Source organism: Nonomuraea aurantiaca (assembly GCF_020215705.1).
GTDB lineage: Bacteria > Actinomycetota > Actinomycetes > Streptosporangiales > Streptosporangiaceae > Nonomuraea > Nonomuraea aurantiaca.
This window is the reverse complement of the sequence record NZ_JAIWNB010000020.1, coordinates 112,533-168,114: the sequence shown is the minus strand read 5'-3', so window position 1 is coordinate 168,114 and position 55,582 is coordinate 112,533. Positions and strand designations below refer to the sequence as shown.

At 71.1% G+C, this 55,582-nt stretch carries 56 protein-coding genes and 1 riboswitch (2 of these 57 only partly in view); of the genes, 28 read left to right on the top strand and 28 right to left on the bottom strand.

Translation table 11 applies throughout. The features are described from left to right. The 4 genes in view from LDL49_RS37560 to LDL49_RS37545 are tightly spaced (at most 21 nt apart) and all read left to right on the top strand, a layout consistent with a single transcriptional unit that may run on beyond the window. A protein-coding gene (locus LDL49_RS37560) for a carbohydrate ABC transporter permease (RefSeq protein ID WP_225298624.1) crosses the window boundary here: on the top strand, nt 1–870 show its 3' portion. The gene continues 30 nt to the left of window position 1, outside the view; the window shows 870 of its 900 coding nt (coding positions 31–900); its start codon lies off the left edge, out of view; its stop codon occupies nt 868–870. Nucleotides 871–879: 9 nt separating this feature from the next. Then, a complete protein-coding gene (locus LDL49_RS37555) occupies nt 880–1,791 on the top strand; it encodes a carbohydrate ABC transporter permease (protein ID WP_225298622.1) in 912 nt (303 codons plus the stop codon). 5 nt (nt 1,792–1,796) lie between these two features. Next, entirely contained in the window at nt 1,797–2,780 is a 984-nt protein-coding gene (locus LDL49_RS37550) for an aldo/keto reductase (RefSeq protein WP_225298620.1), read from the top strand. Nucleotides 2,781–2,801: 21 nt separating this feature from the next. Further along, entirely contained in the window at nt 2,802–3,692 is an 891-nt protein-coding gene (locus tag LDL49_RS37545; RefSeq protein ID WP_225298618.1) for an aldo/keto reductase, read from the top strand. Nucleotides 3,693–3,696: 4 nt separating this feature from the next. Here the strand turns inward: LDL49_RS37545 and LDL49_RS58680 are convergent, their stop codons facing one another. Next, the gene (locus tag LDL49_RS58680) at nt 3,697–4,677 is read right to left on the bottom strand and encodes a class I SAM-dependent methyltransferase (protein ID WP_308016242.1); all 981 of its coding nucleotides are present in this window, start codon (nt 4,675–4,677) and stop codon (nt 3,697–3,699) included. Between the two features lie 147 nt (nt 4,678–4,824). Further along, complete coding sequence (locus LDL49_RS37530; protein WP_263656015.1) at nt 4,825–5,838, bottom strand: alpha/beta hydrolase family protein; 1,014 nt, start codon at nt 5,836–5,838, stop codon at nt 4,825–4,827. Between LDL49_RS37530 and LDL49_RS37525 the strand changes: the two genes are divergently transcribed. The 3 genes from LDL49_RS37525 to LDL49_RS37515 all read left to right on the top strand — a co-directional run bounded on the left by LDL49_RS37525 (nt 5,774) and on the right by LDL49_RS37515 (nt 8,326). Beyond that, a complete protein-coding gene (locus LDL49_RS37525) occupies nt 5,774–6,061 on the top strand; it encodes a hypothetical protein (protein ID WP_225298726.1) in 288 nt (95 codons plus the stop codon). The two genes, LDL49_RS37530 and LDL49_RS37525, sit on opposite strands and share 65 nt — an antisense overlap. A 241-nt stretch (nt 6,062–6,302) precedes the next feature. Next, nucleotides 6,303–7,625, top strand: coding sequence for a sensor histidine kinase (locus tag LDL49_RS58675; protein WP_225298616.1), 1,323 nt, complete (start codon nt 6,303–6,305; stop codon nt 7,623–7,625). After that, the gene (locus tag LDL49_RS37515) at nt 7,610–8,326 is read left to right on the top strand and encodes a response regulator (protein ID WP_225298614.1); all 717 of its coding nucleotides are present in this window, start codon (nt 7,610–7,612) and stop codon (nt 8,324–8,326) included. Before LDL49_RS58675 ends, LDL49_RS37515 begins: the two co-directional genes overlap by 16 nt. 79 nt (nt 8,327–8,405) lie before the next feature. Here the strand turns inward: LDL49_RS37515 and LDL49_RS37510 are convergent, their stop codons facing one another. Continuing rightward, the gene (locus LDL49_RS37510) at nt 8,406–9,074 is read right to left on the bottom strand and encodes a L,D-transpeptidase family protein (RefSeq protein ID WP_225298612.1); all 669 of its coding nucleotides are present in this window, start codon (nt 9,072–9,074) and stop codon (nt 8,406–8,408) included. A 252-nt stretch (nt 9,075–9,326) separates the two neighbouring features. On the opposite strand from LDL49_RS37510, the gene LDL49_RS37505 reads away from it, so the two are divergent. The 3 genes from LDL49_RS37505 to LDL49_RS37495 all read left to right on the top strand — a co-directional run bounded on the left by LDL49_RS37505 (nt 9,327) and on the right by LDL49_RS37495 (nt 11,067). Beyond that, on the top strand, nt 9,327–9,803 hold the full coding sequence (locus tag LDL49_RS37505) for a YbaK/EbsC family protein (RefSeq protein ID WP_225298610.1): 477 nt from the start codon (nt 9,327–9,329) through the stop codon (nt 9,801–9,803). Between the two features lie 10 nt (nt 9,804–9,813). Beyond that, nucleotides 9,814–10,374 (top strand): GNAT family N-acetyltransferase, encoded by a 561-nt coding sequence (locus LDL49_RS37500; protein ID WP_225298609.1) that lies wholly within the window; start codon nt 9,814–9,816, stop codon nt 10,372–10,374. 168 nt (nt 10,375–10,542) lie between these two features. Next, a complete protein-coding gene (locus LDL49_RS37495; RefSeq protein ID WP_225298607.1) occupies nt 10,543–11,067 on the top strand; it encodes a hypothetical protein in 525 nt (174 codons plus the stop codon). A 413-nt stretch (nt 11,068–11,480) separates the two neighbouring features. Here LDL49_RS37495 and metF read toward each other — a convergent pair whose 3' ends face one another. Then, entirely contained in the window at nt 11,481–12,404 is a 924-nt protein-coding gene (gene metF, locus LDL49_RS37490; protein WP_225298605.1) for a methylenetetrahydrofolate reductase [NAD(P)H], read from the bottom strand. Nucleotides 12,405–12,477: 73 nt separating this feature from the next. Between metF and LDL49_RS37485 the strand changes: the two genes are divergently transcribed. Then, nucleotides 12,478–13,545, top strand: coding sequence for a polyprenyl synthetase family protein (locus LDL49_RS37485; RefSeq protein ID WP_225298603.1), 1,068 nt, complete (start codon nt 12,478–12,480; stop codon nt 13,543–13,545). 171 nt (nt 13,546–13,716) lie between these two features. Here the strand turns inward: LDL49_RS37485 and thiE are convergent, their stop codons facing one another. From thiE to LDL49_RS37470, 3 genes are read right to left on the bottom strand one after another with little or no spacing between them, the layout of a single operon-like run. Continuing rightward, complete coding sequence (gene thiE, locus LDL49_RS37480) at nt 13,717–14,352, bottom strand: thiamine phosphate synthase (RefSeq protein WP_225298601.1); 636 nt, start codon at nt 14,350–14,352, stop codon at nt 13,717–13,719. Then, on the bottom strand, nt 14,330–14,704 hold the full coding sequence (locus tag LDL49_RS37475) for an Rv2175c family DNA-binding protein (protein ID WP_225298599.1): 375 nt from the start codon (nt 14,702–14,704) through the stop codon (nt 14,330–14,332). Before LDL49_RS37475 ends, thiE begins: the two co-directional genes overlap by 23 nt. 30 nt (nt 14,705–14,734) lie before the next feature. Further along, nucleotides 14,735–15,898, bottom strand: a complete 1,164-nt coding sequence (locus LDL49_RS37470; RefSeq protein WP_225298597.1) for an NAD(P)/FAD-dependent oxidoreductase — start codon at nt 15,896–15,898, stop codon at nt 14,735–14,737. Nucleotides 15,899–15,956: 58 nt separating this feature from the next. Beyond that, nucleotides 15,957–16,073: riboswitch (TPP riboswitch) on the top strand. On the opposite strand from LDL49_RS37470, the gene LDL49_RS58670 reads away from it, so the two are divergent. The 4 genes from LDL49_RS58670 to pknB all read left to right on the top strand — a co-directional run bounded on the left by LDL49_RS58670 (nt 16,063) and on the right by pknB (nt 20,673). Continuing rightward, the gene (locus LDL49_RS58670) at nt 16,063–17,556 is read left to right on the top strand and encodes an FAD-dependent oxidoreductase (RefSeq protein WP_225298595.1); all 1,494 of its coding nucleotides are present in this window, start codon (nt 16,063–16,065) and stop codon (nt 17,554–17,556) included. It overlaps the preceding riboswitch by 11 nt. Beyond that, nucleotides 17,553–17,753: a sulfur carrier protein ThiS gene (gene thiS / locus LDL49_RS37460; RefSeq protein WP_225298594.1), complete on the top strand. Its 201-nt coding sequence runs from the start codon at nt 17,553–17,555 to the stop codon at nt 17,751–17,753. Before LDL49_RS58670 ends, thiS begins: the two co-directional genes overlap by 4 nt. Beyond that, nucleotides 17,746–18,501, top strand: coding sequence for a thiazole synthase (locus LDL49_RS37455; protein ID WP_225298592.1), 756 nt, complete (start codon nt 17,746–17,748; stop codon nt 18,499–18,501). Before thiS ends, LDL49_RS37455 begins: the two co-directional genes overlap by 8 nt. 240 nt (nt 18,502–18,741) lie before the next feature. Continuing rightward, complete coding sequence (pknB, locus tag LDL49_RS37450) at nt 18,742–20,673, top strand: Stk1 family PASTA domain-containing Ser/Thr kinase (protein ID WP_225298590.1); 1,932 nt, start codon at nt 18,742–18,744, stop codon at nt 20,671–20,673. A gap of 22 nt (nt 20,674–20,695) precedes the next feature. Here pknB and alc read toward each other — a convergent pair whose 3' ends face one another. The 3 genes from alc to LDL49_RS37435 form a co-directional block, all read right to left on the bottom strand. Then, complete coding sequence (gene alc / locus LDL49_RS37445) at nt 20,696–21,640, bottom strand: allantoicase (RefSeq protein ID WP_225298588.1); 945 nt, start codon at nt 21,638–21,640, stop codon at nt 20,696–20,698. Further along, a complete protein-coding gene (gene allB / locus LDL49_RS37440) occupies nt 21,641–22,951 on the bottom strand; it encodes an allantoinase AllB (RefSeq protein ID WP_225298586.1) in 1,311 nt (436 codons plus the stop codon). Nucleotides 22,952–23,072: 121 nt separating this feature from the next. Continuing rightward, nucleotides 23,073–24,212, bottom strand: coding sequence for a glycerate kinase (locus LDL49_RS37435; RefSeq protein WP_225298584.1), 1,140 nt, complete (start codon nt 24,210–24,212; stop codon nt 23,073–23,075). Nucleotides 24,213–24,228: 16 nt separating this feature from the next. Here LDL49_RS37435 and LDL49_RS37430 point away from each other — a divergent pair, with 16 nt between their 5' ends. Next, nucleotides 24,229–24,426 carry a hypothetical protein gene (locus tag LDL49_RS37430; protein WP_225298582.1) on the top strand — a complete coding sequence of 66 codons (198 nt, stop codon included), beginning with the start codon at nt 24,229–24,231 and terminating at the stop codon, nt 24,424–24,426. 81 nt (nt 24,427–24,507) lie between these two features. Here LDL49_RS37430 and LDL49_RS37425 read toward each other — a convergent pair whose 3' ends face one another. Genes LDL49_RS37425 through uraD form a run of 6 tightly spaced genes read right to left on the bottom strand, consistent with a single transcriptional unit; the run spans nt 24,508 to nt 28,912 of the window. Further along, a complete protein-coding gene (locus LDL49_RS37425) occupies nt 24,508–25,917 on the bottom strand; it encodes an 8-oxoguanine deaminase (protein ID WP_225298580.1) in 1,410 nt (469 codons plus the stop codon). Next, the gene (locus LDL49_RS37420; RefSeq protein WP_225298578.1) at nt 25,914–26,387 is read right to left on the bottom strand and encodes a (2Fe-2S)-binding protein; all 474 of its coding nucleotides are present in this window, start codon (nt 26,385–26,387) and stop codon (nt 25,914–25,916) included. The genes LDL49_RS37425 and LDL49_RS37420 overlap by 4 nt, the downstream gene beginning before the upstream one ends. After that, complete coding sequence (locus tag LDL49_RS37415) at nt 26,387–27,247, bottom strand: FAD binding domain-containing protein (RefSeq protein WP_225298576.1); 861 nt, start codon at nt 27,245–27,247, stop codon at nt 26,387–26,389. Before LDL49_RS37415 ends, LDL49_RS37420 begins: the two co-directional genes overlap by 1 nt. Before the next feature lie 4 nt (nt 27,248–27,251). Next, a complete protein-coding gene (gene pucL / locus LDL49_RS37410) occupies nt 27,252–28,124 on the bottom strand; it encodes a factor-independent urate hydroxylase (RefSeq protein ID WP_225298574.1) in 873 nt (290 codons plus the stop codon). Between the two features lie 3 nt (nt 28,125–28,127). Continuing rightward, nucleotides 28,128–28,430 carry a hydroxyisourate hydrolase gene (gene uraH, locus LDL49_RS37405; RefSeq protein ID WP_225298715.1) on the bottom strand — a complete coding sequence of 101 codons (303 nt, stop codon included), beginning with the start codon at nt 28,428–28,430 and terminating at the stop codon, nt 28,128–28,130. Continuing rightward, nucleotides 28,427–28,912, bottom strand: a complete 486-nt coding sequence (gene uraD, locus LDL49_RS37400; RefSeq protein WP_225298572.1) for a 2-oxo-4-hydroxy-4-carboxy-5-ureidoimidazoline decarboxylase — start codon at nt 28,910–28,912, stop codon at nt 28,427–28,429. The genes uraH and uraD overlap by 4 nt, the downstream gene beginning before the upstream one ends. A gap of 155 nt (nt 28,913–29,067) precedes the next feature. On the opposite strand from uraD, the gene LDL49_RS37395 reads away from it, so the two are divergent. Then, the gene (locus tag LDL49_RS37395) at nt 29,068–29,910 is read left to right on the top strand and encodes a deoxyribonuclease IV (RefSeq protein ID WP_225298569.1); all 843 of its coding nucleotides are present in this window, start codon (nt 29,068–29,070) and stop codon (nt 29,908–29,910) included. A gap of 613 nt (nt 29,911–30,523) precedes the next feature. Here the strand turns inward: LDL49_RS37395 and LDL49_RS37390 are convergent. The 3 genes from LDL49_RS37390 to LDL49_RS37380 form a co-directional block, all read right to left on the bottom strand. Then, nucleotides 30,524–31,264 carry a LytR/AlgR family response regulator transcription factor gene (locus LDL49_RS37390; RefSeq protein WP_225298567.1) on the bottom strand — a complete coding sequence of 247 codons (741 nt, stop codon included), beginning with the start codon at nt 31,262–31,264 and terminating at the stop codon, nt 30,524–30,526. A 66-nt stretch (nt 31,265–31,330) separates the two neighbouring features. Beyond that, nucleotides 31,331–32,503: a sensor histidine kinase gene (locus tag LDL49_RS37385; protein ID WP_225298565.1), complete on the bottom strand. Its 1,173-nt coding sequence runs from the start codon at nt 32,501–32,503 to the stop codon at nt 31,331–31,333. A gap of 44 nt (nt 32,504–32,547) precedes the next feature. Beyond that, complete coding sequence (locus tag LDL49_RS37380) at nt 32,548–33,144, bottom strand: sulfite oxidase-like oxidoreductase (protein ID WP_225298563.1); 597 nt, start codon at nt 33,142–33,144, stop codon at nt 32,548–32,550. 257 nt (nt 33,145–33,401) lie between these two features. Between LDL49_RS37380 and aroF the strand changes: the two genes are divergently transcribed. Both aroF and LDL49_RS37370 read left to right on the top strand, forming a co-directional pair. Further along, complete coding sequence (gene aroF, locus LDL49_RS37375) at nt 33,402–34,433, top strand: 3-deoxy-7-phosphoheptulonate synthase (RefSeq protein ID WP_225298561.1); 1,032 nt, start codon at nt 33,402–33,404, stop codon at nt 34,431–34,433. A 112-nt stretch (nt 34,434–34,545) separates the two neighbouring features. Then, nucleotides 34,546–34,836, top strand: a complete 291-nt coding sequence (locus LDL49_RS37370) for a YiaA/YiaB family inner membrane protein (RefSeq protein ID WP_225298558.1) — start codon at nt 34,546–34,548, stop codon at nt 34,834–34,836. Between the two features lie 81 nt (nt 34,837–34,917). Here LDL49_RS37370 and thiI read toward each other — a convergent pair whose 3' ends face one another. The 3 genes from thiI to macS all read right to left on the bottom strand — a co-directional run bounded on the left by thiI (nt 34,918) and on the right by macS (nt 38,107). Next, entirely contained in the window at nt 34,918–36,114 is a 1,197-nt protein-coding gene (thiI, locus tag LDL49_RS37365; RefSeq protein ID WP_225298556.1) for a tRNA uracil 4-sulfurtransferase ThiI, read from the bottom strand. A 58-nt stretch (nt 36,115–36,172) separates the two neighbouring features. Further along, nucleotides 36,173–36,814, bottom strand: a complete 642-nt coding sequence (locus LDL49_RS37360; protein WP_225298554.1) for a response regulator — start codon at nt 36,812–36,814, stop codon at nt 36,173–36,175. Nucleotides 36,815–37,003: 189 nt separating this feature from the next. Continuing rightward, nucleotides 37,004–38,107: a MacS family sensor histidine kinase gene (gene macS, locus LDL49_RS37355; protein WP_225298552.1), complete on the bottom strand. Its 1,104-nt coding sequence runs from the start codon at nt 38,105–38,107 to the stop codon at nt 37,004–37,006. Between the two features lie 113 nt (nt 38,108–38,220). Between macS and LDL49_RS37350 the strand changes: the two genes are divergently transcribed. Continuing rightward, entirely contained in the window at nt 38,221–39,267 is a 1,047-nt protein-coding gene (locus LDL49_RS37350) for an MHYT domain-containing protein (protein WP_225298550.1), read from the top strand. 62 nt (nt 39,268–39,329) lie between these two features. Further along, nucleotides 39,330–40,202, top strand: coding sequence for an MHYT domain-containing protein (locus LDL49_RS37345; RefSeq protein WP_225298548.1), 873 nt, complete (start codon nt 39,330–39,332; stop codon nt 40,200–40,202). A 135-nt stretch (nt 40,203–40,337) separates the two neighbouring features. Here the strand turns inward: LDL49_RS37345 and LDL49_RS37340 are convergent, their stop codons facing one another. Continuing rightward, on the bottom strand, nt 40,338–41,363 hold the full coding sequence (locus tag LDL49_RS37340) for a 6-phosphofructokinase (protein WP_225298546.1): 1,026 nt from the start codon (nt 41,361–41,363) through the stop codon (nt 40,338–40,340). A gap of 78 nt (nt 41,364–41,441) precedes the next feature. Here LDL49_RS37340 and LDL49_RS37335 point away from each other — a divergent pair, with 78 nt between their 5' ends. From LDL49_RS37335 to LDL49_RS37325, 3 genes are all read left to right on the top strand, one after another. After that, nucleotides 41,442–42,044 carry an IS607 family transposase gene (locus LDL49_RS37335; protein ID WP_225298544.1) on the top strand — a complete coding sequence of 201 codons (603 nt, stop codon included), beginning with the start codon at nt 41,442–41,444 and terminating at the stop codon, nt 42,042–42,044. Between the two features lie 173 nt (nt 42,045–42,217). Then, complete coding sequence (locus tag LDL49_RS37330; protein ID WP_225298542.1) at nt 42,218–43,708, top strand: FGGY family carbohydrate kinase; 1,491 nt, start codon at nt 42,218–42,220, stop codon at nt 43,706–43,708. A 31-nt stretch (nt 43,709–43,739) separates the two neighbouring features. Then, complete coding sequence (locus tag LDL49_RS37325; protein WP_225298540.1) at nt 43,740–44,468, top strand: Clp protease N-terminal domain-containing protein; 729 nt, start codon at nt 43,740–43,742, stop codon at nt 44,466–44,468. Here the strand turns inward: LDL49_RS37325 and LDL49_RS37320 are convergent. Further along, nucleotides 44,465–45,814: a N,N-dimethylformamidase beta subunit family domain-containing protein gene (locus tag LDL49_RS37320; RefSeq protein WP_225298538.1), complete on the bottom strand. Its 1,350-nt coding sequence runs from the start codon at nt 45,812–45,814 to the stop codon at nt 44,465–44,467. The genes LDL49_RS37325 and LDL49_RS37320 overlap by 4 nt on opposite strands. A gap of 98 nt (nt 45,815–45,912) precedes the next feature. Beyond that, nucleotides 45,913–46,818, bottom strand: coding sequence for a lactonase family protein (locus LDL49_RS37315; RefSeq protein ID WP_225298536.1), 906 nt, complete (start codon nt 46,816–46,818; stop codon nt 45,913–45,915). 40 nt (nt 46,819–46,858) lie between these two features. Here LDL49_RS37315 and LDL49_RS37310 point away from each other — a divergent pair, with 40 nt between their 5' ends. Continuing rightward, the gene (locus tag LDL49_RS37310) at nt 46,859–47,761 is read left to right on the top strand and encodes a bifunctional helix-turn-helix transcriptional regulator/GNAT family N-acetyltransferase (RefSeq protein ID WP_225298534.1); all 903 of its coding nucleotides are present in this window, start codon (nt 46,859–46,861) and stop codon (nt 47,759–47,761) included. Here the strand turns inward: LDL49_RS37310 and LDL49_RS37305 are convergent. Next, entirely contained in the window at nt 47,730–49,913 is a 2,184-nt protein-coding gene (locus LDL49_RS37305; RefSeq protein WP_225298532.1) for an MMPL family transporter, read from the bottom strand. The genes LDL49_RS37310 and LDL49_RS37305 overlap by 32 nt on opposite strands. A 92-nt stretch (nt 49,914–50,005) precedes the next feature. Here LDL49_RS37305 and LDL49_RS37300 point away from each other — a divergent pair, with 92 nt between their 5' ends. Continuing rightward, complete coding sequence (locus LDL49_RS37300; protein WP_225298530.1) at nt 50,006–50,599, top strand: TetR/AcrR family transcriptional regulator; 594 nt, start codon at nt 50,006–50,008, stop codon at nt 50,597–50,599. Between the two features lie 150 nt (nt 50,600–50,749). On the opposite strand, the gene LDL49_RS37295 is transcribed toward LDL49_RS37300, so the two are convergent. Both LDL49_RS37295 and LDL49_RS37290 read right to left on the bottom strand, forming a co-directional pair. Further along, complete coding sequence (locus LDL49_RS37295; protein WP_225298528.1) at nt 50,750–51,772, bottom strand: alkaline phosphatase PhoX; 1,023 nt, start codon at nt 51,770–51,772, stop codon at nt 50,750–50,752. A gap of 226 nt (nt 51,773–51,998) precedes the next feature. After that, the gene (locus LDL49_RS37290; RefSeq protein WP_225298526.1) at nt 51,999–52,466 is read right to left on the bottom strand and encodes a Dps family protein; all 468 of its coding nucleotides are present in this window, start codon (nt 52,464–52,466) and stop codon (nt 51,999–52,001) included. Between the two features lie 107 nt (nt 52,467–52,573). On the opposite strand from LDL49_RS37290, the gene LDL49_RS37285 reads away from it, so the two are divergent. Continuing rightward, nucleotides 52,574–53,299, top strand: coding sequence for a helix-turn-helix domain-containing protein (locus tag LDL49_RS37285; RefSeq protein ID WP_225298524.1), 726 nt, complete (start codon nt 52,574–52,576; stop codon nt 53,297–53,299). Then, nucleotides 53,296–55,582, top strand: the 5' portion of a protein-coding gene (locus LDL49_RS57465; protein ID WP_263655975.1) for a VIT domain-containing protein. The gene runs 125 nt beyond the window's last position; only the first 2,287 of its 2,412 coding nucleotides appear in the window; the start codon lies at nt 53,296–53,298; its stop codon lies beyond the right edge, outside the window. The genes LDL49_RS37285 and LDL49_RS57465 overlap by 4 nt, the downstream gene beginning before the upstream one ends.

Below are 55,582 nucleotides of genomic sequence, written 5' to 3'. Positions count from 1 at the left end.
GCCCGCAGGGAGGCGCGGCGCTTCTACCTGTTCACCTCGCCGTGGACGATCGGGTTCGTGCTGTTCAGCGTGGGCCCGATCCTGGCCGCGGTGGTGCTCAGCTTCATGAAGTGGAACCTGCTCCAGTCGCCGACCTGGGTGGGTCTGGCCAATTACGAGCGCATGGTCAACGACCCCGAGTTCTGGGAGTCGATCGGGAACACCGTGGAGTACGGCGCGGGCGCGGTGGCGCTCGGCGTGACGTTCACGTTCCTGCTGGCGCTGCTGCTCAACCAGCCGCTGCGCTTCCAGGGCCTGTTCCGTACCGTGATGTACCTGCCCTCGGTGGTGTCGGGCCTGGCCACCGCGCTGCTGTGGCTGAACATCCTGCACCCCGACTACGGACTGATCAACAAGGTGCTGGCCTCGATCGGCATCCAGGGCCCCGGGTGGCTGGCCTCACAGGAGTGGGCCATCCCCGGGCTCGTGCTGATGAGCGTGTGGGGCGCGGGCAACACGATCGTCATCTACCTGGCCGGCCTGCAGGGCATCCCGAAGACGCTCTACGAGGCGGCCGAGATCGACGGCGCCGGGTGGTGGCGCCGGTTCTGGAGCGTGACGGTGCCGATGATGTCGCCGGTCATCTTCTTCAACGTGGTGACCGGGTTCATCGCCGCCCTGCAGAGCTACGTGCTCATCCTCGTCATGACCGAGGGCGGCCCCGGCAACGCCACGATGGTGCTGGGCCTCTACATCTACCGGCACGCCTTCGTCTATTTCGACATGGGCTACGCGGCAACGCTGTCATGGGCGATGTTCGTGCTGGTCATCGCCGTGACCGCGATCCAGTTCAGCCTGGCCAGGCGCTGGGTGCACTACGAATTCAAGTGAGGTACGCCGATGCTCGTCGAGACCGCGGCGCATGATCGGGCGCCCGCGCGCACCAGGCAGGGGCCGCCCCTGACCTCGGAGCAGGCCGATCGGATCAGGCGGATCCGGCGCACCGGCGCCTATGTCCTGCTCATCGTCAGCTCGGCGATGTTCCTGCTGCCGTTCCTGTGGATGCTGACCACCTCGCTGAAGTCCGACGCGGACAACCTGGCCTTCCCGCCGCAGTGGCTGCCCGACTCCTTCCACTTCGAGAATTACATCAAGGGCTGGTCGGGCTCGTTGCCGTTCACGAAGTTCCTGGTGAACACCATCGTGATCACCGGGCTGTCCATGGCCGGCAACCTCATCTCCTGCGTGCTGCCCGCCTACGCCTTCGCCAGGATGCGGGCGCCGGCGGCCGGCATCATGTTCGGCGCGCTGATGGCGACCATGATGATCCCCCGTGAGATCACCCTGGTGCCGAAGTTCATCATGTTCTCCAAGCTCGGCTGGGTGGACACCTATCTGCCGCTGATCGTGCCGGAGTTCTTCGGCGTGGCGCTCTACATCTTCCTGCTGCGGCAGTTCTTCACCACGATCCCGCAGGAGCTCATCGACGCCGCCCGCATCGACGGCGCCTCGGAACTGCGCATCCTGTGGAGCGTCATGCTGCCGCTGGCCAGGCCGGCGATCGCGGCGATCTGCCTGTTCTCCTTCGTCGGGAACTGGAACCAGTATCTGGAGAACTCCATCTACCTCCGGTCGATGGACAAGATCACCCTCGCGCAGGGGCTGGGGATGTTCAGCGGCCAGTACGTTACTCAGTACAACCAGATGATGGCCGTCTCGATCATCTCCATGATGCCCATCCTTATCGTCTTTTTCCTGGCCCAGAAAACGTTCATCCGGGGCGTCACGCTGACCGGAATCGCAGGAAGGTGAGCTGTTTGAACTACGAACGCCAGCCGTACAGGAGATGTGGCCGGAGCGGGCTGCGACTGCCCGCGGTCTCGCTGGGCCTGTGGCACAACTTCGGCGGCGGCAAGCCGCTGGACAGCCAGCGGGCGATCCTGCACAAGGCGCTCGACCTTGGCATCACCCACTTCGACATCGCCGACAGGTACGGCCCGCCGCTCGGCGCCGCCGAGTCGACGTTCGGCACGATCTTCCGCCAGGACCTGCGCGGCCACCGCGACGAGATCGTGGTCACCACCAAGGGCAGCAACCCCATGTGGGACGGCCCCTACGGCAAGGGCAACTCGCGCAAGCACCTGCTGGCCACGCTCGACCGCTCGCTGGACCGGCTCGGCCTGGACTTCGTGGACATCTTCTACCTGCACCGCGACGACGAGGAGACGCCGCTGGAAGAGCAGGTGAGCACGCTCGACCACATGGTGCGCACCGGCCGGGTCCTCTACGCCGGGGTCTCCAACTTCTCCCCCGAGCGTACGGCGGAGGCCGCCCGGCTGCTGCGCGGGCTCGGCACCCCGCTGCTCGTGCACCAACCGGCGTATTCCCTGCTCAACCGGCGCATCGAGGAGTCGCTGCTGGGCGTGCTGGAGCAGGAGGGCGTCGGTTGCGTCGTCTACTCGCCGCTGGCGCAGGGCCTGCTGACCGACCGCTACCTGAACGGCATCCCGGCGGACTCGCGGGCGGCCGAGGGGCGCTTCCTCACCACCGACCGGGTCACGCCCGAAGTGCTGGCCTTCGTCCGCGCGCTGGGCGAGGTGGCCTCGGCCCGCGGCCAGTCGGTGGCCCAGCTGGCGCTGGCCTGGGCGCTGCGGGACCCGCGCATCACCTCGGTCCTCGTGGGCGCGTCGAGCCCCGAGCAGTTGGAGGCGAACGTCGCGGCCGTCGACCGGCTCGACTTCACCGACGACGAACTGTCCCAGATCGACCGAGCCGCCAAGGAAGCGGGTGTCGATGCGTAGCCGCACCCCGGTGGTGCCGGCGTGACCCCGCCCCTAGCCCTCCCCAGGGTGGGCCTGGGCGGCGGACCCCTTGGGAACTACCTCCATCCCATCTCCGACGCCCAGGCCCAGGCCGTCATCGACACGGCCTGGGCGGCCGGGGTCCGCTATTTCGACACCGCCCCCTTCTACGGCTTCGGCCTGGCAGAGCAGCGCCTGGGCAAGGCGCTGCGCGGCCGGCCCCGGTCGGATTACCTCCTGTCGACCAAGGTCGGCCGCCTGGTCCGGCCCGGCTCCAACGGGTCGCGTGACGCGGGCATCTTCGCGGTGCCCGACGATCGGCACGTCGAGTGGGACTTCACCCGCGACGGCGTCCTGCGCAGCGTCTCGGACTCCCTGGACCGCCTCGGCCTGGACCGGATCGACATCCTGCTCATCCACGACCCCGACCACCACTGGCCGCAGGCCCTGGACGAGGCCTACCCCGCCCTGGCGGACCTGCGCGCCCAGGGTGTGGTGCGGGCGATCGGCGTCGGCATGAACCAGTCGCGGATGCTCGTCGACTTCGTCAAGCGCGCCGACCCGGACCTCCTGCTCGCCGCCAACCAGTGCACGCTGCTGCGCCGGTCGGCGTTCGAGGAGCTGTTGCCGCTGTGCCAGGAGCGGGCCATCCCCGTCGTGGCGGCCAGCCTGCTGCACCGCGGCGAGCTGGCCGGGCCGCCGGCCGACGCCTCCGAGGAGGTGCGGCGGATCGCGGCGGCCTGCCAGGAGCACGAGGTCCCGATCACGGCCGCGGCCCTTCAGTTCCCGTTCCAGCATCCCGCGGTCCACTCGATCCTCGTCGGCGCCCACGAACCGGGCCAGATCACCGACAACCTGGCCGCTCTGGACCACCCCGTGCCGGACGCCCTCTGGCAGGACCTCGGAACCTAGCTGATCAGTTCTGGCCCGGCTCCCTGAAGACGAGCAGGTAACGCCAGAACAGCAGGCGGCGGATCGAGGCGCCGGGCAGCAGTGTCGCCGCTTCGGCCGTGATCTCCGGCAGCGTCATCATGGCCTTGGCGACCACCATCTCGGTGGGCGCCTCCTCCTGCGGACGGGCCGCCGAAAGGAGGCGGGCGACCGCGTTCACCGGCGCCGCGCACAGGCTGACCGCGTAGTCCGCGGGCGTGCTCTCCCGGTAGCAGCCGAGGATCGCGAGCACCCCACCGGGAGCGAGCGACTCGCGTAGCAGGCTCACCGTCTCGAAGGGCACGTGGTGGATGCTGGCCAGGCACGAGACGAAGTCGTACTTTCCGCGCGGCAGCTCGGCCACCGCGATGTCGGCCCGCTCGTACCGTACGGGACCCGGAATCGAGCGGGCCGCCTCGACGGCCTCGGCGGAGGAGTCGATCGCGTCGACCACCAGCCCTCTCGCGGCCAGCCGCCGCGCGAACAGCCCGCTCCCGCAGCCCACGTCCAGGGCGGTCCCGGCGCCCTCGGGAATCTGCTTGAGCAGAAGCGGATGATAGTGGTCATTGTGATTGAACGACATGACCCGCAAAGCTACCGCCGCGGGAGCAGCTTGATCGTGCTTTCGGCGTGCCGCTCCGAGGAACATCCGCGTCGCCTTGTCCTGCTCCACATAGGTGGGGGCGAACAGCGCCGAGAGCTCTCCCAGGCCGCGGCGTCGCCAGAGGTCGATCTGGAACAGCCGGTCCCTGGCGGCGTTGAATCCCTGGGCGAGGAAGAGGTCATCGGTGTTCTGGGCGTAGATGTGCGGAACACCCCACTCGTCCACGATCAGCTCGACCGGCCGCCTGAGCCCCGGGACGACCTGCTCCGTGACCTGCCGTGACCGCGCCGCGACGGGCGGCGCCGTCAGGCTCAGCACGAGGACGGCGGCCAGCGCCGCTCCGGCACGCAGGCGTCTCCGCATGGCACAGCACCTCTCGGTGGGGGGTGGGGTCCGGGACTCCCATGACAGGACGCCTGCGGTGATTTCGGCCAGGGAAGTCGGGATATTCAGGGGCACGGCGGAGGAAAAGGCCCTCCGCACCTCATCTCCAGGGGCTGAGTAGGGGTTCTAGGCGCACGTCTTCTGCTCGACGTCACACAGCTTGACGTCAGGGAAACGGGGTGACCGCGCGTTGAGCAGCGGCTGCGGCTTCGCGCGCAGGTGCAGGTCGAAGAACGCCGCCACGTACGTGCGGGTGATCCCCATGGAGCGGGCAGGGGGCAGGTCGGTGTTCCGGTAGATGCCGATCTGTTCGCCCAGCACGGCGATGTCGGTGAACGAGACGTGCTCTGCCCCCGCCACCACGAGCCAGCGCTTCCATCCGGTCAGGTTCCGCCAGACGCCGTCCCACGAGACGTCCTTTCCGCCCGGGCTGTGTTTCGCCTGCGCGCCCAGGAAGAGGAACGGCCGCGACAACCCGCTCTCCGGAACCGGGACGAACGCGGTGCCGTCGATGTCGATCCCGGCGCGTACCCTCGGATCCTTGAGCATGGCCCCCACGGCGCTCGCGCCGCCCGCCGAGTGACCGGCCATCGCGATTCTGGACGGGTCGATCAGCGCGGCGCTCTTCCATCCGGGGTGCGCGCCGGTCAGTGCGTCCAGCACGAAGGAGACGTCGGCCGCTCTGGTCGCGCCAACCTTGTCCCAGAACGTCTGATCCTTCGCCTTGACCTCGCAGGCCATGCAGGTGGTGATCCGTCCGCCGGGGAAACTCGTCGCGGTCTCGTACGTGTGGCTGATGGAGACCACCGCGTAACCCCTGCTCGCCAGGTCCTCGGCCAGTGCGGTGAGCGAGCTCCGGGGCTCGGTGAAGCCAGGGGAGAGCACCACCAGCGGCAGTCCACGCCGATGACCCGCCGGTTCCGCGTCGGTGGTCGCGTTGGTCCGCGTCTTGCTGAGCAGGTCGAGCGGCACACCGGTTATCTCCCCGTCTTTCATGAGGAGTTCTGATTCCTTGGGCGTCATGTACGGAGCCGGCTTCCGGCCGCGGGGTTTCGCCGGGTACCACAGGGAGACCATGAGTTCCCTCGCCTTCACGCCGGGCACCCAGGGGTCGGCGCGGGAGGTGTCCTTGAGGTACAAGGACGTGGTGCCGACCGGCTGGGACCCGGTCGGTTTGGGCAGGTACGGTGTACCGCTCCGGGGAGACGCCAGACCGGCGGAGACGGGCCTCGCAGGCGACGGCGTGCGCAAGGGGCCGTCGGACCGGGCCGGCCCGGACGCGGGAGCGCAGGAGGTGACGGCCGCGAAGGCGAGCAGAGCCGCGATGGCGGTGACGCCTCGGCGCGCCGGATTCATCACATGACCCATGAACTGTTGTCCTTCCGGATGGGAGCGGCCGCCTCGATGGAGTCTTCACGGGCGGCCGATGGCAGCAAGCAAGCTATGCGCGGAGGAGATTCGCCCGCGTCGGCTGTCATGCCGATATCGGCCCCTTCTCGGGGAGGATTTCCAGCCGTGTCATCCCTGCGATGTACTCCTGGAGAACGTCGGGCCCCGGCACCGAGGCTGACGCGGACGTACCGCGCAGCCGGGACAATGCATCAGTGACAGTGAGCGAACGACGTGGATGGTGGCAGCTCGGGCTGGATGTGCTGCGCCCCGAGCAGAAACCCGCCCGGCCCTCGCACCGATCACTCCTCGCCGACCTGCTGCTCGCGATCCTGCTGACCGTTGTCGCGGTGGCCGCGACGGCGAGCACGACCGACGGTGATCTCCGCCGCGTCGACGTGCGGCAACACTCCCTGATGGAGCCCTTGAAACTGCGGCCCACTCCGCAGCCACGAAGCGGCGATGTCCGGCCCGACAGCCTGGTCCGGTCGGTCGATCCCCCCGCCGACGACCCGCCGGGCCCGCTTCCCCTCCTGGTGGTGCTGACAGCGTTGCCGCTGGCGGTACGGCGGCTGTATCCGCTGACCACCTTCGGGGTGGTGCTGGTCGCGGCATTGGCCACCGCTGACGACGCGACCTGGATCACCGTGCTGACCTTCGCCATCGCCGCCTATGGCGCCGTGGCCCACAGTCGTCACCGGGCGGCGGCGATGGGCGGCCTCGCCCTCGCGACCTTCCTGGCCGGCGCCGCCTTCCAGGACTCCGTACCGCCGTTGCCGAGCTGGCTGGGCCCGTTCGTGGTACTGCTCAGCGCTGGAGTCGCCGCGAGTCTCGGCCGGTCCTGGAGGCGACAGATCGCCGCACTGCGGCAGGCTCAGGAGGAGGGCATGCGCCGGGCCGTCGAGGTGGAGCGCGCCCGGATCGCCGGCGAACTCCACGACGTCGTCACCCACAATGTGAACGTGATGGTCATCCAGGCCGGAGCGGCGCGCAAGGTCATGGACACCGCCCCGGATCGGTCGAAGCAGGCCATGCTGGCGGTCGAGGCCGGCGGCCGGGCCGCCATGGCCGAACTCCGCCACGTCATGGGCCTGCTCGCCGGTCCGGAAAGCGCGCGGGGGGCAAGCAGCGCCGACGGGCTCGAACCACAACCGGGACTCGACCAGCTGGACTCCTTGATCAAACGGGTTCGCGACGCCGGCGTACCGGTCAGCGTCGAGGTCTCACCACCGCCCGGCCCGCTGCCGCCGGGGGTGGACCTGGCCGCGTACCGCGTCGTACAGGAGGCATTGACCAACACGATCAAGCACGCGGCCGGCGCCGCGGCGTCCGTCATGATCGGCCACAGCGGCGGCTGGCTGGAGATCGAGGTCACCGACACCGGCGGCAGGCAGGCGATGCGCGCCGGAGACGGCCAGGGCAGGGGCCTGATCGGGCTACGCGAGCGGCTCGCGCTCTACGACGGCACCCTGGAGGCGGGACCCAGGAGCGACGGCGGCTACCAGATCAAGGCAAGGGTTCCATGGACGACCACGTGAACCGGCCGCTGCGTGTGGTCATCGCCGACGACCAGGCGCTGGTACGCAGCGGATTCGGGATGATCCTCGCCGCCGACGGCATCGAGGTGGCGGCCGAGGCGGCCAACGGCGCCGAAGCCGTCGCCGCGGTCCGGCGCACCCGGCCCGACGTGGTGCTGATGGACATCCGGATGCCGGAGATGGACGGCCTCGAAGCCACCCGGCAGATCACGGCAGGCGCCGCGGACGAGACCCGTGTCCTCATCCTGACCACCTACGACCTCGATCACTATGTCTACGCGGCGCTCACCATGGGGGCCAGCGCGTTCCTGCTCAAGGACGTCACACCCGAGCACCTGGTGGCCGCGGTGCGCCTGGTCCGCGCGGGTGACGCCCTGCTCGCCCCGTCGATCACCCGCCGCCTGGTCGAACGCTTCGCCCGCCGTGACGAGGCCAGGGCGGCCGTTCACCGCGACCTGTCGGAGCTGACGCCCCGGGAGCTGGAGGTGTTGCGCCTGCTCGCCACCGGGCTGAGCAACGCCGAACTCGCTGAGCGGCTGAGCCTCAGCCCGACGACGGTGAAGACCCACGTCGCCCGCATCCTGTCCAAGCTCGGCCTCAGGGACCGGGTTCAGGCGGTCGTGCTCGCGTACGAGACGGGGTTGATCACCCCCGGCTCTCCCGCCGACCGGCCGCCAGAGAGCGCGCCGGGGCCGTCGTAAGCGCCGACCCCGGATGCCGAAAGGTCCGCGAACTCCGGACGGGAACCTCCCGAAGCTCACGGACCTGTCACCGGCGAGGCTAGCGTCGCACGTGCACCGGCACGCCCTTGCCGAGCAGCCCGGGCAGCTCGACCGCCACGTTCATCGGCATCCGCACGCACCCGTGAGACGCCGGGTACAGCGGCACCGACAGCGCACCGTGGAACGCGATGCCGCCGTTGAAGAAGATCGGGTTGTACAGCTGCCCCAGGTACGACCTGTGCCAGCCCTTGGCCCGCCACGTCGTCTTGAAGTCACCCGTGGGCGTCCTGGCCGAGCCGCAGAAGCGCTGGCTCTTGCCCTGCCATGTCGCCGTCTCGCAGTACGGGACGCCGCTGCCGGAGGAGATGTGGGTGATCAGCTTCACCTGGCCGTCGATGTACAGGACCATGATCTGCTTGGTCAGGTTGACCTCGGCGCGGGTCGGCCGGCCGTTCCTGACCAGGATCTTGGGGGTCCTGGGGTTCTCCAGCGCGGTCCACGTGCGCTTGGCGATCGTGCTGGTGGGCCGGATGCCGTTCACCTTCTGGAAGGCCCACACGGCCGTCATCGTCGACCCGCCGTAGCTGCCGTCGGCCCGGCCCGGCCGGTAGCCGAGCTCTTTGAGGCGCGTCTGCAGCCAGGTGACCGCTTTGCCCTTGGCGCCCAGCTTGAGCGTCTTCTTGGGCGCGGCGACGGTCGTGGTGGGCCCCGCCTCGGAGGCCGCCACACTCGGCGCCGCCGCGGTGGGTGTCGTTGGGATGGGTGTCGTTGTGATGGAAACGATCGCGGGCGCTGCCGCCGACCGCGCATGGGTGACGGTCGTACCGCACCCCGTCAGGACTAGGGCGCCGGCCGTCATGAGAGCAGCCACGCCGGGCAGCCGTCGATCCCCCACCCGTACCACCTCTCAAACCATGAACATTTTGATCAAAGGACCATGTCAGGGTAATGCAATGGTCAACCTGTTTAGAGTGTGCCCATGCCTGAGAAGTTGCCTGCCAACGCCGTTCTGGTGGAAACCGCGCTCCGCGCACTAGGCGCCGAGGGAGAAATCATCGTATTGCCGGAAAAAGCCCCCACTGCGGCCACCGCCGCCGCGCAGGTCGGCTGTGAGGTCGGCGCCATCGCCAATAGCCTCATCTTCGACGCGGACGGCACCCCGCTCCTGGTGCTGACCAGCGGCGCGCATCGCGTCGACGTCGAGCTGATCGCCCGCACGGCGGGGGTCCAAAGGGTACGGCGGGCGACGCCGGAGTTCGTCAGGGCGGCGACGGGCCAGCCGATCGGCGGCGTCGCGCCCGTCGGGCATCCGGCCCCGGTGCGGACCCTGGTGGACAACTGGCTGAGCAAGCACGAGGTCGTATGGGCCGCCGGCGGGCATCCGCTCACGGTCTTTCCCACCACATTCGATGAGCTGGTGCGAATCACCGGTGGCACCCCCGTGGACGTCGAGTAGTGTGCGACGCGTGATCGAGTTTCGTGGGGCGGGACAGGCGGAGTTCACCGAACACCTGGACACGGTGATCGACATCTACGCCGCCGCCATGCGCCCGCCCTCGGACCAGATCACCGGCCGTAAGGCCATCATGCGGAATCACGGGACATACCCATTTTTCCAGTGCTATTTCGCTGAATTGCGTGGGGAGTCGGGGGCGTACCCCTCGAAGATCGTCGGCTTCGCCTACGGCTTCCGGGGCGCGCCGGGCCAGTGGTGGCACGACGTCGTGTTCCGCGCGCTGGAGAAACAGGCGGGCAGGGAGGTCGCCGAAGCCTGGCTGGGCAACGCGTTCGAACTGGCCGAGATCCACATGCACCCCGACTACCAGGGCAAGGGCATCGGCCGGGCGATGATCGCCACCCTGTGCGCGGGCCGCCGCGAACGTTCGGCGGTCCTGTCCACCCACGACCGCCCCACCACGGCCCGCCACCTGTACGCCAGCATGGGCTTCACCGACCTGCTGAGCCCGTTCCTCTTCCCGGGCGGCTACGAGCAGTACGCGATCGTGGGCAGACCCCTCCCCCTGTGACGGCGACGGGCGAATCCCGGCCGTTCCAGCGCGGCTCCGCCCTGTGCACGACACCACCGCCATAATGAAGACGATCAACCTGGCGCCCCCATCCGCGCCAACCCCCGGGCACCTCCCCCTGCACCGACGCCCACGTCGCACCACCCGGACGTCCGGCAGGAGGAACCTATGCGTCTCGTCACCCGAATCGGAGTGGCCGCCACTCTCCTGGTGAGCCAGGGCAGCCCGCCCGAGCCGACCCCCACGCCCACACCCAGCCCCACCCCCACATCGACCGCGAGCACCAGCCAGAAGAGCTCCAAGACCGCCATCCCCCCGGCGCTGAAGAACGTCCCGTCGCTCCGCGTCCTCCCGTGGGATCCCCGCCAGGCCAGCCACGTCCGGATCTTCGTGCACTGCCCTCCGAAGGCGAACCACGCGCTCATCGGCTCCACGGCGTTCGCCCTGAAGGGGTCGAGGCGCCTCTACCGGGAGGTGGGGCTGGGACTCTCCGACCGAGGTCTGGCGCACCGCGCCGTGTCCATCTCCTACTCCGCCCTGCCTGGATTCCACGGTGCGTACCTGAAGTGCGTGAAGGTCAAGATGAACCAGAAGACCCGCATCAGGCACATCCGGGTGCTCGGCCGGGACGCCATGCCTGTCTACGTGCGCAGGTTCAGCATCTGGCAGTTCTTCGACCAGACCGGAAGGTGAACCGGCGTGTCATGGCCCTCTCGTGACCTGTGGTTTGCCGCCCGTCACTCTGGGCAATCTTCACTACGTAGGGCAACCGGCCATCCGCCCGATCCCCCTGCGGGCGGAGCACCGGCACGAGACCCCCTTACCGGGTGTCCGTTCTTCCGCTCCCCCGAATCGGCTCTCCCTCGCCAGGGCCTTCTTCCCTCCCCACACCAAGGATCTAGATGGCCAAGGGACGAGTCGTAACGGCGGCAAGCCGGGGAACCTCGTAAGCGTAACCCTGGACAGACCTCAGCCCCGGTCGGCGGCCAGCGGCCCACCGGGCTTGCCGTACAAAAGACTGCTTGTCCCCCCGCATGAACGGCCGGACCAACACAGACGTCCGCACGAACGGCCCGATTATCACGAACGGCCAGCTCAGCGCCGGGTCACGCGGACAGCGCCTCGACCACCGAGAGGCGCTCGAACACCTCTCGCGTCGCGCTGGACCGGTTGAAGGTGATGAAGTGGATCCCCGGCGCGCCCTCATTCAGCAGCCGCTGGCAGAGCTCCACCCCGTGGTCGATGCCCAGCCGCCGCACGGCCGCCGGGTCGTCGGCCACCGCCTCGAAGCGGGCCGCCAGCTCCGCCGGGAACGGCGCCCCCGACAGCTGCTCCGACCTGGCGATCGTGCTCATCTGCGTGACCGGCATGATGCACGGGATGATCGGCGTGTCACACCCCTGCTCCGCCACCCGGTCGCGCAGCCGCAGGTAGTCGTCGGCTTGGAAGAACATCTGGGTGATCGCGTAGTCGGCCCCGGCCCGGCACTTCTGTACGAAGAAGTCGGTGTCGGACTCGATCGACGGCGAGCGCGGGTGTTTGTACGGGAACGCCGCCACGCCCACGCAGAAGTCGCCCACCTGCCGGATCAGCCGCACAAGCTCCTCGGCGTAGAGGACGCCTTCAGGGTGCTGGACCCACTCGCCCGTCGGGTCGCCGGGAGGGTCGCCCCGCACGGCGAGGATGTTGCGCACCCCCGCGTCCGCGAAGCGGCCGATCAGGTGGCGCAGCTCGCGGATCGAGTGGTTGACCGCGGTGAAATGCGCCACAGGGGTGAGCGTGGTGTCGTGGGCCAGCCGTTCGACGATGTCGACGGTGCGGTCACGGCTGGAGCCGCCCGCGCCATAGGTCACGGACACGAACGTCGGCCGCAGCGACTCGAGCTCTCTGATCGCCCGCCACAGCTGCCGTTCCCCCTCGTCCGTCTTCGGCGGGAAGAATTCGAAGGAGAACGACCGGCCACCGGACGCGAGAAGCTCACGGACGGTGGGAACACGATCGGGCAGGATGGAGGGTCGACCAAGCGCCATGAGACCCAGGCTACCGCCACAAGCCCCGTCCCTGGAGATCCGGCTCGGCCGCCCGGCCACTAGTCTCAGAGGCATGACCACTGACGCCGCGAGCCTGGACGCCCTGCGTACCAAGGTGGACGCCGCGCTGCGGACGTTCGTCCAACGGCAGCTGCCCGCCCCCGGCGACACCGAGCTCGAGCCCCTCCGCGCGGCCGCCGACGACCTGCTGTCCGGCGGCAAGCGGCTGCGCCCGGCCTTCTGCTACTGGGGGTGGCGGGGCGCGGGCGGCACCGACGTGCCCGAGATCTTCACCGCCGCCGCCTCGCTGGAGCTGCTCCAGGCCAGCGCGCTGGTGCACGACGACGTGATGGACAAGAGCGACCTGCGCAGGGGCATGCCGTCCGCGCACCGCCGCTTCGAGGCCATCCATGAGAAGTCGGGCTGGCACGGCTCGGCGGAGCAGTTCGGGGAGGGCGCGGCGATCCTGCTGGGCAACCTGCTGCTGATCTGGTCCGGCGAGATGTGGCGCAGCAGCGGCCTGCCGCCCGAGTCGCTGTCGGCGGCCCAGCCGGTGCACGACCACATGCGCACCGAGCTGATGTGTGGCCAATATCTCGACCTGCTGGAGCAGGCGCACGGCGAGAACACCTTCGAGTCCGCCCTGCGCGTCGCCCTCTACAAGAGCGGCAAATACTCCGTCGAACAACCGCTCCGCCTCGGCCTGGTGCTCGCCGCCGGCGGCCTGGAGCCGTGGATGGACGAGCTCTGCATGGAGTACGGCCGGCGGGTCGGCATCGCCTTCCAGCTGCGCGACGACATCCTGGGCGTGTTCGGCGACCCGGCGCAGACCGGCAAACCGGCGGGCGACGACCTGCGCGAGGGCAAGCGGACGATGCTCGTCGCCCGGACGCTGGCAGCGGCTTCACCCGGCGACGCCGAGAACGTGCGCGCCCTGCTCGGCGACCCCGGCCTCGACGAGCACGGGGTGACCGTGCTGCGGGGCATCATCGAGGGCACCGGGGCGCTGCGCCAGTGCGAGGACATGATCGGCGACTACCTCGGCGAGGCGCTGACGTACCTCGGCAAGGCGCCCATCACACCGGACGCCCGCGCGGCCCTGTCGGACCTGGCGGTGGCCGCCACCTCACGCACAACCTGAGCGGCCACCTGTACGACCTGTCACTTTCAAGCGCGTTTGAGCGGCCTGTACTTTCAGGCGCGTCTGAGCGACCTCACGCACACCGCTGAGCGGCCGCGCGTACGACCCGCCGCCTCACGCGACGAGCTGAGTAGGGCGCGGCGGGCGCCGGGCGGCGCCCGCGCGCGTCTGTCAGCCGGCCAGGCGCTTGGCGAACTCCGCTGCCGCGGCGCCCGGATCGTCAGCCTCCGTGATGGCGCGTACTACTACGACCCGTTCGGCCCCGTACGACCGGACCTGGTCAAGATTGCCCAGGTCGATGCCGCCGATGGCGAACCACGGCCGCCCGCTGCCGAGCGACGCCGCGTGCCGGAGCAGCGACGGCCCCGGCGCGTGGCGGCCCGGCTTCGTCGGCGTCGGCCAGACGGGACCGCAGCAGAAGTAGTCGACGCCCTCCTCCACGGCCGCGGCGGACGCCTCGGCCACGGAGTGGGTGGACCGTCCGATGAAGACGTCGTCGCCGAGTATCTCTCGCGCGACCTTCACCGGAAGATCGTCCTGCCCCAGGTGGAGCACGTCGGGCCGGGCGGCGTACGCGATGTCGGCCCGGTCGTTGACCGCCAGCAGCCGGCCGTGCCGGTCGCAGGCGTCGCGGAAGACCTCGAGGAGCGCGAGCTCTTCGCGCGCCTCCAGCCCCTTCTCCCGCAACTGGACGATGTCCACGCCCGCGGCCAGCACCGCGTCGAGGAAGTCGGCCAGGTCACCGCGTTCGCGACGGCCGTCCGTGCAGAGGTAGAGCCGGGCGTCAGAAAGCGAGGGCTTGGGCACGCCGCTTGACCTCGGTGTGGCGACCGGCCCTGATGGCGTCGACGGGCGAGCCGGGCAGGGAGTCGTCGGGTGTGAAGAGCCAGCGGAGCGACTCGATGTCGTCATAACCGGAGTCGCGCAGCACGGAGAGCGTGCCGGGCAGACCCTTCATCACGTCCTTTCCGTCAAGGAACACCGCGGGCACTTGTGGCCCACCACCACCCCGGCGCACACCGAGCAGTTTCCGGTCCTTGAGGAGTTGCTTGGCCCGCCCTATCGAGAGGTCGAGGCGCGCGGCCACTTCGGGGAGAGTGAGCCACTCGGCGACGAGTTGGTCGGTCTCCCGGTCGATCTGCGCAACAGAAAGCGTCACGAAACCACAACTACCACATGGCGTGCTTGCTCAAACAACACAATCCCGTAGGGAGACGTCGGGATCTACCAGGCGTTCGGCGTCCACGCGGTGTCCGGCTTCGATGATTCTTCGGCCCTGGACTAGGTCTCGCGGCCGGTCCACGGCGAGTACCGCGGCCAGGGTGTCCTCCGAGGTGAGCCAGCAGGCCGACCACTTTCCGCCGAGTTCGCCTCGGTAGAGGAGGCGGTCTCCGGCCGGGTGGTGGCCCGCGTACTGGACCATGTGGCCGAACTGCTCGGACCAGAAATAGGGCACCGGGTCGTAGGCGGCCTCCACACCCAGCAGCGTGGCGGCGGCCACCTCGGGCGAGTTGAGCGCGGCGTCCCAGTGCTCGACCCTCAGCCTGGTCTCGAACCGGCGCGACCACCAGGCGGCGCAGTCGCCCACGGCCACGACGTTCGGCAGGGAGGTGCGCAGGTGCTCGTCGGTGACGACGCCGTTGTCCAGGTCGATGCCGGAGCCCGCGAGCCAGCCGACGGCCGGGCGTACGCCGACGCCGGTGACGACCACGTGCGCCTCGATGAGGCTGCCGTCCGCGAGCGTCACGCCGCCGTCGTCCACGGAGCCGACCAGGGTGTCGAGCCGCAGGTCGATGCCCTCGTACCAGCCCTGGGTGCGGGCGCCGATCTCGGGGCCGACCGCCTGGGCGAGCGGGGTGGGGCCCGCCTCGATCACGGTCACCTCGCAGCCGGCCCGGCGGGCGGCCGTGGCCACCTCAGCGCCGATCCAACCGGCGCCGATGATCACCACGCGGGCGCCCTTGACGAGCCGGGCGCGCAGCTCCAGCGCGTCGTCGAGGGTGCGCAGCACGTGTTGCCGGCCGTCGCCGGGCAGCGTGATCGGCTCGGCGCCGGTGGCGATCACCAGGCCGTCGTAGCCGAGTTCGCCCTCGGTGGTCTCGACGACGCCGGGACGCAGCGCCTTGGCCGAGACGCCCGGCCAGAAGTCCACCTCCAGCATGGCGAGGTCGGCGTCGACGAAGCTGGAGTCACTGCTGCCGGACAGGACCGCCTTCGACAGGGGTGGCCGGTCGTACGGCCGGTGCCGTTCCTGCCCGATCAGCGTGATCCTGCCGTCGAACCCTTTCGCGCGCAGCGCCTCGACACTCCGTACGCCGGCCAGACCGGCGCCTGCCACCACCACATGATTCACGTTCAAGACCATAACCGGGCCCGTGCCTGGGCGTCGCGCCGAGGCCGTAGGGTGGAGACGTAAGACGCGCGGGAGTCCGGCCGTTACCGGGCTGAGAGGAAGGCTGCACCGGGCCTTCGACCGCAAGACACCTGATCCGGATCATGCCGGCGAAGGGAGCGGACGTGGACATCGTCGTAGGCGGCGGGATCGTCGGGCTGTCCATCGCCTGGCGCCTGTCCCGCTCGGGACGGCCGGTCACCGTGGTCGACCCCGCTCCGGCCTCTGGGGCCTCGCACGCGGCGGCGGGCATGCTGGCGCCGGTGAGCGAGGTCACGTACACGGAGGAGCCGCTGCTCCGGCTGGGCCTCGCCGCACTGCGCCGCTGGCCGTCCTTCGCCACCGAACTCGCCGCTGACGCCGGCCTCGATGCCGGTACGAGACCCGCCGCCAACCGCCTTGGCGGGGGCGGCCTCGATGCCGGTACGGGACCTGCCGCCTCCGATGTCGGCCTCGATGCCGGTCCGGAACCCGCCAACCGCCTTGATGAGGCCGGGGCGTCCGCAGCGGTCGTGAGCGGGCTCAGCGAGGCCGCGCGGGCCGGGCTGGACTTCCGGGTCGACGGGACGCTGGCCGTGGCGTTCGGGGCCGACGATCTGGCGGCGCTCGGTGAGCTGGCCGCGTTCATGGAGAAGCTGGGGCTGCCGGTCGAGCGGCTGACCGGGCGCGAGTGCCGCCGGCTGGAGCCCATGCTGGCACCCTCCGTACGCGGTGGGCTGCTGGCCCGGGGAGACGCCTGGGTGGACCCGCGCCGCGTCACCGCCGCGCTCCTGACCGCACTCGACCGGCTGGGCGTCCCGATCATCCGGGCTCGCGTCAGCGAACTGCTCCGGGGCGGCGACCAAGGCGACCAGGTCGTGGGCGTACGCCTCGCACCCTCGGACCGGACGCCCACCCCGAACCGGACGCCCACCCCGGACGGGACAGCCGTCCCGAACCAGACAGCCACCCCAGACCAAACACCCACCCCGGACGGGACAACCGTCCCTCAGACAGTCACCCCGGACCGGACAGTCACCCCGGACCGGACAATCACCCAGGACGGGACAATCACCCAGGACCGGACGACCGCTCCGGACCAGGGCCCCCCGCTTGCGGACATTCCCGCCGAGATCCGGGGCGAGCGGGTCGTGCTGGCGGCCGGGGCGTGGAGTGCCGGGCTGGCCGATGTCCCGGTGCGGCCGGTCAAGGGGCAGATCATGCGGCTGCGCTCCCCCCAGCCGCTGCTCGGCAGGTGCGTACGCGGGACGGTGCACGGGAAGTCCGTGTACCTCGTGCCGAGGGGTGACGGTGAGCTGGTGGTCGGGGCGACGCAGGAGGAGCTGGGGTTCGACACGAGGGTGACGGCGGGCGGACTGTACGAGCTGCTGCGGGACGCCCACGAGCTGGTGCCGGGCGTCACCGAGCTGGAGATCGCCGACGTGGTGGCGGGGCTGCGGCCGGGCACTCCGGACAACGTCCCGCTCATCGGGCCCAGCGGCACGCCGGGGCTGGTGCTGGCCACCGGGCATCACCGGGGCGGGGTGTTGCTGGCGCCGCTCACGGCGGCCATCTTGCTGGGCGAGGAGAGCGAGCTCGCGGAGCTGTGCTCGCCGCTGAGGTATCGGGATATTTCATGAATGTGACCATCAATGGGGCCCCGCACGAGGTGCCCGACGGCACCACTGTGGCGCAGGCCGTACTCACGCTCACCACGGCGACGACCGGCGTGGCCGTGGCCGTGAACGACGAGGTGGTGACGCGGAGCGCCTGGGAGACCACGGCGCTCGGCGACAGCGACCGGATGGAAGTGCTGACGGCGGTGCAAGGTGGATGATCTGCTCATAGCCGGAGAGAAGTTCTCCTCCCGGCTCATCATGGGCACCGGCGGCGCGCCGTCGCTGGAGGTGCTCGACCAGGCGCTGGTCGCGTCCGGCACCGAGCTGACGACCGTCGCCATGCGACGGCTCGACCCCGGCGCGCCCGGCTCGGTGCTCGACGTGCTGCGCGAACGCGGCATCAAGGTCCTGCCCAACACGGCCGGCTGCTTCACGGCGGGCGACGCCGTGCTGACCGCCCGGCTGGCCAGGGAGGCCCTCGGCACGAACTGGGTCAAACTCGAGGTCATCGCCGACGAGCGGACGCTGCTGCCGGACCCGATCGAGACGTTCGACGCGGCCGAACGGCTGGTGGCCGACGGGTTCGTGGTGCTGCCGTACATCGGGGACGACCCGGCGCTGGCGCGTCGCCTGGAGCTGGCCGGGTGTGCCGCGGTGATGCCGCTCGGCGCGCCGATCGGCTCGGGTCTCGGCATCCGCAACCCGCACAACATCGAGCTCATCGTGGAGGCGGCCTCGGTGCCGGTGATCCTCGACGCGGGCATCGGTACGGCCAGTGACGCCGCCCTGGCGATGGAGCTGGGCTGCGACGCCGTACTCCTGGCCACGGCCGTGACCAGGGCGCAGCGGCCGGAGATGATGGCGACGGCCATGAGAGCGGCCGTCCAGGCGGGCCGGCTCGCCCACCAGGCGGGCCGCATCCCCCGCCGCCGCTACGCGGAGGCCTCCTCCCCGACGGGCCCGTAGCCACAGCCACCGCGCCGAGGCTCCCTCTGCGGACGGGTCCGTAGGCACCACCGCCACGCGGAAGCTTCCTCCCCGAAGACGGTCCGTGGCCAAGCCCACCGCGCGCGGTGGGGGCCGCGGGGCGGGGGACAGGAAATGTCCGGTTATGTTCCAGATAGGCGCGTTCCAAGGAGCACGGCTCGGCATCGGTTTCGGATGGTCAGGCCTTGCCAGTGGCAAAACGCCCGTAAACTCAGCGGGGTGGACACGACGACAGCGGACCCTCTCGTCGGACGGCTGCTCGATGGGCGTTATCGCATCGAGTCCCGGATCGCGCGGGGCGGTATGGCGACCGTCTACCTGGCGCTCGACGTCCGGCTTGACCGCACGGTCGCGCTGAAGGTCATGCATCGCTCGCTCGCCGAGGACCCGGCGTTCGTGCGGCGGTTCATCGGCGAGGCCAAGTCCGTGGCCAGCCTCTCGCACCCCAACGTGGTGCACGTCTTCGACCAGGGCACCGACGGTGACGTGGTCTATCTGTCGATGGAGTACGTCCCCGGCAGGACGCTCCGCGACACCCTGCGCGACCGGGGCAGGCTGCCCGCCCGCGAGGCGCTGGAGATCATGATACCGGTGCTCGCGGCCTTGGGCGCGGCCCATCAGGCCGGCATGGTGCACCGCGACGTCAAGCCCGAGAACGTCCTGCTCACCGACGACGGCCGGGTCAAGGTGGTGGACTTCGGCCTGGCCCGCGCGATCGAGGCGACCAACCAGACCCGCACCGGCGTGATGATCGGCACGATCGGCTACATGTCGCCCGAGCAGGTCATGACCGGCGGCGCCGACGTGCGCAGCGACGTCTACGCGGCGGGCATCATGCTGTTCGAGCTGGTGACCGGTGAGCAGCCCTACGACGGCGAGACGCCGATGTCGGTGGCCTACCGCCACGTCCACGACACCGTGCCGCCGCCGTCCTCCGTGGTGCCGGAGGTGCCGCCGCTGATCGACACGCTGGTGACGCACGCCACGGCCCGCGCCCCCGACGACCGTCCCGCCGACGCGACCGCGATGCTGGTGGCCGCCGTGGACGCGCACCGCATGCTGCCCCGTACGACCACGCCACCCACGCACTCGGGGGCGTCCGGGGCGCGCTCCATGCCGTACTCGATGCCAGGCGCCAGACCCGCCCCCGCGCCGCACGCGATGACGCAGGTGGCGGCCAACCACACGTTGATCCAGCCGCGCGAGGAGATGCCCGCGCGGCGCGCCGGTTTCAAGCCCAACTGGTTCCTGGTCGCGCTCGCCGTGGTCATGGTGGTGGCGGTGGCGCTGACGGGCTGGTACTTCTCGCAGACCACGTACGTCCCGGTGCCCGAGCTGGTCGGCCAGGACCTGAAGGTCGCCCAGAGGACCGCCGCCGCCCAGGGCTTCCAGGTGAAGACGGCCCCCGGCGAGCACGACGAGAAGGTCGCCGAGGGTCTCGTGCTGCGCACCGACCCGGGGCGCAACGTCGAGGTCGAGCGGGGCGCGGCCCTCACGCTGGTGCCCTCGCTGGGTCCGAAGCGGGTGCTGGTGCCCAACGTCGAGGGCATGTCCGAGCCCGAGGCCCGCACCGCGATCGGCAAGGCCGGGCTCGACGTCAACCGCGTCGCCCGGCAGGCCAACCAGGAGATCGAGCGCGGCAAGGTGATCCGCACCTCGCCCGACGTGGGCGAGAAGGTCAAGGAGAACTCGAAGGTCAACCTCTACGTCAGCGCGGGGCTCGTGATGCCCGACGTCGGCGGCATGCCCAAGGACGAGGCGGCCAACTACCTCGGCACCCAGGGCTTCCAGGTGCAGGTCAACGAGGTCGACGACAAGGCCGAGCCGTGCACGGTGATCGCGCAGGCGCCCAAGGCCAAGGCCGAGGTCGACAAGGGCGCGCAGGCCATGATCACGGTGTCCCGGTGCCAGACCGACTTCTGGGACTGGTTCCGCGGCGACAATCAGGACAACGAGGCGCGTGACGACCAGGAGTTCCAGCTCGTCCCGTCGGTGGTGGGCAAGAACACCGGCGACGCCAGGAACGAGTTACAGGGTCTCGGCTTCAGGGTGCAGATCCGCAAGCTCTCGGGCGATGGAGTCGTACGGTTCCAGCGCCCGGCGGGCAACAGCGAGCGGCCGCCCGGCGCGGTGGTGGTCCTCTGGCAGTGACCCGACGGCCGGGCGACGGCTGTCAGGCGAGGTTGCCGTGCAGCCGGACCCTTGCCAGCCCCCCGTCGGGATAGATGTCGACGCGCACCCGCGTGACCGGCTCGGCGTGCTCCAGGCGGAACCGGTGCGGGGTGTCGGGCTGCAGCCGCGTCCTGGCCAGCAGCTCGACCTCACGGTCACCGTCGTACCCGGTCAGTGACACCCATCCGGGCGCGTTGAACAGCAGGTTCGTGGTGTCGATCTCGGCCAGCCGGATGACGCCGCGCGCGGCGAGCCGGATGACCAGCCACTCGTTGCCGGCCTCCCGCCGCCGCGCGGTCTCCCAGCCCTCCGCCTGGTGGCGGGCCAGCCCGGGGGCCAGGACGTTGTCGGGCGCCGAGTAGAACTCGTTGGAGCAGGCGGTGACCCGCCCCCCGTTCGCCAGGGCGGCCAGGTCGAGGCTGAGCCCCTCGTAGAGGGACAGATCCGGCCGGACCTCGCCGTGCACGCGCAACCGGGCGATCCCGCCGTCGGGATACATGTTCAGCCGTACGTGCGTGTAACGGGAGTCGTCGGTCACCTCGAAAGCGTGCTCGGCGTCCCCCTTGAGGTCGCTCCTCGGCACGATCTCCACCCAGTCGGCGTCGGCGAGCTCGGCGGGCGACGGGTAGCCGTCCACGGCCGCGGCCTCGACCGAGGCGTGCGGCGGGTAGTTGCCCTTGAACCAGGCCGTGTCGATCACCACACCGCGGACGACGCCCGGCAGGCCGAGCCGGACGATCGCCCAGTCGTGGCCGGGCTCGCGCCGGCGCCGGGTCTCCCAGCCGTCGTAGACCTGACCCTTGCTGCCGAACGTCTCCGCCTGGAAACCGGGCCGTCCCGGCCTGATCAGGCTCTCCTTCTCGGCGAAGGACTCGTCGCTGGCGGCGACCACCGAACCGCCGAGGGTACGCAGCGCGAGGTCGGGCAGGGCGGTGAAGCCGGGCATCTACTGCTCTCCCATCAGGAAGGCTCCGTGCGGTACGCCGTCAGTGGGCCGGCCGCGGAGCCAGGTGGTAAGGACGGCACCCTTGAGAAGGTGGCCGTGGTAGGGCGTCACCGGGTTCTTGTGGTGGAGCCGGGCCGCGTCGACCGGGTTGACGGCAACGGCATCGAAAGCCACGAGATCAGCGTCGTTGCCCACCTTTATCGCGCCTTTTCCGGAAATATGGGCTATTGCTGCTGGTTGGGTGGACATCCAGCGCACCACGTCGGCCAGCCCGTGACCGCGACGCGACGCCTCGGTCCACACGGCGGACAGGCCGAGCTGGAGCGAGGCGATGCCGCCCCACGCCGCCGCGAACGAGGGCACCTTGAGGTCGGCCGGTGCGGGCGAGTGGTCGGAGACGACGCAGCTCAGCACGCCGCTCGCCAGCCCGTCCCAGAGCCGGTCGCGGTTGGCGGCGGAGCGGATCGGCGGGCAGCACTTGTAGGCGGTCTCGCCCTCGGGCACCTGTTCGGCGGCCAGGGTCAGGTAGTGGGGACAGGTCTCGGCGGTGACGCGTAGCCCCTCGGCCTGGGCGGCGGCCAGCGGCTCCAGGCAGTCGGCGCTGGAGACGTGCAGGATGTGCACCCGGGCGCCGGTCTCCCTGGCCAGCCGGATCACCTGCTCGACCGCGCTGCGCTCGGCCGCCCCCGGCCGGGAGTCCACGAACTCGCGGTATGTCGGACCTGCCGGCTCGGCGAGCAGCGCCGGGTCCTCGGCGTGTACGACCATGAGGCCGTCGAACCCGGCGAGCTCCGTGAGCGCCGGGCGTACCTCCGAAGGGCTGAGCGGCGGGAACTCCTCCACGCCTGACGGCGACAGGAAGCACTTGAAGCCGTAGACCCCGCGGTCGTGCAGCGGGCGCAGGTCCTTGATGTTGCCGGGGATCGCACCGCCCCAGAAGCCGACGTCCACGTGGCACTGCCCGGCGGCGGCACGCAGCTTGGCGTCGAGCGCGTCCACGGTGACGGTGGGCGGGAGCGAGTTGAGCGGCATGTCCACGATCGTGGTGACCCCGCCCGCGGCGGCCGCCCTGGTGGCCGAGGCGAACCCCTCCCAGTGGGTGCGGCCCGGCTCGTTGACGTGCACGTGGGTGTCGACCAGGCCGGGCAGCAGCGCGAGATCGCGCAGGTCGATGTCCTCGGCCGCCTCGATGGCGTCACCGTACGCGCCCACCGCGGCGATCCGGCCGTCGCGGACGGCCACCGAGGCGGCCCGCTCGCCGTCGGGGGTGATGGTCCTGCGCGATCGGACCACGAGGTCATAGCCGGTCATGTCCACTCCTTCCTCGCCACAACCCGATGCCATATGTCCGGTCCGAAGGCGGACGAGGCCCGTATGTCCAGTCAAAGGCCGAGCTCGTACGTCCAGCCAGAGGCCGGCCCCGTACGTCTGGTCATAGGCGGTCGGCGGCGAGCTTGGCGGCCAGGCGTTCGAGGAGCGCGGCGGCGTCGGCCATGCAGCGGGCCGGGTCGGGCTCCAGGTCGGTGAGAGCGTAGGCGGCCTCGATGCCCGCCGCCCGGAGCTCGGCGTCGGAGAGGGTACGGCGGCCACAGACGGCGACCACCGGCACGCCGGCCCTGGCGGCCGCCTGAGCGACGCCGACAGGGGCCTTGCCGCGCAACGACTGCTCGTCCAGCGAGCCCTCACCGGTGATCACCAGGCGGGCGCCCTTGACCTGCTCACCGAACCCGAGCAGGTCGAGAAGGTAGTCGATGCCCGGCTGCACCTCGGCGTGCAGGAACGCCAGCGCGGCGAACCCCACGCCACCCGCGGCCCCCGCGCCCGGAGCCCCGGCGACGCCCATCGGGCGGGGTACGTCGTCGTGCTCGACGGCGCCCGCGAGACCGTGCGTGCGGGTGGCGACGGCGGCGAGGCGGGCGAGCGCCCGGTCCAGGACCGGCACGTCCTCCAGGGTCGCGCCCTTCTGCGGGCCGTAGATGGCCGCGGCGCCGTGCGGGCCGAGGAGCGGGTTGTCGACGTCGCTGGCCACCACCACCTCGATGCCCGACATATCCGTGAAACCGGTGATGTCGATGCGGTCGAGCCTGCTCAGGGCGGCTCCGCCGTACTCGAGCTCGTCGCCCTGAGCGTCGAGGAAGCGAGCGCCGAGCGCCTGCGCCATGCCGGCGCCCCCGTCGGTGCAGGCGCTGCCGCCCAGGCCCAGCACGATGCGCTTGGCGCCCTGGCGGATCGCGTCGGCGACGAGCTCGCCGGTGCCGTAGCTCGTGGCGGTGAGCGGCTCGAGCCCGCCGGGGAGACGGCGCAGGCCGGACGCCTCGGCGAGCTCGACGACGGCCGTGTCCCCGCGCCGCGCGTACGAAGCCTGGACGGGCTCGCCCGTGGGCCCGGTGACCTGGCGGGAGACGCGGGTGAACCCACAGGCCACGACCGCGTCCACGGTGCCGTCTCCCCCATCGGCGACGGGCAGCTCTATCGCCGGTACGCCCAGCCCCGCCGACACATGGGCCGCCACCTCGGCGGCGGTCAGCGACCCCTTGAACTTGTCGGGGGCAACGAGCACATGCTCAACCACTACGAACTCCCACACGATGACGAACGGCGAACGGCCCCGCCTCCGGGGAGACGCGACGATTCATCATCACATCCCGGCATGCGGCGGCTCGAACTGGCGTCCGGCGCCGCCGACCGGGTCGTCCAGATCAGCCGCGGGCGGCCCGGACGGACGCGGCTGCGGCAGCATCGCCAAGGTCCGCGCCTACCGCGAACGCAAGCGCGACGACGCCTGAGGCACGCGCCCACCGCGCGATTCACGACAGAACCCGGCACACAGGGCTCGGCCGGACGGCGGGGAGCCCGCGCGGGCGTGGTTACCGGTGGATCTCCTTGGTGGCGGTGATGCCGTGCTTCTCAGCAAGCCGGGTCAGGCGGCGGTGGGCCTCGGCGCCCGCGCGGCCGGCGGCGTCATGGGCGACGGTTCTGAGCTCGTCGTCCTCGACGACCGTCTCGCCGCCGACCAGCAGCCGGGCCAGCGGCGGCTGGCGGGTGGCGAAGACCAGGCGGCAGACCGGGTCGGTCACCGCCGAGGCGAACGGCTCGTCCACCCGCCACAGCGCGATGTCCGCGAGCTTGCCCGCCTCGAGCGTGCCCAGCTCGTCCGCACGGCCGAGGTTGCGGGCTCCGCCGAGGGTGGCGAGTTCGAGCGCCTGCCGGGCGGTCAGCGCGCCGGGACCGTACACGGCCCGCTGGAACAGCAGTGCCTGCCGCATCTCGCCGGACAGCGTGGTCAGCTCCGAGGAGGCGCTGCCGTCCACGCCGAGGCCGACGTTCGCGCCGCGGCGCAGCATCTCCGACACCCGGGCGATTCCGGCGCCGAGCCGGCCGTTCGAGGAGGGGCAGTGCGCGGAGCCGGTGCCGGTGGCGGCGAGCTTGCCGATGTCGGCGTCGCTGAGGTGCACCGCGTGGGCGAACCACACGTCGGGGCCGAGCCAGCCGAGCTTGTCCATGTACTCGACGGGCCGCATGCCGAACTGCGCGCGGCAGTGCTCCTCCTCGTCCAGCGTCTCGGCCAGGTGGGTGTGCAGGCGCACTCCCCGGTCCCTGGCGAGGGCGGCGGCCTCGGTCATCAGCTCACCGCTCACCGAGAACGGCGAGCAGGGCGCCACCGCGATCCGCAGCTTCGAGGAGAACGACGGGTCGTGGTGGACGTCGACGGCCTCGGCGGTGGCGGCGAGGATCTCGTCGAGCCGCTCGACGACGACCTCCGGGGGCAGACCGCCCTGCGACTGGCCCCTGTCCATGGAGCCGCGGGCCGGGTGGAAGCGGATGCCCAGCTCGCGCGCCGCCTCGATCTCGGCGGCGAGCAGGTCGCCGCGGCCCTTGGGGAAGACGTAGTGGTGGTCGCTGGAGGTGGTGCAGCCGGACAGGGCCAGGTGGCCGAGCCCCGCGCCGGCCGCGCCCCTGACGACCTCGGCGTCCATGGCGGCCCACACGGGGTAGAGGGCCACCAGCCACTCGAACAGCGTCGCGTCCTGGGCGAGGCCCTGCGAGGCCCACTGGTAGAGGTGGTGGTGGGTGTTGACCAGGCCGGGCGTGGCCAGGCAGCCGGTGCCGTCGATCCGGCCGGCCGGTGGGGTGGCGGGCGCCTCGGTCATGGGGCCGAGGCCGGTGATCAGATCACCCTCGATACGGATATATCCGGACTCGATTTCCGGTCCGGCAACAGGCGCGATGTAGACGTTGTCGATCTGCACAGAGCCGGGCCGCGTGGGAGAGGTCACCTGGTCGCCGCCTTTCGCTCGGCCGCCAGCCGTACCGCGTCCAAGATCTTCTCGTACCCGGTGCAGCGGCACAGGTTGCCCGCGAGGGCCTCGCGGATCTCCGCGTCGGACGGCCGGTCCACGCGCTCCAGCAGGTCGTGCGTCTGCACGATCAGGCCGGGCGTGCAGAAGCCGCACTGCACCGCGCCGCTCTCGACGAACGCCTCCTGCACGGGGTCTAGCCGGTCTCCCTCGGCCAGGCCCTCGACGGTACGCACCTGGCGGCCCTCGGCCTGCCCGGCGGCGACGAGGCAGGCGCAGACCGGCGTACCGTCGAGATAGACCGTGCACGATCCGCATTCGCCCTGCTCGCAGGCGTTCTTGGAGCCGGGCAGGCCGACCCGCTCGCGCAGCACGTACAGGAGGCTCTCGCCCTCCCACACGTCGTCGGCGCACTCCTCGCGGCCGTTGACGGTGAAGGTGACGCGCATCAGGCGGCCCTCCTTCCTCGGTAGTCGTTCCAGGCCCAGGTCAGTGTGCGGCGGGCCATCACGCCGATGGCGTGCCTGCGGTAGTCGGCGGTGCCGCGCACGTCGTCGATCGGCGAGGCGGCCCGGGCGCACAGCTCGCCGAACCGCTTCAGCACGGCGGGGTCGAGCCGGGCGCTCCAGTCGAGCTCGCGGCGCAGGAACTCCTCCGCCTCCAGCGCCCTGCGCGGCGTGGGCGCGGCCGAGCCTAGGCCGGTGCCGACCCGCCTCTCCCCCGGATGCAGCGCGACCGCGAAGGAGCACACCGCGATGACCATGGCGTTGCGGGTGCCGACCTTGGAGAAGTATTGGGGGCCGGTGGCGGCTTCGAGGTGGACGGCCCTGATCAGCTCGTCCGGCCGCAGCGCGGATCGCTTGACGCCCAGGTAGAACTCGTGCGCGGGGATCATCCTGACGCCGCCGTCGCGTGACTCCACCTCGATCACCGCCCCGGCGGCGAGCAGCGGCGGGTGGCTGTCTCCGGCGGGCGAGGCCGCGCCGAGGTTGCCGCCGACCGAGCCGCGGTTGCGGATCTGCGGCGAGCCGACCGTCCGCGACGCCTGCGCCAGTCCCGGCAGCGGGCCGCTGAGCTCCTCGATGATCGTGGTGTACGACACGGCGGCCCCCACCCGGTAGCGGCCGTCCTCCAGGGACCAGGTACGCAGCTCGGGCACGCGGGTCAGGTCCAGCAGCGCCTCCGGCCGTCGTACGTCGAAGTTGATCTCGACCATCACGTCGGTGCCGCCCTGGATGGGCATGGCCCCGGGCCGGTCCGCCTTGGCGGCCAGCGCCTCGTCCCATGTCGTGGGGCGCAGGAATTCCATCGCTCTACTCCCAGGCGAATGCGGCGTCAGGGGCGTCCTCGCGCAGCACGCCGCCCTCGATCAGGCCATAGGGGCGGTCGGCCGCGAAGTAGACCTCGTTGTCGTTGTCCAGGCCGAACGGCGAGAGGTCCACCAGGAAGTGGTGCTTGTTCGGCATCGCGAACCTGATCTCGCAGACCTCGCCACGGGTGTCCAGTACCCGTTTTCCCATCGCGTACAGCGTCTGCTGCAGCGACAGGCTGTGCGTGTCGGCGAACGCCTCCAGCAGGCATCGCCGTACCTCCTCGTACGACTTGCCGTACGCGGACCCTTCGGCGGCGTGGCGCCACCGGGCGGCCACGGCGGTGGCGAGGACGCGGTCGGTGGCCGGTGGCAGCGTGGTGTACTCGTCCTGGATGTAGCCGTGGAACTCCGAGCCCGTCGAGTTGAGCACGACCAGGTCCTTCAGGCCGGAGACCACGGTCGTGCGGCCGTCGCGGTCGTGGTGGACGACGCAGGTGCGCACCTCGCCGCCCTTGCGCGCGAACGAGTGCGGCCGGTCGCCGCCGATCCGCTCCCAGGCGTACTCCTCGATCTCCACCCTGGCGTGGTGGATCGGCGGCTGCGACTCGACGAAATGCCTGGCCAGCAGCAGCGCGAAGTCCTCGATCTGGTCGACGCCGTGCTTCTTGGCGAAGGCGTAGACGGTGTTCTTCTGCGAGTCGGTCGGCAGCACGGTGGCGTTGTCACCGGTCAGGTGGACGGCCGCCATGTCGCCGGAGAGGGAGGAGCTGACGCTCAGGTCCTTCAGGTGGTGGACGCCGCCCTCCCGGACGACGCGGACGAGCCTGGTCTCCGCCTTGCCGTAGCGGTTGGGACCCAGGATGACGTCGGGCACGTTCTAGCTCCCTCGATAGGTGGAGTAGGCGAACGGGCTGAGCAGCAGCGGCACGTGATAGTGCGCGGCCGGGTCCGTCACGGTGAAGGTGATGACGACCTCGGGGTAGAACGTCTCGGGCAGGTACGCGCCGGTGTCGAAGACCACCCGGTGGACGCCGGCGCCGGGGTGCCAGCCCTTGATCCGGCCGTCTTCGTCGGTGCGGCCATCGGCCACGACCTCGCCCTCGTGCTCCAGCCGTACGGCCACTCCCGCGGCGGGGCGGCCGGTGACGGCGTTCAGGACGTGCGTGGAGAAGCTCATCAGGACCCCTCCAGCAGCTTGACCAGGCGCAGTCTGGTGATCTTGGCCAGCTCGTCGCGGACGGTGGCGCGTTCGGTCTCCTCGTCGTGGAGCAGGCGTTCGCGCAGCCTGGCCAGCATCTCGGCGCCCGTCAGGCCGGTGGCGCAGATCAGGTAGACGTGGCCGAAACGGTCCTCGTACGACCGGTTGCCCTCGGCCAGCTCGGCGCGCGTGTCGTCCTGGACGCCCGACTGCTCCTGCCTGGACCAGGCGCTCTCGGCGCGCTCCCCGATCCTGGGGTGAGCGCTGAGCGCTTCGAGGACGTCGGGCCAGGCCAGGCCGCGCACGGCCGCGTCGGCGGCGGCGGCGAGCCGGTCCGGGTCACTGTAGGGGCGCCGGGCGGCGACGGACCTGGCGAAGGCGCGGGAGGCGCAGCAGGCGAGCAGCGCCGCCTCGGCGTCCTCCCGGGCGTTGAACCCGGCCAGACCGGTGAGCGTGTTGGGCATAGCAGCAGTACACACACCCGCGTGGTGCCCGGTCCATCCGCAAGAACTCTCAAGTGGTCCAGCGGTTGGCTAGGACTTTTCGTGTCATGCTCCAAGTTCGGCGGATATCCCGCCCGGCCGGCCCGCTCCGCCACCCGCCTAAACTGATAGGCATCATGACCCCAACCTCTCTCATCGGCGGGCACGTCTCCGTCGCGGGCGGCCTGGCGACGGGCGGTCTCGCGTACATGGCCGAGATCGGCGCCGAGATGATCCAGGTGTTCGTCACCAACCCGCGCGCCTGGGCCCTCACACCGGGCAAGCCCGAAGAGGACGCCGCGCTGGCCGCGTCGGGTGTCGACACCTTCGTGCACGTCCCCTACCTGGCCAACTTCGGCTCGCCCAACCCCGAGACGGTGGCCGGCACCATCGCGCTCGTCCGCTACACGCTCCGCCGCGGCGCCGAGGTCGGCGCCAAGGGAGTCGTGGTGCACACGGGCTCGGCGGTGACGCAGCCGCGCGACGACGCGCTGCGCCAGCTGCGCGAGCACCTGCTGCCGCTGCTCGACGAGATCCCCGAGGGCGGCCCCGACCTGCTGCTGGAGCCGATGGCGGGCCAGGGGGCGATGCTCTGCGCCACGGTGCAGGATCTGGAGCCCTACCTGGCGGCGCTCGACTGGCACCCGCGGGCCAACATCTGCCTCGACACCTGCCACGCCTTCTCGGCCGGGCACGACCTGGTCGCGGCGAGCGGGGTCAAGGAGACGTTCGACGCGCTGCACGCGATCGCGCCGGGGCGGCTGAAGCTGATCCACGCCAACGACTCCAAGGATTTGTGCGGCTCGAAGAAGGACCGCCACGAGAACATCGGCGCGGGGCACATCGGCGCCCAGCCGTTCGCCGAGCTCATGCGGCACCCGGCCGTGGCGGGCGTCCCGATCTGCATCGAGACGCCGGGGAAGGCCGACAAGCACCGCGAGGACATCGCCACCCTCAAGAGGCTCCGCGACGAGCCGTAACCGCCCCGTGGGGCCTTGGTGCACGTGTCGGGACGCCCGCTCTCGCGATCCGGCCACCCCCGTAAGGCCGGATCGCGGTCCATTCCGCGGCCACAGCGGGCGTCCCACACGTGCTCGGCAGGCGGGCCCTGCCCCCCGGTAGAGGGCCCGACAGCCGTGGTGACCTGCGCGGTCACCGGAGGATCCGACGCATCAGACTAATCAGCGAGCCTTTCGGCCCGTCCCCCCCGATGCGCCGGGTGGCTTCCGATGCGCAAACACTACGGTCGCGATCTTGCGGGCGAACCCCCGTTTACGGACAGCTCGTCGAACGGTCTGTAGTCATCGCCATACGGAGCGTACGCGTGCGACGAACGGTGACTCCGGCACGACGAACGGTCGCTTCCGCGCCCGCGCGATCTCCAACACAACGGCCGTGCGGCCGCCCGGGAGACACCCGACCCGGTGTGACCAGGGAACTCGCCACCATCACGGAGAAAACGCCCGGCGCGGCGCACCGCGCGGGGGGCCGTTCACACTCCCCGCATTCACGCCCACCCCGCCCGGGAAACGGGCGGCGCAACGGGCCAGAAGATGGCACCGCGGCGGGTCAGGAGACGACGCCGCGGCGGGGTCAGGAGATGGCGCCGCGATGCTGGCGGACCAGCTGCTCGCGCACCTGGCGGCTGTGCCGCCTGCTCACCTGGAGCGTCTGGGTGCCGACGGTCAGCATCACCCTGCCGCCCTCGAACCTGAGCTCGCTCACGTGCCTGGCGGAGACGAGGGTGCTGCGGTGCACCCGGATGAACCCGGCGTCGGCCCAGCGCCGCTCCAGCGCCGCCAGGGACATGCGTACGAGGTAGCTGCCGTCGACCGTGTGCAGGCGCACATAGTCGCCCTTCGCCTCGGCGTACCAGACCGCCTGCTGCGGGACGAACCTGGTGATCCCGCTCAGCTCAACCGGGATCACGTCGTCGAGGGCCGGCTCGGCGACCGGCGCCACGGCCACCTCCAGCCGGCGCACCGCCTCGGCCAGCCGCTCGGCCCGGACCGGTTTCAGCAGGTAGTCGACGGCCTCCAGCTCGAACGCCCGCACCGCGCAGTCCTCGTGCGCCGTGACGAACACCAGCCTGGGCGGGCTGGGGAAGCCGCCGACGAGCTTGGCCAGGTCGAGCCCGTCGATGCCGGGCATCCGGATGTCGAGGAACACCCCGTCGAGCCGCTCGCCGGTCCCGATCATCTGGACCATCCCCTGCAGGGCCGCGACGCCGTCGCTCGCGGTCGTGACCCGCTCAATCCTGGCGTCCTTGCGGAGCAAGTAGGCCAGTTCTTCCAAAGCGGGCAGCTCATCGTCGACGGCCAGCACACGCAGCATGACCACCACGCTGCCTTAATAACGCTGAGGTCACAAGCCACTTGCGCACGCAGCGCGAATAATTGACTACAGAGAGCTGAGGCGCGTCTTGGGCACCCGGAGCCGCACGGTGGTGCCCGACCCCAGCGCCGTCTCCACCACCAGCCCGTAGCCGTCTCCGTAGATCTGGCGCATCCGCACGTCCACGTTGGCCAGGCCGATGCCGTTGCCCTCGCGCCTCGGGTCGTCGTCGAGCACCCGCCTGACGTGCTCCGGGTCCATGCCGGTGCCGTCGTCCTCCACCGTGATGTGCGCCTCCGGCCCGGCGTCGCGGGCCACCACGCGCACCTGGCCGACGCCGCCGCGGCTGCCCATGCCGTGCTTGATCGCGTTCTCCACCAGCGGTTGCAGGCACAGGAACGGCACGGGCACCGGCAGCACCTCCGGCGCCACCTGCACGCTGAAGCGCAGCCGGTCGCCGAAGCGCGCCCGCTCCAGCAGCAGGTAGCGGTCCACGCAGGTCAGCTCGTCGGCCAGGGTGGTGAAGTCGTGCGCCCGGCGCAGCGCGTACCGGGCGAAGTCGGCGAAGTCCAGCAGCAGCTCCCGGGCCCGCGCCGGGTCGGTGCGGACGAAGGAGGCGATCGTGGTCAGCGCGTTGTAGATGAAGTGCGGCGAGATCTGCGCCCGCAGGGCGCGCATCTCCGCCTCCAGCGCGCGCCGCCGCGAGGTGTCGAGCTCGGCCAGCTCCAGTTGGCCCGACACCCACCGGCCGACCTCGGTGACGGTACGCACCAGCGCCGCGCTCACCTCCTGGTCGAAGGCCGCCAGCGTGCCGACGAGCTTGCCGTCGACCAGCAGCGGCACCACGACCGCGCCGTACGGCTCCCCGGCGAACACCTGCGGCCGCCCGGACGCCAGCGCGGTGCGGGCGTAGGTGAGCACCTCGTCGGTGCACGGGCCGTCCCAGGCCAGCGCCGCCTCGGTCGAGGTGATCGCGACGGCGTAGGTGCCGAGCAGGGCGTGCAGATGGCGTACGGCCTTGCGGGCCGAGTCGCGGTTCAGCCCGGCGCGCAGCGAGGGGGCCGCCAGCGCCGCGATGTGCAGCGCCGTGTACGTCGCCTCGTCCTTCCAGTCACCCGGGGGCGGCCCGGCCGGATCGGACGGCTCGCGCGGCTCCCGATGTCCCCGCGACACCAGGGCGACGGCGTAGCCGAGGACGAAGGTCAGGCAGGACAGCACCACGCACGCGGTGGTCGACATGCGGGCAACCGTAGCCAACAACGGACCGTGTTCGGGCGGAAACCCTACGGAGGGCCCTCGCCGGGTTCTTCCTGGTAGGAGTAGCGTTGCTCGCGCCAGGGATCGGCCACGTTGTGGTAGCCGCGTTCCTCCCAGAAGCCTCGGCGATCTTCGAGGAGATACTCGATGGCCCGCACCCATTTGACGCTCTTCCACGCGTACAGGTGGGGCACGACGGCGCGTACGGGGAAGCCCCGGTCGGCGCTGATCGGCTTGTCGTCCAGCTCCATGGCGAACAGCGTGTCCGGGGCGGTGAAGTCGGACATCCGGAGATTGGCGCTGTAGCCGTACTCGGCCCAGATCATCACGTGCCGCACGCCCGGATCGGGCGGGGCCGCCGCGACGATCGTCGCCGGGCTGACCCCCCGCCACTCGTTGCCCATGATCGAGAACTTGGTGACGCAGTGGAAATCCGCGATGACGCCGGTGCGGGGCAGGCTCTCGAACTCCGGCCAGGTGAAGCGGTGCTCCTCGCCGGAGGCGGTGGCTCCGAAGACGCGGAAGTCCCAGCTTTCGGGCCGGAACTGCGGCACCCTGCCGTAGTGGATCACCGGCCGGCCGCGCGGGACGTACTGGCCCGGAGGCAGCCGCGATTCCTCCACGTACACTCCCCTCGCCGGTTTCCGTGGTCTTGGGCCATCCTGCCATCGGCCCTTGCCTGCCTCGCGCGCGGGTGCGGTGCGCTACGATGGCGACTATGCGTAAAGCGTTCGTGTTTTGGTATGGCGACGGACCCGAGTCCGTTCGCCACCTGACGCTGCGCTAGCAGACAGGCGAACGAAAGGCCCCGGGTCCACATGGACCCGGGGCCTTTCGGCGTTTCCAGGGCTATTTCCGCGCTTGATCGAAGGAGCAGCAGATGGTGATCGTGATGGGCCAGGAGGCAACCGGGGATGACATCGCGTCGATCGTCGCGGTCGTCCAGGCGGCCGGGGTAGAGGCGTTCGTGAGCAGGGGTGTACGGCGCACGATCGTCGGGCTGGTGGGCGATGTGACCCAGCTCGACGAGGCGAGCCTGCGCGGCATGCCGGGGGTGCGCGAGGTGATGCGGGTGAGCACCCCCTACAAGCTGGTGAGCAGGGAGAACCATCCCGAACGCTCCACGGTCCACGTGGGCGGCGTGCCGATCGGCCCCGGCACCGTGACGCTGATCGCGGGGCCGTGCGCGGTGGAGACGCCCCAGCAGACGCTGGAGGCGGCCAGGATGGCCATGGCGGCGGGCGCGACCCTGCTGCGCGGGGGCGCCTTCAAGCCCCGCACCTCGCCGTACGCCTTCCAAGGGCTGGGCGAGCAGGGCCTGCGCATCCTCGCCGAGGTGCGCGAGGAGACCGGGTTGCCGATCGTCACCGAGGTGGTCGACGCGCAGGACGTCGCCCTGGTCGCCTCGTACGCGGACATGCTGCAGGTCGGCACCCGCAACGCGCAGAACTTCGCGCTGCTGCAGGCGGTCGGCGCGGCGGGCCGGCCGGTCATGCTCAAGCGCGGCATGAGCTCGACGATCGAGGAGTGGCTGATGGCCGCCGAGTACATCGCGCAGCGCGGCAACCTCGACATCGTGCTGTGCGAGCGCGGTATCAGGACGTTCGAGACCGCCACGCGCAACACCCTCGACGTCTCGGCGGTGCCGGTGGCGCAGCGGCTGTCGCACCTGCCGGTGATCGTCGACCCGTCGCACTCGGGCGGTCAGCGCGACCTGGTGCTGCCGCTGACGCGGGCGGCGATCGCCGTGGGCGCCGACGGGGTCATCATCGACGTGCACCCGCATCCCGAGCAGGCGATCGTCGACGGGCCGCAGGCGCTGGTCGACACCGATCTGGGCGAGCTGGCCCAGGTCATGCGGGACTTCCCGCCGCTGCTCGGCAAGACGGCGGCCGCCGCGCTGACGGTCTGATCCGCCTGGGATGAGTACGGCCGGCAGCACGCGCCAGGTCGGCCGTACTCATCAGTAACTTGAGTACGTCACCCCATGTGCCGACATGTCGCCCAGCAGGACGATGGTCGGCATGACGAAGCCCATCCAACCCACTCAGACCACCGCCTACTATGTCCAGGCCATGCTGTCGTTCGGCGTCTCCGTGTCGTCCGTGGTGCTCGCCCTGGTCTACCTCCCGGCCTCCGGGTGGATCAGGGCCTTCCTCGCCTTGGGCGTCCTGTACGTCATCACCTCGACCATCACGCTCAGCAAGGTCGTACGCGACCGTCAGGAGCTGTCGGGCGTCAGCACCCGCGTCGACCAGGCCCGCCTGGACAAGCTGCTCGCCGAGCACGACCCGTTCAGGGTGGACGCGTCCTGACGCGGCCGGCGCTCTCACCGGCCTGAGACCGGGCCGCCCAACGGAATGGTCCCCCACGGGCGGCCCGGCCTCAGCTCAGGCTCAGAGCTTGTACTCCTGGATCGAGTCGGCCAGCTGGACGGCCAGCTCCTCGGCGTCCAGCCGCTTCTCGATCTGCTTGAGATCCTCGATCTTCGCGCGCGTCTCGGCCCGCTTGGGGGCCAGCAGCGTGCAGCAGTCCTCGTCGGGCAGCTCGGAGATCTCCAGCGTGCCGATGCGCCGGGCCTCGGCCATGATCTCCGTCTTGTCCCAGCCCACCAGCGGGCGCAGGATCGGCAGCTCGACGGCGTGGTCCTGGGCCGTGATGTTGGTCAGCGTCTGGGACGAGACCTGGCCGAGGGCGTCACCGGTGATCAGCGCGGCGGCGCGGATGCGGTGCGCGACCTCCTCGGCCGTCTTGAGCATGAGCCGGCGCTGGGCGATCACCGCGAGCCGGTCCTGGCCGGACGTGCGGATCGACTGCTGGGCCTTGCCGAACGGCACCACCCACAGCCGCGACCGGCCCTGGAACCGGTCAAGCTTCCTGACCAGCGCGTACGCCTTGTAGATCGACTCGGACGTGGTGAATGGGATGCCCGAGAAGTGCAGGAAGTCGACGTGCAGACCCCGGCGCATCATCCGGTAGGCGGCCACCGGCGAGTCGATGCCGCCCGACATGAGCACCAGTGCCCGGCCGCTGCTGCCGACCGGCAGGCCGCCCTGGCCGGGGATGCCACCGGTGAAGACGAACACCTCGTCCTTGTCGACCTCGATGGAGACGGTCAGCTCCGGGTTCTTCAGGTTGACGGGCAGGCCGTACTCGTCGTTGATGGCGCCGCCGACGAGCCGGTCGAGCTCGTTGGAGCGCAGCGGGAAGCGCTTGTCGCGACGGCGGGAGCGCACCGCGAACGTGGCTCCGCGCTTGACCTCCTCGCGCTCGGCCACCAGCTCCAGGCTCGCCTTGAGCACGGAGTCGGGGTCCTTGGCGACCCGCCAGGCGGAGTGGATCCAGACCAGGCCGGGCACGTCGGCGACCCGCTTGGCCACGGTCTCCGACTGCTCGGCCGTGGCGCCGTCGGGCAGGAAGATCGCGATGACGCCGTGCCGCTTGCGCACGTCGAGCTTGAGGCCGAGCTCCTTGACGGCTTCGCGGATGTTGTCGACCAGACGGCGTTCGAAAATGTCGCGGTTCTTACCTTTGAGGACGATCTCGCCCAGCTTGAGCAGAACGCATGGCTCGCCCAGGGCGGACATCGACATGGCAGAACCTCCGGGAGTGATGGGGACGCTCCGAGGCCAACGCCTCGACCCACCGAGTTTAGTCCGCGTCGAGCCCCTGCTCGATCGCATATCGCACCAGTTCTACCCGGTTGTGGAGCTGAAGCTTCTGGAGCGTGTTCTGAACGTGGTTCTGTACGGTCCGGTGCGAGAGCACGAGCCGGTCGGCGATCTGCCGGTAGGACAGGCCCTTGGCGACCAGCCGCAGCACCTCGGTCTCCCGCTCGGTCAGCCGGGGTCCCTCGGCCGGCGCAGGCTGGGCGGCGAGCCGCCGGTACTCCCCCAGCACGAGCCCGGCCAGACCGGGCGTGAACACCGCGTCACCGTCCGCGGTCCGCCGTACGGCTTCGAGGAACTCCTCCCGGCTCGCCGACTTCACCAGATATCCGGAAGCGCCTGCCTTGACGGCATCCAGCACGTCGTCCTGCTCGGCACTGGCCGACAGCACCAGCACTCTCGGCGGCACCGACATCCCGGCCAGCCCTTCGGCCACCTCCGCCCCCGACATGTCGGGCAGCCGCAGATCGAGCACCACCACCTCGGGCAGGACCGCCCCGGCCACCCGGAGCGCCTGACGCCCCTCGCCCACGGCGGCGACCACCTCGTAGCCCGCCTCGGCCAGATCCCTGGCAACCCCGTCGCGCCACATCGGATGGTCATCCACCACCATCACCCGCACCATGGCCGCCACTCTAAGGTCGCGACGACGGCCCGTCTCCTCCCACTCCCCCGACGTCCCCCCATGGCCCCCTGCCACGACGGACCGCCCGCCTCTTCCCTCGCAGGGGCATCCCTCCCAAGGGACCCGAGCCACCACAGACCGTCACAGAGACCGAGACGGTCGCGTGACGAACCATCGGTGGTCCCCGCCCTAGGCAGGCACCGTCAGCTCGATCTCCGTCCCCTCTCCCGGGACGCTGGTGATCGAGACTCGCCCGCCCAGACCCTCCACGCGCCCGCGAATGGACTGGGAGACGCCCAACCGCCCGGCCGCGGCCGCCTCCTCCAACCGGCCGGCCGGAATCCCCGGCCCCTCGTCGCGGACGCTGACCGTCACCGTGCCCTCCCCCGACTCGGCGAACACCCACGCCCGCGCCGCCGCCCCGCAGTGCGCCCGGACGTTGTCCAGAGCCGCCCCCACGGCCGCCGCCGTCTGCTCCGCCACCGCCCCCGGCAGTGCCAGGGGCGTCGCCGGGGTCGAGATCGTCACGTAGTCAGAGCCGTACCGCATGAGCAGCGCCCGCAGATCCGCCACCCCGGCGGGCAGCGGGGACGCGGGCCGGATGAACAGCGAGCGCAGGGCCGATTCCTGCTGCCCGGCGAGCCGGCCCAGCTCCGCCGCCTCCCCGCCCAGCTCCTGGCCGCGGCGCCGGGCCAGCGCCAGGACCTGGAGGACCGAGTCGTGGACGTCCCGCGCCAGCCGATCGCGTTCGCGCTGCGCCGCCTCCATCTCGACGGCCCGTTGCATGCGCTCCTCGGCCCGCTTGGCCAGCCGCGCCACGTGGCCGACCACCACACCCGTCATGAACAGCAGCACCGCCCCGTTGATCAGGACGGGCGCGTCGGGGCCGTGGATCCGCAGCCATAAGTCCGCCGCCGCCACGACGGCCGCGGCCACCGTGCCGAGCCGCCGGCCGCCGTGCACCGCCCAGGCCAGCACCGGGCCCGCGATCCAGGTGGCCGGGACCGGCATGGTGTCCTCGCCGGGCTGCTGCGCGCCCTGCGCGTACGGCGAAGCGAGCAGGCAGGCCACGGCCACCAGGAGATCGAGCACGAGCAGCGGCCACCGGCGCAGCGCCTCGACGGAGTACGCGAAGATCGCCGCGGCCGTCCACAGCGCCATGACGCCGATCACCAGCCACCCCGTGAGCGGCTCCGCGTAGCCACGGTGCTGCGCCATCAACACCGCCGCGTACAGCAGCGAGGCGACGCGGAAGACCGCGATCGCGCGCCAGAACGGCCTCTCGATACCCATGAGCCCTTCTCACGTTCCGACATTACAGGTTGACAGATAGTCGAGATATCTATGTGAATCGGACAGGCCAGCTGGCACAATCCGGTAACCCCTAATGCAAGGAAACTGACTGAATGTCCGCTGTTAACCATTTCACCCACGGCCCGCTCACGCCGCTCCTGGCATACGTGATGTCGTGCATAGGGTCGATGCTCGGACTGCGGCTGACCGCTCAGGCGCATGCCTCGCGAGGCGCCTCGCGGATTCGGTGGCTCATCGGGGCGGCCATCTCCATCGGCGGCACCGGCATCTGGGTCATGCACTTCATCGGCATGATGGGCTTCGAGGTCGAGGGCACCCAGATCAAGTACGACGTGCCGCTGACGGTCGCCTCCGCCGTCGTGGCCATCGTGGTCGTCGGCACCGGGCTTTTCCTGGTCTCGTACGGCGGCGGCCGGCTGCTCGCCCTCCTCGGCGGCGGCCTGCTGACCGGCCTGGGCGTGGCCAGCATGCACTACCTCGGCATGTACGCGATGAACATGTCCGCGCACGTCTCCTATGACCGCAGAGTGGTGGCCGCCTCCGTCGCGATCGCCGTGATCGCCGCGACCGTGGCCCTGTGGTTCACGATGCGGGTCAAGCGCCCCATCTGGATCGCCGGCGCGGCGCTGGTCATGGGCGTGGCCGTCTCGGGCATGCACTACACCGGCATGTACGCGATGCTGGTCACAGTTGACGCCGAGCCCAGCGCCGTGCCGGGCGCCGACGCCCTCGACTTCCTCGTGCCGCTCATGACCGTGATCAGCCTGATCACGCTGACCATGCTGCTCATGGTCATCCTGTCGCCGTCGGAGGAGGAGCTGTCCGAGGACGCCGAGCTGGTCGCCCGGCTGGAGCAGCGCCGGCGCGCCGGCCAAGAGCCGCAGCCCTACCCCGCCCCCACTCCCCTTCACCCGCGGCCCGCCCCGCAGCAGCCGGTCCAGCAGCGGCCCGTCCAGCAACGGCCCGTCCAGCCGCAATCGGCTCGGCCGCAACCGGTCTTCGGCGCCCCCGTCCCCGAGCCACAACCGATCTTCGGCGCCCCCGTCCCCGAGCCGCAATCGATCTTGGGCGCGCCTACATCCCCGCAGCAGCAGGGGTTCCAGCAAGACTCGCCACGTTCCAAAATGAGACGGAGGTAGTTGCAAAATCCCCTGAGCCCTGCTCATACTCCCTTATTCACCTCTAAGGGACGTGTGTGCGTATGTCGCCGATTGACCACTTCTCCTATGGGCCCCTGACTCTCCTCGTCGCCTACGGCATGTCCAGCATCGGGTCCATGCTCGGCCTGCTGCTGACCTCGCGGGCCCGGCTGGTCAGCGCCAGGGAGGCCCGCTACTGGCTGGCGGGCGCGGCGGTGGCCATCGGCGGCACCGGCATCTGGACGATGCACTTCATCGCCATGCTGGGTTTCTCGGTGCAGGGGACGGTGATCCGCTATGACATGCCGCTCACCGCGGCCTCCGCGGTGCTCGCGGTCGTGGTGGTCGGCGCCGGGCTGTTCGTGGTCTGGCGCGGCGGCGAGCGCGCCCCGTACCTGATCGGCGGCGGCGTCCTGACGGGCATCGGCGTGGCCGGCATGCACTACCTGGGCATGTCCGCGATGAACATGGCGGGGGACGTCACCTACGACCCGCTGTTCGTGGCACTGTCGGTGCTCATCGCGATCGCCGCGGCCACCGTCGCGCTCTGGTTCACCCTGCGGGTCCGCGGCGCGCTCAAGATCGGCGGCGCGGCGCTGGTCATGGGTGTCGCGGTGACCGGCATGCACTACACGGGGATGTACGGGATGTCGGTGCACGCGCACGACCTGGCGGGGCCGGTCACCGGCGCGAAGGCCATCGACTTCCTGCTGCCGCTGATCGTGGGGCTCAGCGTGATCACCATGGGGCTGCTGCTCACCGTCATGCTCTCGCCCTCGGAGAAGGAGCTGCACCGGGAGGCGGAGTTCCGCGCCCGGCTGGAGGGACGCCCCTTGCCGGTGAAGCCCCAAGGGCCGCAGCCACAGGGTGGGGCCCGGACGGCACAAAACGGGGGCGCGCCGGATGTGGATCTCTTCGGCACGCCCCGCTCTTGAGCTATGTCATAGGTACGGCTTGCGGCGCGTGGTGGGCCGCCGACTCGCCGCGGCGCAAGCCGTACCCTGAGGGGGTTGTAGCGGTAACCCCGCTGATACAGAAGCTACGGCCGCCCGCTTGCAAGCCGCTTTCAATCAGCCGAAGAACACCTCGGCCTCCGCGTAGCGGGACACCGGCACCGTCTTGAGCTCGGCCGTCGCCACGTCGAGCCCGACGCGGACCATGTCGGTGCCGCGCAGCGCCACCATGATGCCGTAGTCGCCCTCGTGCACCGCGTCGATCGCCTGCAGGCCGAACCTGGTGGCCAGGACCCGGTCGTAGGCCGTCGGGGTGCCACCGCGCTGGATGTGGCCGAGCACGGTGGTGCGGGCCTCCTTGCCGGTGCGCTTCTCGATCTCCTTGGCCAGCACCTCGCCGATGCCGCCGAGCCGTACGTGGCCGAACGCGTCGAGCTCGCCGGCCTGCAGCGCGATCTGACCCTCGATCGGGTGCGCGCCCTCGGCGACCACGAGGATCGGCGAGTAGCGGGTGCGGAAGCGCGACTCGACGTACTCGCAGACGCGGTCGATGTCGAACGGCCGCTCGGGGATCAGGATGACGTTGGCGCCGCCCGCCATGCCCGCGTGCAGCGCGATCCAGCCCGCGTGCCGGCCCATGACCTCGCAGATGAGCGCCCGGTGGTGGGACTCGGCGGTGGTGTGCAGGCGGTCGATGGCCTCCGTCGCGATGTTGACGGCGGTGTCGAAGCCGAAGGTGTAGTCGGTGCCCGACAGGTCGTTGTCGATCGTCTTGGGCACGCCGACGACCTTGACGTCACGCTCGTAGAGCTGCCTGGCGACGCCGAGGGTGTCCTCGCCGCCGATGGCGATCAGCGCGTCGACGCCGGTGGCCGCCAGGTTCTCCTTGATGCGGTCGACGCCCCCCTCGATCTTGATGGGGTTGGTGCGCGAGGAGCCGAGAATCGTGCCACCCCGCGGAAGGATGCCTCGTACGGCCTGGATGTCCAACGGCATCGTGTCGCCTTCGAGCGGGCCGCGCCAGCCGTCACGGAACCCGACGAACTCGTGGCCGTAGACGCTCACCCCCTTCCGTACGACCGCCCTGATCACCGCGTTGAGTCCGGGACAGTCGCCGCCCCCGGTGAGCACTCCGATTCGCATGACGGGTTCCTCCTATGGGTTTCTTGCCGTTAGTGAAAACATCAGCTCTTCTCAGTCTTCGTCTGAGATTGTCGATATGTGAAGCTCTCGGAGTGGGCGCGGCGGAACGGCGTGCATTACCAGACCGCCTGGCAGTGGGCGCGAGACGGGAAGATGCCCGTCCCGGTGGTCAAGACCGCCACCGGTAGGTACATGGTCCTCGATCGGACGGCCGAGGTCACGGGCCGGACGGTCGCGTACTGCAGGGTGTCCGGCACCGACCAGCTCGCCGAGCTCGACCGGCAGGCGGCCCGCGTGGTCCGCGCGGCCACCGCGATGGGCCTAACCGTCACCGAGGTCGTCGGCGAGGTCGGCTCGGGCATGGACGGCGACCGGCCGAAGCTGGCCCGCCTGCTGCGCGACGCGTCCGTGGGCGTGATCGTGGTCGAGCGCCGCGACCGGCTCGCCCGGTTCGGGCTGGAGCAGCTGTCGGCCGCGCTGGAGGCCACCGGCCGCCGGATCGTGGTCATCGACGACGCGGAGGCCGGCGAGTCCGGCGCCGTCCCCGGCGCCCGGGTCGACGACGAGCTGTTGCGTGACATGGCGGAGGTCCTCACCTCGCTCTGCGCCCGGTTGTACGGCCGGCGCTCGGCCGCCCGGAGAGCCAGGGCCGCGCTCCGGGCCGCCTTCGAGGCAGCGTGAGGCGGCGCATGTCCCCGGCGATCGAGGCGCATGCCGATGGAGCCGGCACGAGGATCACTAAGATTCTCCGAACGGTTTCACGACCTGGATCGCAATTCTGCCCGTCCACGCGGGCAGTGGTCTAGACCAAACGCGAGCGTAGTGAGCGGAAGCCCTTTCCGGGAGGCGATTTCGTGAGTGTGTTGGCCATAGACGCCGGGACGACGGGGGTGACGGCGCTCGTCGTCACCGAGGACGGCCGGATCGAGTCCAGGGGCTACGAGGAGTTCGCCCAGCACTTCCCCGAGCCCGGCCGGGTCGAGCACAACCCCGAGGACATCTGGCAGGCCACGCTGAGCGCCTGCGCGGCGGCCCTGCGCGCGGCCACGTCCAGGCCGGCCTGCCTCGGCATCACCAACCAGCGGGAGACCGCGGTCCTGTGGGACAGGCGCACCCTGGCGGCGCCACGCCGCGCGATCGTCTGGCAGGACCGACGCACCGCGGGCATCTGCGAGCGGCTGCGCTCGGCCGGCCACGAGCCGCGCGTCTCGGAGCTGACCGGCCTGCGGCTCGACCCCTACTTCACCGCCTCGAAGCTGACCTGGCTGGCCGAGCACGACCGGAGCTCGTGGGAGGGCGTGCTGTCGGGCGAAGTGGCGGTGGGCACCGTCGACTCCTACCTGATCGCCCGGCTCACCGGGGGCGCGCGCCACGTGACCGACCCGTCCAACGCCTCGCGCACCCTGCTGTACGGCCTGGCGTCCGGATCATGGGAGCCCGAGCTGTGCGAGCTGTTCGGGGTGCCCGAGACCGCCCTGCCGGAGATCGTGCCCAGTTACGGCGCGCTCGGTCAGACCGACCCCGGCGCGTTCCTCGGGCTCGGCCTGCCGATCAGCGGCGTGGCGGGCGACCAGCAGGCGGCGCTGTTCGGGCAGACGTGTTTCCGGGTGGGCGAGGTGAAGTGCACCTACGGCACCGGTTCGTTCATCCTGGCCAACACCGGCGGCGAGATCGTCCGCTCCGACGCGGGCCTGCTCACCAGCGTCGCCTGGCAGACGCCGTCGGGAGACATCACGTACGCGCTGGAGGGCTCGGTCTTCGTGACCGGCGCGGCCGTGCAGTGGCTGCGCGACGGGCTGGGCCTGATCGGCACCGCGCCGGAGTCGGAGGCGGTGGCCCGCACGGTGCCCGACAGCGGCGGCGTGGTGTTCGTGCCCGCCCTGACCGGGCTCGGCGCACCGTACTGGGATCCGGAGGCGCGCGGCCTGATCACCGGCATCACGCGCGGCACGACCAGGGCCCATCTGGTCAGGGCGACGCTGGAGGCGATCGCCTTCGAGGTGCGCGACGTGGTCGAGGTGATGACGGGCGGCGTGATGACGGGGGGCGTGATGACGGGCGGCTCCGGGCCGGTGCTCAAGGCCGACGGCGGGGCCAGCGGCAACGACCTGCTCATGCAGTTGCAGGCCGACCAGCTCGGCACGGTCGTGGAGCGGCCGGTGGTCCAGGAGACGACCGCGCTCGGGGCGGCGTTCCTGGCGGGTCTCGGCTCGGGCGTGTGGGAGTCGGCGGACGAGCTGCGCGAGACGTGGCGGCTCGACCGCCGTTTCGAGCCGGGAGCCCGCGACGACGCCGCGTACGAGCGGTGGCGGACGGCCGTCGCACTAGCGTCAACCAAAGGTTGACGATCGGGCATCGTCAACCTAAGGTTGACCCATGGATCAGACCGTGCGTCTCGACGACCTCATCAACGCGATCAAGAGCCGTCACCCTGACGGCGACCCCCTGGGCCAGCTCTCCGACGCTGTGACGCTGGGCGAGCACCTGGGCGAGGTGGCCGACCACCTCATCGGCCACTTCGTCGACCGGGCCCGGCACTCCGGCGCCTCCTGGACCGACATCGGCCGCAGCATGGGCGTGACCAAGCAGGCCGCCCAGAAACGGTTCGTCCCCAAGGAGGGCGGGCTGGCCGAAGAGCTGCGCGCCTACGCCCGCTACACCGACCGGGCGCGCTCGGTCATCGTGCAGGCCGAGCAGGCGGCCATCAGGGCGGGCAGCGAGTACATCGAGGCCGAGCACCTCGTGCTCGGCCTGCTGACCGAGCCGGAAGCGCTGGCGGCCAAGACCATCGTGACGCTCGGCGCGCCGCTGGAGCGGGTCGAGGAGGTCATGAAGGCCATGCTCGCCCCGCCGAGCGAGAACGCGCCCGACAAGCCGCCCTACGCCCCGCAGAGCAAGAAGGCCCTGGAGCTGACGCTGCGCGAGGCCCTGCGGCTCGGCCACAACTTCATCGGCACCGAGCACATCCTGCTCGGCGTGCTGTCACTCGGCGAGGGGACGGCCGCGACCGCGCTCGCCGGGCTCGGCGTGACCAAGGAGGGCGCCGAGTCCGAGATCCAGCGGATGCTCGCCGAGATCCTGCGGAGGCGCGGCGGGAAGCCTTAAGGCGCCCCCGCCGGACCCTCCGCGAACCTGGTCAGGATGTTGCGCGTCGCGCGGCGGGTGAAGGCGGCGGCGGCCTTGGTGACCCCGTGGCCGCACCGCCTTCCCCGCATCCCGCACACCCAGCGCATCGTGCCGGAGGCGAACACCCCGGCCCCTCCCGGAGCGGTGTAGTAGGTGCTGTCGGAGGACGTCGCCCGGCCGCCGCAGTCGACCGGCGAATGGGCCAGCACCTTGATGTTCTCGGGCGAGCCGGCGGACACCTTGTCGGTCTCGACGCCGGCCAGGCCGGGGAAGCGCCTGCCCCGGGTGCCCTCGAAGATCCAGTGGCCGGGTCTGCGCAGGACGTAGGCGGCCTCGGCGGGGAAGCAGTCGTACTCCTGCCCGACCAGCGCGCTCTCCGGCGCGGACGCGCGCCAGAGCGGGCACTGGCTCTCCTTGTCGCACATGATCATCCGACCGTACAGCCCGATGCGCCAGTAGACGGCGTTGGCGCCGAGGAAGGCCAGGTTCGTGCCGGCGTCGCGGGCCTGGGTGACGGCGGCGCGCATGCCGGGCGACCAGTACTCGTCATGCCCCAGGGACACCACGGCCCTGGCCCCGTCGAGCACGCCGGGCCGCAGGTCCAGGCTGGTCAGGTAGGCCAGCGGAACCCCGCTCCGCTCGGCCAGCTCGATCGCGGACAGCTCGAAGTCGAGGAAGAGCCGCGCGCCCGAGGTGTCGTAGGGCCGGTCGAAGGTCACCTTGCGGGAGCGGTCGTCGAACCCGCCCGGACCCTGGTAGAGGCTGCGGCCGCCCCACAGGTTGTACGCCTGCCAGGTGGTCACCGCGTTGACCAGGACCACCCGCCCCTGTGTCGAGGCCGAGCGTACGGTGATCGGGACGTAGCGCTGGCCGCCGCTGGAGGCGTCCAGGCGTACCAGGTAGGCGCCCTCCCGCCAGCCGGTCGTGTCGACGGTGAGCGAGGGCTTCCAGTGGGCGGCCGTGACCATGCCCTCCACCGTCTGGGGCGGCGCCTGCCGTACCCCGGGGAACGGGCCGGAGTGCCACACCTCCGCCGGGTGGGTGCCCATGCGGAAGGCGTGCGCGGTGAAGCGCGGCGCGGTCGTGGAGACGCGCATCCGGAATCGCTCGCCGGGCAGCACGCTGACGCGGTCGGCGTATCCCTCGATCTCGTGCTCCGCCCCGCGCTCGGTGATGCGCCAGCGCACCGGCCGGGCGGCCGGCACCTCAGCGGGGGCGGGCGCGGCGGCTTCAGGCGCCGGGGGGGACGGGTGGGCCGGGGCGGCGGGGGTGGTGGTGCCGCACGCGGACGCCAGCAGGATCAGGATGATCAGGGACTTGCGCACAGCGGACCATGGTCACGACCGCCCGCCCACGGGGTCGGCGACTTGGGTAAGTCCTTACGCCCGCAGCACGCAAGAGGGCACCGGACGCGTAAGGGCCTTTACGCCGGCAGGACGCAAGAGGGGCTCTCGACCTCCAGCACCTCACCCGTCGGCGTGGGCACGCCGTCCTCCAGCGCGAACTCGGTGACCACTCCCGAGTGCTGGTTGGCCACGTACAGGCGGTCGCCGTCGATGGCGAAGTGCCGGGGCCACTCGCCGCCCGAGGGCACCTCGGCCACCGACGTCAGGTCCTCGGCGCGCAGCACGGTGATCGTGTTGGGGCCGCGGTTGGCCACGTACAGGAAGTCCCCGTCCAGGTCGAGGTGGGAGGGCTGGTTGACGCCCTCGGCGCGCGAGGCGAGGGCGCCCGCCGTCTTCTCGCCGTCGATGAGGGTGACGATGCCGTCGAGCTCGCCCACGACGTACAGGCGCGAGCCGGAGAAGACCATGTGGCGCGGCCCGGTGCCCGGGGTCAGGCGCATCGGCTCCAGCACCTCGCCCTCGGGGGTGTAGCGGCGGATCTGGTCGGTGCCCAGGTCGGAGACGTACAGCAGGCCGTCGTGGAAGACCGTCTGGTGGGCGTGCGAGCCCTCCTGGCGCTCGGGGTGCGGACCGGAGCCCTCGTGGCGCAGCACGATCGGGCGTCCCTCGAACGCGCCGCGGGCGTCGAGGTGATGCAGGCTGACCGTGCCGTCGCCGTAGTTGGCGACGGCGAGCAGCTCGCCCTCCGGATCGACCGCCACGTGGCAGGGGCTGTCACCCATGCTGGGCCGCTCGTCCAGGGGGGCGAGCGCGGCCTCCTCCGTGCTGAACGCGCTCAGCCAGCCCTGGGCCAGCTCGCCCACCGCGTACAGCACCGGCAGCTTCGGGTGCGCGGCCAGGAACGAGGACGAGGTGAGGCGGGTCAGCTCTCCGCCGGGGGTGACGATGCCGGGCCCATATCCGCCTATATACAGGTGCTTCACAGGAGGCATCTTCTCATGCTTGACTAAAGCAATGAGTTCGTTGACAAAGGCAAGGGTCTCCGAGATCAGGGCCTTCAACCGGTTCTATACGAAGGTCATCGGCGTCCTTCAGTCCGGCATGCTCGACTCGCCCTATTCGCTGGCCGAGTGCAGGGTGCTGTTCGAGCTCGGGCACGCGGGCCGGCTGGAGACGGGCGAGCTGCGCGCCCTCCTCGGCCTCGACGCGGGCTACCTGAGCAGGATCCTGACCCGCCTCGAGGGCGACGGGCTGATCGCGAAGGAGCGCGCGGCCACCGACGCCCGCAAGCAGGTCGTCCGGCTCACCGCGGCGGGCACCGAGTCGTTCGGGCTGCTGGACACGCGGTCGGACGCCGAGGCCGAACGGCTGCTGGCCACGCTGCCCGAGCCGGGGCAGGAACGCCTGGTCACGAGCATGGCCACGATCAGGACGCTGCTGGAGGGCGCCGGGGAGCGCGAGCCGTACGTGATCCGCCCCCTGCGCACGGGCGACCTGAGCTGGGTGGTCTACCGGCACGGCGTCCTCTACAGCCGGGAGTACGGCTGGGGCATGGACTTCGAGCGGCTGGTGGCCAGGATCATCGGCGCATACGATTCTTCGCGCGACATGGGGTGGATCGCCGAGGTCGGCGGGGAGCCCGCCGGGTGCGTGTTCTGCGTACGGGAGGACGACACCACCGCGCGGCTCCGGCTCCTGCTGGTCGAGCCGTCCGCCCGCGGGCTGGGCCTGGGCGGGCGGCTCGTCGGCGAGTGCCTGCGCCATGCCAAGGCCGAGGGCTACAAGCGGATCACGCTGATGACCCGCGACTGCCTGGACAGCGCGCGGCGCATCTACCAGGCCGCCGGGTTCGAGCTGGAGTCGGAGCACAAGGAGACGGAGAACGGGATCGAGGTCACCGAGCAGGAGTGGAGCCGCGACCTCTAGGCCACCAGTTGAGCGGCCCGGCCAGGCGCATCAGGCTGGGCACCAGTACGGCCCTGATCACGGTGGCGTCGACGAGCACGGCGACGGCCATGCCGACCCCGAGCATCTGCACGAACGCGACCTGGGCAGTGGCGTAGGCGGCGAACGACAGCGCCAGGATGCCGCCCGCCGCCGTGATCAGCGGCGCCCCGCGCTGCAGCCCGGCGGCCACCGCCTCGTTCGTGTCGCCGGTCCGGTCGTACTCCTCCTTGATCCGCGACAGCAGGAACACCTCGTAGTCCATCGACAGCCCGTAGGCGACGCAGAGCATGAGGACGGGGATGCTCGCGTCGAGGGTGCCCGTCGGGGTGAAACCGAGCAGGCCCGACAGGTGGCCCTGCTGGAAGACCCAGACAATAGCCCCGAACATGACGCCCAGGCTGAGCACGTTCAGGACGGTCGCCTTGAGCGGCAGGATCAGGCTGCGCGTCATGAACAGCAGCAGCACGAACGTCACGCCCAGCATCAGCGCGATCACCAGCGGCAGCCGGTCGACCACCGAGGCGCGGTAGTCGGCCAGCTCGGCCGGGTAGCCGCCGACCAGCACCTCGAACGGCGCGTCGACCGTCCGGACCGCCTCCACCAGCGCCACCGGGTCGCCGGACAGCGACGCGGCCGACGGCACCACCGACAGCCAGGTGCCCGCTCCCCCGGCGAACCGGGCCCGATCGCCGTCGCCCGTCCGCGCCCCGCCCGCGAAGGACCCGGCGGCGGAGTCGACCTGAGCGACGCCGGGCAGCCTCGACAGCCGCACCGCGTATCCCGTCACGTCCGTGGCGGCTCCCCGGGACACGATCTGGATCGCGTCGGTCTCCTCGGCGGGGAAACCCTGGCGGATCACCTCCTGAACCTGCCGCGCGGGCGCCTCGGCCGGCAGGATCCGGTCGTCGGCGGCGCCGAACCGCAGGCTCAGGAACGGCGAGGCCAGCACGAGCAGCAGCGCCGTGGCCACGCCCCCGAAGATCAACGGACGGCGCATCACCCGCGTGGCGAGCCCGTGCCAGAACCCGGCCGGCCGCTCGGCCCGCTCCCGCCGCGGCAGCATCGCACCGCCCGCCGAGGCCAGTACGGCCGGCAGCACCAGCACCGCCACGACCAGGCCACCGGCGACCACGGCGATGCCCGCATAGGCGAATGAGCGCAGGAAGCCGAAGGGCAGCGCGAACAGCACGGCCAGCGAGGCCGCCACGGTGAGACCGCTGAAGATGACCGTACGGCCGGCGTGCTCGACGGCTCCGGCCACGGCCTCGGCCCGGCCCGCGCCGTGCCGTACCTCTTCACGGAAGCGCGAGATCATGAACAGGCAGTAGTCGATCCCCAGCCCCAGGCCCATCGCCAAGGTGAGGTTCAGGGCAAACGTCGATATATCTGCAAATACGAGGACGCCGCGCAGCAGCGCGAGCCCGACCACCATGGCGAACACCCCGGCCAGGATCGGCACCAGCGCGGCCAGCGCACGGCGCAGGTAGAGCCAGAGCAGCACGAACGCCAGCGGGAAGATGACCAGTTCGGCCCGGACGAAGTCCTGCCTGGCCAGCGGCACGGTCTGGCGGAACACCTCCTCCCCGCCCCCGGCCCGCACCTCGAACGGCCCGCCGCCGCCGGTGATGCGTGGCACGAGCTCAGGAAGCACCCGCGTCCGCACGTGGTCGGCGTCGCCGGGGACGCGGACCACTATCAGCGCCTGTCTGCCGTCCTGGCTGCGCAAGGTGGCGGGCCTGCCCCGCGACCAGTAGGACGCGGCCTCCGCCACGCCGCCGGAGCGGGCGGCGCGGGCGGTCAGCTCCTGCCCGGCGGCCGAGTTGGCCGGGTCGTCGACGGTGCCGGCCTTGGCGGTCAGCAGGAAGACCAGGTCCGGGCTGCCGGTACGGAATCGTTCGGCCAGCTCGGTCTGGGCCCGGTCGGACTCCGAGCCGGGCGCGTCGAACCTGGACAGCGACAGCCGCGGCACAGCCCCCGCGGCCAGGGCCCCGGCGATCACGAACGCGACGAGGGCCAGCGACAGCACCAGCCGACGCCGGCGTGCCAGGAGGAATCCGAGCCTGCGGAGCGGCGGCCCGGTCGAGCGCGCCCGCGCCCGGGTGCCCGTCTGCGTCATGGCAACGGTCTTCATGCGTCTCCCCAATGGAATTCGGTAAACTACTCGTGTTTTGTCCGCCCATCAGAAATACAAGTAAATGCTCGCATTTGTCAAAGCGGTGTGCCATGGCTGAGCGCACGGTGCGCCGGCAGGCGCGCGGGCTCAAGCGCATGGCGGAGATTCTCGACGCGGCCGAGCTGGTGATCGCCGATGTCGGCTACCCCGACATGACGACGAACCAGGTCGCCGCCCGGGCCGGGCTGTCACCCGGGTCGCTCTATCAGTTCTTCCGCAACAAGGAGGAGATCCTCGACGGGCTGGTGTCCCGCTACACCGACGAGCGGGCGGAGTTCTGGGCCGAGCGGCTGTCGGCCATCACGCCGGACCTACCGCTGGAGACGCTGGTCGAGCAGGTCGTGGACCAGAGCGTGGCGTTCAAGGCGCACTCGCCCGCCTACTGGGCCGTGATGCACGGCTCGGCGACGGGCGACAAGCTGGCCGGGGCGGCGGACCGCCTGCAGGAGGCGGTCGGCGAACAGGTGACCGCCATGCTGCTGCGGCGCGCCCCGGACCTGGATCCCGCGCGGGCGCGCCTCATGGCCGCGATGGCGGTGGCGATGGTCTCGGCCGTCATGGCGCTGATCTCCACGGCCGAGCCCCCCCGCGCGGCACAGCTGATCGAGGAGCTGAAGGTCGCGCTGGTGCGCTACCTGAGCTAGTTGTTCTGTCTCACCGGGGTGGAGACGCTCAGGCCGGCCATCGGGGGCCCAGGACGTCGGCGATGCCGGCCTGGCAGTCAGGGTCGTGATCGGGGGTGTGCCCGGCGGCGGACTGTCCCCCGCGACCGGGCACTCGCCTGTTGAGGTCTCTCAGGCGCGGAAGGGGCCGGCCACCTCGAAGGTGCGGCCGTCGTCGCGGCCCCGTCTGGCCGAGAAGTAGAGCCGCCCGCCGTCGGGCGCGAACGCCAGCCCCGTGAGCTCGGCCCCGCCGAGGCCCCCGAGCTTGAGGAACGGCGTGACCGCCCGATCGGGGGTGATGACGTCGATCTCCGTCGACTGCCGGGTGACGTAGAGGTCGCCGGAGGGGGCGGCGGTGATGGCGCGCACGCCGTCGCAGATCCGGTCGAGCGTGGAGGTCTCGGCGTCGTAGGCCCACAGGCCGCGGTCGCCCTCGGTGGTGAAGTAGCAGACCCCGCCCGCGTAGTGGCAGCCCTCGCCGCCGTCGAAGTGGCGGGCGTCGTCTATCTGGTGGCGCGCGGCCTTGAGCAGGGCGGCGGGCGACGGCACCGGCTTCCAGTCACCGGCGACGCAGAGCACCTCCAGGGTGCCCTCGGTGAGATCGCCCCAGTCGCCGGGCCGGAACCGGTAGAAGCACCCGTCGGGTTCCCCCTCCGTCAGGTAGACGACCTCACGGTCGGGGTCGCAGGCGGCCGCCTCGTGCTTGAACCGGCCCATGGCCAGGCGGGGGCGCCCGGCTCGCATGCCGTACGGATCGCACTCGAACACCCGGCCGCGGTGACCGAGCTCGCAGGAGAGCCAGCTGTGCCACGGCGTCGCGCCGCCCGCGCGGTTTCGGTCGGTGCCGGACAGGATGCGGTAGGCGTCGGCGATCGAGCCGTCGGCGCGGAACCGGAGCGCGGAGGCGCCGCCGAGCAGCGGCAGCTCGGAGTTGGACACGTAGATCCAGCCGGTGCCGTCGGGGAAGCACGCACCACCGTCGGGCGCGGCGTGCCACGTCAGCCCGGCCACCTTCTGGCCCGAGCGGGCCACGATCCGGCCGCTGAACCCTCCGGGCAGGGACAGATCGTCGCCGCCTGGCGGCTCCAGCGGGCCGTAGGGGCTCATCCCGCCCTGCCAGAGCGGGCCCGTGCGGAGGAGAGTCTTGCTGGACATCGTGAGGCCTCCCTCTAGGTGCCACGCTAGTCGACCCCGCCGACATGAATGACAGGGAGGCGCGAGATCAAACTCTGCGCGAAATCTCTGGCCGCCGGATGAGCGCGGCGGTGCGCCGCCAGGGACCGCGCGCCCCGGCCGGTGAGCCACCCGGGACCCGGAGCGCGGGCTCTGGCCGGTGAGCCACCCGGGACCCGGAGCGCGGGCCCCGGGCGGTCCAGGGGCGTCAGCGCTGGGCCTGGAACATCCAGTGCTGCTTGTCGATGTCCTGAGCCACCGCGATGAGCAGGTCCTGGCTGACCGGGTCGGGCTCGTCGGTCGCGGCGACGCGCTCGCGCATCCGCTTGCCGACGGCCTCCAGGAGGTCGGTCATCGTCGCCACGACCTTGCCGTCTTCGATCCAGCCGTTCTCCGGCTGCGAGAGCTTGGTGGACTTGGCGATGGTGGCCGCCCGGCCGTCCGGGTTGATGCCCAGGGCGACGGCGCGTTCGGCGATGGTGTCCGCGTGCTCACGGACCAGGGCGGTGACGTCGTCGAGCTGGAGATGGATCTGCCGGAAGTGCGGGCCGGTCAGGTTCCAGTGCATCTGCTTGGCGAGCAGCGAGAGATCGAGGAGATCGACCAGGGCTCCCTGAAGGGCCGTCGCGACCGTCTTCTTCGCGTCGCCCGAGAGCGGACCGGTGATCGTAGCCATGATGTGTTCCTCCCCGTGGTTCGACATCAGGGTCTCTATACGACCTATCCCCTTTGCCCGCTTTCCCATGGTTGACACTGCAATAATGACAGTGTAATTGTGAAGGTATGAGCGAGACCTGGACCATCCGTGAGCTGGCGCAGCGCGCCGCCGACGCGTTGCGCGCGCCCGCCCAGCCGCCCGCGCCGCCGCTCAACGGCCGGGTCCGCGACGTGCCCGGCGAGCGGTTGATCAGGTGGTACACCACGATCGGCCTCGTCGACCCGCCACTGACCAGGCGCGGCCGGATCGCCCAGTACGGCCGGCGGCACCTGCTGCAGCTCGTGGCCATCAAGCGGCTGCAGGCGGCCGGCCGGTCGATCGCCGAGATCCAGGCCGCCCTGACCGGCGCCACGGACACGACCTTGGAGCGGACGGCCCACTCCGGATGGTCACCCCTGGACGAGGCCCTGGACGAGCCCATGGGCGAGGAGGTAGCGGCCACGCCCCTGAGTCAGGAGGCGCTCGACGCGGCGGCCCTCCCCAACGGCGAGACGCCCGAGGTGACGGCCGCCTCCGGCGGCTCGGGGGCCGGACCTGGACGCTCCCGCGGACGGTTCTGGGCCGAACGCCCCACGGATGGCGCCGGACGCCCTGCCAATGACACCGGCCCCGACCTGCCGTACCCCCTGCCCGGCCGGAACGGGGCGCTGGTGCGCGGGGTCAGGCTGGCCGACGGGGTCACGCTCGTGCTCGACGGCGCCGGCCGTACCCCGGCTGAAGACGACATCCAGGCGGTACTCACCGCGGCGGCACCGCTGCTGGCGCTGCTCGAAGAGAGGAAGCTAGCATGAAGATCACTTCGCTCGAGCCCACCCGGTGCCTGCCGGTGCCGGACGCCGGGTTCGGCGCGCTGCGGACCGCGCGCGGGAACCTGCCCCTGGAGAGCGTCGACGTGTCCGCCGGCATTTCCGGCCTGATGGCCGAGGTCGAGGTGACGCAGGGCTTCCGCAACCCCTATGACGTCACGCTGGAGGCCACCTACGTCTTCCCGCTGCCCGACAGGGCGGCGGTGACGGGGTTCAGGATGGAGGCCGACGACCGGGTGATCGACGGCGTGCTCAAGGAGCGCGGCCAGGCCAGGGCCGACTATGACCGGGCGCTGCGCGAGGGGAAGCGGGCCGCGATCGCCGAGGAGGACCGGCCCGACGTGTTCACGATCACGGTGGGCAACCTGCTGCCGGGCGAGCGGGTGACGGTCCGGCTCACGCTGAGCCAGCCGCTGCCGTACGAGGACGGCGCGGCCACGTTCCGCTTCCCGCTGGTCGTCGCCCCCCGCTACATTCCGGGCACGCCGCTCGACGGCCCCGGCTCCGGCGACGGCACCGCGCCCGACACCGACGCGGTGCCCGACGCCTCGCGCATCACGCCGCCGGTGCTCCTGCCCGGCTTCCCCGACCCGGTACGCCTGTCGCTGACGGCGACGATCGACCCCGCCGGGTTGGACCTGCGGGAGCTGGCCTCCAGCCTGCACGTGGTCGAAGAAGAGGGTCGTACGGTACGGCTGCAGCCTGGCGAGCGGCTGGACCGCGACTTCATCCTGCGGCTGTCGTTCGAGGCCTCGACCGCGCTGCAGCTCGACGGCCGGGGCGCGTTCTCGCTGACCATGCTGCCCCCCGCACTGGAGACGCCGCGTACGCCGCGTGACCTCGTCCTGCTGCTGGACCGGTCGGGCAGCATGGGCGGCTGGAAGATGGTCGCCGCGCGCCGGGCCGCGGCGCGGATCGTCGACACGCTGACGGAGCAGGACCGGTTCGCGGTGCTGACGTTCGACTCGGTGGTGGAGCAGGCGTTCGAGGGGCTCGTGACGGCCTCTGACCGCAACCGCTACCGCGCGGTCGAACATCTCGCCCGCGTGGACGCCCGCGGCGGCACCGAGCTGCTGGAGCCGCTGCGCCAGGCGATCTCCCTGCTCCACGATCAGGACGGGCGCGAACGCGTCCTCGTGCTGGTCACCGACGGGCAGGTGGGCCACGAGGACCAGATCCTGGAGCAGACCGGCGGCGCGCTGTCGGCCATGCGGGTGCACACCGTCGGCATCGACCGGGCGGTGAACGCCGGGTTCCTGGGCCGGCTGGCCGGTCTGGGCGCGGGCCGCTGCGAGCTGGTCGAGTCGGAGGACCGCCTGGACGCCGCCATGGAGCAGATCCACCGCCGCATCGGCGCGCCCCTCGTGACCGACCTGTCCCTCAAGGGCCTCGACGTGGAGCCGGGCACGGTCACCCACCTGGGCTCCATCTTCCCCGGCGTCCCGCTGCGCGTGCACGGCCGCTACCGGGACGGCTCGTCGGTCACCGTACGCGGGCTGGCGTCGGGCGCCCCGTGGGAGCAGCAGGTGACCGGCACCGTGGTGGACAACCCGGCGATCCGCGCCGTCTGGGCCCGCGCGCACCTGCGCGAGCTGGAGGACCGGTACGCCATGGGCGAGCACGAGCTGGAGGCGGAGATCGTCCGGGTCTCGCTGGAGAACGGCGTCCTGTGCCGCTTCACCGCCTACGTGGCGATCGACACCAGAAAGGTGGCGAACGGCGAGCCGGAGCACCGCGTCATCCAGCCCGTGGAGCCGCCGAGCGGCTGGGAGATGCCGCAGAACCCGCCGATGATGCCCTTCATGGCGCAGGCCGCGGTGATGGCCGCGCCGTCCCGTCCCATGTCGATCCCCGACCCGGGCTTCGCGCCCGGCCAGAGTCACGGCCTCCTGGGCACTCAGGAGACCGGCGCCTCAGACGTGGCCCGCCGGTCTCGTGGCACCGGGCGGGTCGACTGGGAGGCGGATGCGGGTCCCGGCGGCGGCTCGGCCGGCGGTTTCGGCGGTAGCTCGGCCGGTGGGCGGATGAGCCCGTCGCCGCGGTTCGCGCCGCCCCCCGCTCCCCGTCCGTCCGGCCCCGGCCTGGAGTCGGTCAGGACGCAGCTGGTCGTCGAGCTCGACCGGCTCCGGGCGCTGCTCGGCGGTCCCGACCCGCTCTACCTGGCGGACCTGGGCTCCCGGCTCGCGGCGCTGGCCGCCTTCCTGGGCGGGCATCCGGAGCTGGCCGCCCTGGGCCGCGAGCTGCAGACGGCGGAGCAGCCGGGCATCG

Coding starts and splice junctions, on each gene's coding strand:
- LDL49_RS37555 (WP_225298622.1), top strand. CDS start 880: ATGCTCGTCGAGACCGCGGCGCATGATCGGGCGCCCGCGCGCACCAGG.
- LDL49_RS58680 (WP_308016242.1), bottom strand. CDS start 4,677: ATGCGGAGACGCCTGCGTGCCGGAGCGGCGCTGGCCGCCGTCCTCGTG.
- LDL49_RS37525 (WP_225298726.1), top strand. CDS start 5,774: ATGAGTTCCCTCGCCTTCACGCCGGGCACCCAGGGGTCGGCGCGGGAG.
- LDL49_RS37515 (WP_225298614.1), top strand. CDS start 7,610: ATGGACGACCACGTGAACCGGCCGCTGCGTGTGGTCATCGCCGACGAC.
- LDL49_RS37505 (WP_225298610.1), top strand. CDS start 9,327: ATGCCTGAGAAGTTGCCTGCCAACGCCGTTCTGGTGGAAACCGCGCTC.
- LDL49_RS37495 (WP_225298607.1), top strand. CDS start 10,543: ATGCGTCTCGTCACCCGAATCGGAGTGGCCGCCACTCTCCTGGTGAGC.
- metF (WP_225298605.1), bottom strand. CDS start 12,404: ATGGCGCTTGGTCGACCCTCCATCCTGCCCGATCGTGTTCCCACCGTC.
- LDL49_RS37485 (WP_225298603.1), top strand. CDS start 12,478: ATGACCACTGACGCCGCGAGCCTGGACGCCCTGCGTACCAAGGTGGAC.
- thiS (WP_225298594.1), top strand. CDS start 17,553: ATGAATGTGACCATCAATGGGGCCCCGCACGAGGTGCCCGACGGCACC.
- alc (WP_225298588.1), bottom strand. CDS start 21,640: ATGCCCGGCTTCACCGCCCTGCCCGACCTCGCGCTGCGTACCCTCGGC.
- allB (WP_225298586.1), bottom strand. CDS start 22,951: ATGACCGGCTATGACCTCGTGGTCCGATCGCGCAGGACCATCACCCCC.
- LDL49_RS37430 (WP_225298582.1), top strand. CDS start 24,229: ATGACGAACGGCGAACGGCCCCGCCTCCGGGGAGACGCGACGATTCAT.
- LDL49_RS37420 (WP_225298578.1), bottom strand. CDS start 26,387: ATGCGCGTCACCTTCACCGTCAACGGCCGCGAGGAGTGCGCCGACGAC.
- LDL49_RS37415 (WP_225298576.1), bottom strand. CDS start 27,247: ATGGAATTCCTGCGCCCCACGACATGGGACGAGGCGCTGGCCGCCAAG.
- uraD (WP_225298572.1), bottom strand. CDS start 28,912: ATGCCCAACACGCTCACCGGTCTGGCCGGGTTCAACGCCCGGGAGGAC.
- LDL49_RS37395 (WP_225298569.1), top strand. CDS start 29,068: ATGACCCCAACCTCTCTCATCGGCGGGCACGTCTCCGTCGCGGGCGGC.
- LDL49_RS37390 (WP_225298567.1), bottom strand. CDS start 31,264: ATGCTGCGTGTGCTGGCCGTCGACGATGAGCTGCCCGCTTTGGAAGAA.
- LDL49_RS37385 (WP_225298565.1), bottom strand. CDS start 32,503: ATGTCGACCACCGCGTGCGTGGTGCTGTCCTGCCTGACCTTCGTCCTC.
- aroF (WP_225298561.1), top strand. CDS start 33,402: ATGGTGATCGTGATGGGCCAGGAGGCAACCGGGGATGACATCGCGTCG.
- LDL49_RS37370 (WP_225298558.1), top strand. CDS start 34,546: ATGACGAAGCCCATCCAACCCACTCAGACCACCGCCTACTATGTCCAG.
- thiI (WP_225298556.1), bottom strand. CDS start 36,114: ATGTCGATGTCCGCCCTGGGCGAGCCATGCGTTCTGCTCAAGCTGGGC.
- LDL49_RS37360 (WP_225298554.1), bottom strand. CDS start 36,814: ATGGTGCGGGTGATGGTGGTGGATGACCATCCGATGTGGCGCGACGGG.
- macS (WP_225298552.1), bottom strand. CDS start 38,107: ATGGGTATCGAGAGGCCGTTCTGGCGCGCGATCGCGGTCTTCCGCGTC.
- LDL49_RS37350 (WP_225298550.1), top strand. CDS start 38,221: ATGTCCGCTGTTAACCATTTCACCCACGGCCCGCTCACGCCGCTCCTG.
- LDL49_RS37345 (WP_225298548.1), top strand. CDS start 39,330: ATGTCGCCGATTGACCACTTCTCCTATGGGCCCCTGACTCTCCTCGTC.
- LDL49_RS37340 (WP_225298546.1), bottom strand. CDS start 41,363: ATGCGAATCGGAGTGCTCACCGGGGGCGGCGACTGTCCCGGACTCAAC.
- LDL49_RS37325 (WP_225298540.1), top strand. CDS start 43,740: ATGGATCAGACCGTGCGTCTCGACGACCTCATCAACGCGATCAAGAGC.
- LDL49_RS37305 (WP_225298532.1), bottom strand. CDS start 49,913: ATGAAGACCGTTGCCATGACGCAGACGGGCACCCGGGCGCGGGCGCGC.
- LDL49_RS37300 (WP_225298530.1), top strand. CDS start 50,006: ATGGCTGAGCGCACGGTGCGCCGGCAGGCGCGCGGGCTCAAGCGCATG.
- LDL49_RS37295 (WP_225298528.1), bottom strand. CDS start 51,772: ATGTCCAGCAAGACTCTCCTCCGCACGGGCCCGCTCTGGCAGGGCGGG.
- LDL49_RS37290 (WP_225298526.1), bottom strand. CDS start 52,466: ATGGCTACGATCACCGGTCCGCTCTCGGGCGACGCGAAGAAGACGGTC.
- LDL49_RS37285 (WP_225298524.1), top strand. CDS start 52,574: ATGAGCGAGACCTGGACCATCCGTGAGCTGGCGCAGCGCGCCGCCGAC.